The organism is Streptococcus oralis, from assembly GCF_004127215.1.
Lineage (GTDB): Bacteria > Bacillota > Bacilli > Lactobacillales > Streptococcaceae > Streptococcus > Streptococcus oralis_BD.
This window is the reverse complement of record NZ_QEWJ01000001.1, coordinates 288,358-346,028: the sequence shown is the minus strand read 5'-3', so window position 1 is coordinate 346,028 and position 57,671 is coordinate 288,358. Positions and strand designations below refer to the sequence as shown.

Genomic DNA, 57,671 nt, shown 5'->3' with positions numbered 1-57,671 from the left:
TGTGGCATAAAACCAAGCGAAATTTCTCTTTTGGCGCTTAGTAGTTGTTGCAACTTGGCTAATAGAGTCGATTTTCCAACACCATTTGGCCCGATAATACCGATTTTATCTTGGCCACGGACAGTTAGTTGTAACCCCTGAGCTAAAACGCGCTGGCCAATGGATAAATTTTCTTTTTCCAGTTGGACTAAGACTTTAGAAGCCGCTAATGGTTGTATATCTGAGAAGAAGAGTTGGATTTGTTCCTCTTCAAGTGGCTTTTGTGTCATCGACTGAGCTGCTTTTTCAAAGCGTTTTTCTTGAGAGAGAACATTTTTCATCTTTTTAGCTAATAGGCGCCCAGCAACATCGTTTTTAGTGTTACGCAAGGCAGTTTCCACATTTTGTTTAACGCGGCGATGCTTTTCCATGGTTTTATCATAGGTTCTCTGGTCGTTAGCAGCTTGCTGTATTTGTCTGGCAAAACTAGCCTTTCTCTGGTTGTTATAGCGTTCATAATCTAAATGCTCTACTAGTGTTTCCGCTTCTTTCCGGTGTTTGACCAGTCGCAAGTGGACAATAGTATCTGCCGTCTGAGAAAGAAAGTCTTCATCATGGGAAATGAAAATGACAGTTTGCTCAATCTTCTGTATCTGCCTTTTTAGCCAATCAACTGTTTCAAGGTCCAGGTCATTTGAAGGTTCATCTAAAAATAGAACTTCAAAAGGTTTAGATAATTCATGGATGAGCTGAATTTTCAAAGCTTCGCCACCTGATAGACTACCGATTAGTTGTTCACTAGCAAAACGGTCGCTATCAAAATGCAACTCCTCAGCCAAACGATAGAGGAGACTGTAGTCTAAATCAGCGAAATCTAAAAAGAAGTAGTCGTGTAGAGTTCTATTTTTCAGCTCCTCAGCTAACTTTTGAGGAATGTAGGCCAGTGATTGAAAATCAGACTGGATGTCTCCCCTGATAGTGAAATCAGGTAATGCTTCCCCCATCAAAGCCCGTAGCAAGGTCGATTTGCCATTTCCTTCTTCACCAATAATAGCAATCTTTTTCCCGTCTTGGATAGTCATGGTTAGGTCAGATACAAGATCTCGTAGATCTTTGTTTTGAGTGATGGTTAGATGATTGATTTTTATCATATTGTTGCCCTTTCTAGAATGTCCATAGTTCATAACAAAAAGCTCTACTTTACCTAGTAGAGCCCAAAGTCACTGTCAAAAACTCCATTATCCACGTCGAAAATCTCTTCAAACTAGCTTAGACTTACCTAATCCAACCCAAGAGGAGCAGATGGTTAGCTTTCTAGTTTTTTGATTTTCAAAGTGGATAAAGCACCAGATGATCTAGTACAAAAAGAGCATGCAAAAAGAGACAAAAACACGATCTACTAAATAAAGGTTCTTTATTTGATAGATTAGTTGTTCATGTCTCCCTTACCTCCGAGTATTAGTACCTCTATCCTATACCTTTCAGGAAATTTTGTCAATAGAAAACAGGAAATTCTAAACTCTAAAATCTAAAATCCAAAAACAGGTCCATAAAGAGTTAGTACGTGTTTGACGTGCTCGTAATGGAACTTGTCATAGTTGCGCCAAGCGGTGCGTGCTTGATCATTCAGTTTTAGATTACCCAGTCCAATCAGAAGACTGGTACCTTGGTAAAATTTCTCGAGGTCGATTAAGATACTGTTGTCAATCTTTTCCGCTTTTTTAAGTTCCTTGAGAGTGCTGTTTAGCAGTTCTTGTAGACGAAAATCATCGGCTGTACCTTGTTTACAGCTTTGGTAGCTTTTATTTAACTCGGAAAGGAGTTGGTAAGCTTCAGTGATGAGTACTTTGTCTTCCATATGAACATCCTCCTTGCTCTAATGTATTCTTGCCTATAGTATAGCACTAAACAGAAAATATGTCATAGTAAATATGTTAAAAATGAGATTTTAATATCAAAGTTTGGAAGGCTGACTTGTAGCCTTTTCATGGTATAATCAAGTGAGTAAATCTTTATGGAGGAAATATGAAGTTAAACATTCAAGAAATTCGTAAGCAGTCTGAAGGCCTACACTTTGAACAAACTTTAGACCTGGCAGCAGACTTACGTACCCGTAATCAAGAAATTTTAGATGTCAAAGATATCCTAGCAGTGGGAAAGGTCCAGTACGAAGACCGTATGTATTTCCTAGATTATCAGTTATCTTATACCATCGTTCTTGCTTCCAGCCGCAGTATGGAGCCAGTTGAGTTGGCAGAGTCTTATCCAGTCACAGAGGTTTTCATGGAGGGAGCGACCAACCAACTAGATCAGGAAGTTTTAGATGATGACTTGGTCCTGCCTATCGAAAATGGGGAAATCGACCTTGCTGAGAGCGTAGCAGATAATATCTTGCTCAATATCCCAATCAAGGTCTTGACGGCAGAAGAAGAGGCGGGACAAGGTTTTGTGTCTGGAAATGACTGGCAAATCATGACTGAGGAAGAATACCAAGCCCAACAAGCAGTCAAGAAAGAAGAAAACAGTCCATTTGCAGGCTTGCAAGGACTATTTAATGGAGACGAGTAGATGGTTTTATCCAAGAAACGTGCTCGTCATGTCATAGAGGAAATCATTGCCCTTTTCCCAGATGCGAAACCAAGTCTAGATTTTCGCAATCATTTTGAACTCTTGGTTGCAGTGATGCTGTCAGCCCAGACGACAGATGCCGCAGTCAATAAGGCCACACCAGGTCTCTTTGCAGCCTTTCCAACGCCTCAAGCTATGTCCGTCGCGACAGAAAGTGAAATTGCTTCACACATTTCCCGTTTAGGACTTTATCGCAATAAAGCTAAATTTCTTAAAAAATGTGCCCAGCAGTTACTAGACGATTTTAATGGTCAAGTACCTCAGACTCGAGAGGAATTAGAAAGCCTAGCAGGTGTTGGACGCAAAACAGCCAACGTAGTCATGAGTGTGGGCTTTGGAATTCCAGCCTTTGCAGTTGATACTCATGTTGAGCGTATCTGCAAGCATCATGATATTGTTAAAAAATCGGCCACGCCCCTCGAAGTAGAAAAACGTGTCATGGATGTTCTGCCCCCAGAAGAGTGGTTAGCAGCCCACCAGGCCATGATTTACTTTGGACGAGCTATCTGCCATCCCAAAAATCCAGAATGTGACCACTATCCCCAATTATATGATTTTAGTAATGTTTAAGAGGACTCTGAAAAAGTTTTTGCTTGATTTTAAGGGTGCTTTGTGCTATAGTAAATGATAACTAAATAGTCCTTTAAACCTGTCCCGTGAGGCAGGCAAGGAGCGCGATAAAGTAGAAGGGTGAAGTCTATACTGTATACAGTGGGGCTCGCTTGGCTATACATTTCAAGTCTCCTTGTAGAAGGAGACTTTTCTTTTTGGAGGTTTGTCATGAAGACAAAAGAAGTTGTAGACGAATTGACTGTCAAACGAGCGATTACGCGAATTACTTATGAGATTATCGAGCGCAATAAAGATTTGAATAAAATTATCTTAGCTGGGATAAAAACGCGTGGTGTTTTCATCGCTCATCGTATCAAAGAACGCTTGGAGCAGTTGGAAAACATCACTGTTCCTGTTGTGGAATTAGACACCAAACCTTTCCGTGATGATGTTAAAAGCGGAGAAGATACTTCTTTGATTTCTGTTGATGTGACAGACCGTGAAGTTATCTTGGTGGATGATGTACTCTATACAGGTCGTACCATCCGTGCTGCGATCGATAATATTGTCGGACATGGTCGTCCTGCGCGCGTGAGTTTAGCAGTTCTAGTCGATCGTGGACATAGAGAATTGCCTATCCGTCCAGATTACGTTGGGAAAAATATCCCAACCAGTCGTTCTGAAGAAATCATCGTAGAGATGACAGAACTTGATGGCCAAGACAGAGTTCTGATTACTGAAGAAGCTTAGAAAGCTGAAGGAGTAGCTATGTCAGAAAATCAACAAGCATTGAACCATGTGGTGTCCATGGAAGACCTCACTGTCGATCAAGTGATGAAATTGATTAAGCGAGGAATTGAGTTTAAAAATGGAGCCCAGCTTCCTTATGAAGACCATCCGATTGTTTCAAATCTTTTCTTTGAGGATTCTACACGGACACATAAGTCATTTGAAGTGGCAGAGATTAAGCTAGGGCTGGAGCGACTTGACTTTGATGTGAAGACCAGTTCGGTCAATAAGGGTGAGACATTGTATGATACCATCTTGACCCTATCTGCTCTAGGAGTGGATGTCTGTGTGATTCGCCACCCAGATGTCGACTATTACAGAGAGTTGATTGCGAGTCCGACGATTACGACTTCCATCATCAATGGTGGAGACGGCTCGGGTCAACATCCTAGTCAGAGCTTGCTTGATTTGATGACTATTTATGAGGAATTTGGCCACTTTGAGGGTCTCAAGGTTGCTATTGCAGGCGACTTGGACCACTCACGCGTTGCCAAATCCAATATGCAGATTTTGAAACGCTTGGGAGCTGAACTGTTCTTTGCAGGACCTGAGGAATGGAGAAGTCAAGAGTTTGCGGACTATGGACAGTTTGTAACTATTGATGAGATTGTTGATCAGGTGGATGTTTTGATGTTACTCCGAGTTCAACATGAACGCCACGAAAGTGGAACAATCTTTTCAAAAGAAGACTACCATGCCCAACATGGCTTGAACCAAGAACGTTATGATCGTTTGAAAGAAACAGCAATCATTATGCATCCAGCTCCTGTCAATCGAGATGTGGAAATTGCTGACCACTTGGTTGAAGCTTCAAAATCACGGATTGTCCAACAAATGACCAATGGTGTCTTTGTTCGAATGGCAATCTTAGAATCCGTACTGGCGAGTAGAAACGCCAACTAAAACACAAGACGTTAAAAGACGCCAGTGAGCGTCCACGAGAGGTGAAAATATGACAAAAAGACTTCTAGTATTAGAAGATGGCACAGTTTTTGAAGGCAAGGCCTTTGGAGCAGATCTTGATGTAACAGGCGAAATCGTCTTTAACACAGGGATGACCGGTTACCAAGAGTCCATTACAGACCAGTCTTATAATGGACAAATCTTGACCTTTACTTATCCTTTGGTGGGAAATTATGGAATTAATCGTGATGATTACGAATCCATTATTCCAACTTGTAAGGGAGTCGTTGTTTTCGAAGAAGCACGTAGAGCTAGTAACTGGCGGAACCAAATGACTTTGGATGAATTTTTGAAAGCCAAGAAAATTCCAGGGATTTCAGGAATTGATACCCGTGCACTTACTAAAATCATCCGTAAGCATGGTACTATGCGTGCAACCTTGACTCATGTTGGGGACAGTATGGACCATGTGACGGACCAGCTCCAAGCAACAGTCTTGCCAACAGACAATATCAAACAGGTTTCTACTAAAACTTCATATCCAGCTCCTGGGGTTGGCTTGAGCGTGGTGCTAGTGGACTTTGGTCTCAAGCACTCAATCTTACGCGAACTTTCTAAGCGTAACTGTAACGTGACGGTTGTTCCTTATTCAACAACGGCAGAAGAAATTCTCCACCTCAACCCTGATGGAGTTATGTTGTCAAATGGTCCAGGTAACCCCGAAGATGTTCCAGAAGCACTGGACATGATTCGTGGTGTGCAAGGGAAAATTCCAATCTTTGGTATTTGTATGGGACATCAACTCTTTGCCATGGCCAATGGAGCTAAGACCTACAAAATGAAATTTGGTCACCGTGGATTTAACCACGCGGTACGTGAAATTGCTACAGGACGAGTAGATTTTACCAGCCAGAACCACGGTTATGCGGTTAGCCGTGAGGATTTGCCAGAGCATTTGATCATTACCCACGAAGAAATCAATGACAAGTCAGTTGAAGGTGTGCGCCACAGATACCAACCAGGTTTTTCTGTACAATTCCACCCAGACGCAGCTCCTGGTCCACACGATGCCAGCTATCTCTTTGACGAGTTTATCGAGATGATGGAAGCTTTTAAACAATCAAACTAAGGACGAGTAAAAGCTCGTCGGAGAATTTATTTAATGGCAACCTGAGAGTTGCCGAATAGAAAGGCAGGTCGTTTCTTTTAGTCGCTATCAGGCGAACTAAAAACTCCCTGCACTAGATTTTTTATCGAAAAATATCGTTTCTCTAAAAAATCGTCGGAGAATTTATTTAATGTCGCCCTGTGAGGCGACGAATAGAAAGGAGAAGGGTGGTCCGTATTTGCTGAATTGAATACGGGCTACGGACGGTGCTAAAAAGACAGTTATTCCTAGAACTGACAGTTCTTCGTCATAACTCCTATTTTAGCTTTGTCCGCTTGACACCCTTAATATCTTATAAATGCCTAAACGTACTGATATTCAAAAAATTATGGTGATTGGTTCTGGTCCGATTATTATTGGTCAGGCTGCTGAGTTTGACTATGCTGGGACCCAGGCTTGCTTGTCTTTGAAAGAGGAAGGTTATGAGGTTGTCTTGGTTAACTCAAACCCTGCAACCATCATGACGGACAAGGAGATTGCTGACAAGGTTTATATTGAGCCGATTACACTTGAGTTTGTAACGCGTATTCTCCGTAAGGAACGTCCGGATGCTTTGCTTCCAACTCTTGGAGGTCAGACAGGGCTCAATATGGCCATGGAATTGTCTAAAAATGGTATCCTAGATGAGCTTGGAGTAGAACTTCTCGGTACTAAATTGTCTGCCATCGACCAAGCAGAGGACCGTGATCTCTTTAAACAATTGATGGAAGAGCTTGAGCAGCCAATTCCAGAATCTGAAATTGTCAACACAGTGGAAGAAGCTGTTGCCTTTGCGGCATCAATCGGCTACCCTGTTATCGTTCGTCCAGCCTTCACTCTTGGTGGAACCGGTGGTGGTATGTGTGCCAACGAGGAAGAACTGCGTGAAATCGCTGAAAATGGGTTGAAACTGTCACCTGTTACCCAGTGTTTGATTGAGCGTTCCATTGCCGGTTTCAAGGAAATTGAGTACGAGGTCATGCGCGACTCAGCTGACAATGCCCTCGTTGTTTGTAACATGGAAAACTTTGACCCAGTTGGGATTCATACAGGGGATTCTATCGTATTTGCTCCTGCGCAAACCATGTCAGACTATGAAAATCAAATGCTCCGTGACGCGAGCTTGAGCATTATCCGCGCTCTCAAGATTGAAGGTGGATGTAACGTTCAGCTGGCCCTTGATCCGCATAGCTTCAAGTACTATGTTATCGAAGTAAACCCTCGTGTATCGCGTTCGTCAGCGCTTGCTTCTAAGGCAACTGGTTATCCGATTGCCAAATTGGCTGCCAAGATTGCAGTTGGTTTAACCCTTGATGAGGTCATCAACCCAGTTACAGGTTCAACCTATGCTATGTTTGAACCAGCCCTTGACTACGTCGTTGCTAAGATTCCACGTTTCCCATTTGACAAGTTTGAAAAAGGTGAGCGTCGTCTTGGAACTCAGATGAAGGCAACTGGAGAAGTTATGGCTATTGGACGCAACATCGAAGAGTCACTTCTTAAAGCTTGTCGTTCACTTGAAATTGGGGTTCACCACAATGAAATGCCTGAACTAGCATCTATTTCGGATGATGCCTTGATTGAAAAGGTTGTGAAAGCCCAAGATGACCGTCTCTTCTATGTATCAGAGGCTATTCGCCGTGGTTACACTCCAGAAGAAATTGCTGAATTGACCAAGATTGATATCTTCTATCTGGATAAACTCTTGCACATCTTTGAAATTGAGCAAGAATTAGGTGCCCATCCACAAGATCTAGAAGTCTTGAAAACAGCTAAACTCAATGGATTTTCAGACCGTAAGATTGCTGAACTCTGGGAAACGACAGCTGAGCAAGTTCGCCACCTTCGCTTGGAAAACAAGATTGTTCCAGTCTATAAGATGGTCGATACCTGTGCGGCAGAGTTCGACTCTGAAACTCCATATTTCTATTCAACCTATGGATGGGAAAATGAGTCTATCAAGTCTGACAAGGAATCCGTTCTAGTTCTCGGTTCTGGTCCAATCCGTATTGGGCAAGGAGTTGAGTTTGACTACGCAACTGTTCACTCAGTTAAGGCTATTCAGGCTGCTGGTTATGAAGCTATTATCATGAATTCAAACCCAGAGACCGTTTCTACAGACTTCTCGGTATCTGACAAGCTCTACTTTGAACCATTGACATTCGAAGATGTCATGAATGTCATTGACTTGGAGCAACCAAAAGGCGTTATCGTTCAGTTTGGTGGCCAAACAGCCATCAACCTTGCGGAGCCTTTGGCAAAAGCAGGTGTGACCATCCTTGGTACGCAAGTCGCTGACCTAGACCGCGCGGAAGACCGTGACCTCTTCGAGCAAGCCCTTAAAGACTTGAATATTCCACAGCCACCAGGACAGACAGCAACCAATGAAGAAGAAGCAGTGCTTGCAGCACGCAAGATTGGTTTCCCAGTCCTTGTTCGCCCATCTTATGTCTTGGGTGGACGTGCCATGGAAATTGTTGAAAACGAAGAGGACCTCCGTTCTTACATGCGTACGGCTGTTAAGGCTAGTCCAGACCATCCAGTTCTTGTTGACTCTTACATCGTTGGGCAAGAGTGTGAAGTTGATGCCATTTCAGATGGACAAAATGTCCTTATCCCAGGTATCATGGAGCATATCGAACGTGCCGGTGTCCACTCAGGTGACTCAATGGCCGTTTACCCGCCACAAACTTTGTCGCAAAAGGTTCAGGAAACCATTGCAGACTACACAAAACGTCTTGCAATCGGTCTTAACTGTCTTGGTATGATGAACATTCAGTTTGTCATCAAGGATGAGAAAGTCTATGTTATTGAGGTTAACCCACGTGCCAGCCGTACGGTTCCTTTCCTTTCTAAAGTGACCAATATTCCGATGGCTCAGGTAGCAACCAAGCTCATTCTTGGGCAAAGTTTATCAGAACTTGGCTACCAAGATGGACTTTATCCTGAAAGCACTCGCGTTCATATCAAGGCACCTGTCTTCTCTTTTACCAAACTAGCTAAGGTAGACAGCTTGCTCGGTCCTGAGATGAAGTCAACAGGTGAAGTTATGGGTTCTGATACGACTCTCGAAAAAGCTCTCTATAAAGCCTTTGAAGCTTCTTATCTCCATTTGCCAACCTTTGGAAATGTAGTCTTTACCATCGCAGATGATGCCAAAGAAGAAGCCTTGAACTTGGCTCGACGTTTCCAAAATATCGGTTACGGTATCCTTGCGACAGAAGGAACTGCAGCCTTCTTTGCCAGTCATGGACTGCATGCCCAACCTGTTGGTAAGATTGGTGACGATGAGAAGGACATTCCAAGCTTTGTCCGCAAAGGAAAAATCCAAGCGATTATCAATACTGTCGGAACAAAACGAACTGCTGACGAAGATGGAGAGCAAATCCGCCGTTCAGCCATTGAACACGGGGTGCCCCTCTTCACAGCCCTAGATACAGCTAATGCCATGCTCAAAGTGCTGGAAAGCCGTAGTTTTGTCACAGAAGCAATCTAGTTGAGAAAAAAATTTCACAGTTAAAAAGTCAGCGTAGAAAACGCTGGCTTTTACAATACTGATCTTGCTTATTTCAACTATCATTCTTTCCTTAAGAATCATTCCAAAATGTGATATAATAAGGAAAGATTGGAAATAGGCAAACTATTTTCATTGTATTTTCAAAAATTCCATTAAGGAAATTGGTAAAGACAGATTAGAAAGTGGGAAATCCCTATGTCCTCTTATGAAAAAGTCTCTCTTTCTGAGATCAATCAATCTATTGAAACTCCAAATAACAACCATTTTTGGCAAAATCTAAAAGCATTTTTAGGACCTGGTGCACTTGTGGCAGTTGGCTACATGGATCCAGGAAACTGGATCACCAGTGTGGTTGGTGGCGCCTCCTACAAGTACAGCCTTTTATTTGTTATTTTAATTTCATCCATCATTGCCATGCAGCTACAACAGATGGCTGGAAAGCTCGGTATCGTAACTAAGATGGACCTAGCACAGGCAACAGCTCATCATGCTCCCAAGTGGCTTCGCTATAGTCTGTGGGTGATTTTAGAATTAGCTTTAATGGCAACAGACTTAGCCGAGGTTCTAGGTTCAGCGATTGCTTTAAATCTTTTATTTAAGATACCGATTATGGTCGCTATCCTCTTAACCGTTTTAGATGTATTTTTGTTACTTTTATTGATGAAATTTGGCTTTAAAAAAATCGAAGCCATTGTTACGACTCTTATTTTAACCATATTAGCCATCTTTACCTATCTGGTGGCCTTATCCAGTCCAAGTATTCAGGGTATTTTTGGTGGTTATTTACCGACTCCAACATTATTTGAGACACCATTGCCGGGTCATGAAAGCCAATTGACCTTGGCTCTAGGGATTGTAGGAGCGACAGTCATGCCCCATAATCTCTATCTCCATTCTTCTCTATCCCAAACAAGGAAAATCAACCACAAAGATAAGAAGGACGTTCGAAAAGCTGTTCGTTTTATGACCTGGGATTCAAATCTTCAGTTGTCCCTAGCTTTTATTGTCAATTCCTTACTTCTTATTTTAGGGGCCTCCCTCTTTTTTGGTCATGCGTCCGAAATTTCAGCTTTCTCCCAAATGTACAATGCTTTACAGGATTCGAAAATAGCAGGAGCAATAGCCAGCTCAACTCTGTCAACTTTATTTGCTCTAGCCCTCCTAGCAAGTGGCCAGAATTCGACCATTACAGGTACCTTAACTGGACAGATCGTTATGGAAGGTTTCTTGCATCTGAAATTGCCTCAGTGGATTATCCGTATCGGTACACGTATTTTTGCCTTGCTACCTGTGATTATTGTCGCCGTTTTGTTTGGGCATCAAGAAAAAATCTTGGATCAGTTATTGGTCTATTCACAGGTCTTTCTTTCGATCGCTCTTCCGTTTTCAATCTTCCCCTTGATTTATCTGACCTCTAAGAAGTCACTGATGGGAGAATTTACCAATGCCAAGTGGAACACAATCCTAGGTTACGCAGTTTCAATCATCTTGACCATTCTTAACATCAAACTTCTTTTTGATATTTTTTAATCTCATTTGAAATCAATCATAGTATCAGCGTGGAGGTTGACAAAGAGAAAGTAGTAGTGGTTGATTCATGAAAAGAAGTAAAAAAAAAGAACAGTTGAAACTGTTCTTTTTTATCATTATTTGAGACCGTATTTTTTGTTGAAACGATCCACACGTCCATCTGCTTGAGTGAACTTTTGACGTCCAGTGTAGAATGGGTGTGAGTCTGATGAAATTTCCACACGGATCAATGGGTAAGTTTCGCCTTCAAACTCAACAGTTTCGTTAGAGCGTTTAGTTGAACCGCTAAGGAATTTGTAACCAGTAGTTGTGTCCATGAAGACAACTGGGCGATATTCTGGATGGATATCTTTTTTCATTTTGCAATATTTCCTTTCTGCCATGGTCTCTTTGCGAGCCATAGATTGTTACCATACTAGTCTATCAGATTCTGAAAAGTTTGGCAAGTATTTTCCCTGATTTTATTAAAAATATTGATAAAAATCACCCCAGTTTTTACTGAGGTGATATTAGAAGAATTATTGGTCCACTTGACTTGGATCTTTTTGTTCTTCTTTCTCTTCATTTTTAGTTTCAGTTGTTTCTTCTTCGGCTGTTTCTTTTACTGTTTCACTTTCTTCAACAGTCTTATTTTCAGTATTTTCTTCTTCAGCTAGTTCAGTTTCAACTGGTTCTTCTTTAACAGGTTCTTTGTTTTCTGTTTCAGCTTCGACATGAGCTGGTTCTGTAGTTTCTTCTTTTTGCTCAGTTTCCTCTTGTGTGGTCTCTGTTTTTTCAGCTGTAGTTTCTTCTTTTTTATGTTCTTGAGTTTCTTTTTTGATTTCCTCAACTGCAGTTTTTACGGTAGTACTCGTTACACGTCCGACTGTTTGAGCAAAATCTTTTCCAGATTCAGCTAATTCAGTAAATGACTCTTTTGTAATTTTACCACCTGACATTGCCAAGAGACCAGTTACAACTAGTGCAATACTAGCAAGAAGAGCCAGAATCAAACCAAAGCCGATTGAAATGCCATATCCACCAAAGTTAGACATGTACTTATTTACATTAAAAAGATTAATTAGTGTGACGAGAGTTGCAATTGCACCCGAAACAATGACACCAATTGAGAACCCTTTAGACATTGCTTTATTCATATTATTCAAGCACGCAAGAACAATAGATACAATAGCTGCGATAATGACAAGCCACCCATCTCCTTGGTAACCATTCATACTATAGGACCCAAAAGCACCCGCATTTATACTAGCCCATGGCAAGAGAGAACCAAGGATTGCTACTCCAGCAGAAATGAGGATAAACAAACGATTTTTTTCCATTACTAAGTCTCCTTTTTTCAGTTTGACTTATTATACCATAAACTGAGGTACAAAGAAACCGTATATTTTAAGAATAGTGCATATAAAAGGCCAAGAAAATTCTTTCTTAGCCTTGGTGAATCTGCAGAGCATCTTTAAGCTCTTTGTATATTTGTTCATTTTCTTCTAGACTATAGGAATTGGCGCCACTGGCTAATGGATGTCCGCCCCCATCGTGGCGTTTGGCAATCTCATTGATAGGGGTGATTTTACTGCGCATACGAACGCGGAAGTGGCCATCAGCTTGCTCAACAAAGATAGCCCAAGCCTTAACAGTATCAATTCGACCAGGTGCACCGACAATCGCTGCGGTTTCAGCATCTGTAACCTTATATCTTTTCAAGATTTCTTGAGTAAGTAGAACGCGTGCGGCTCCGTTCTCATCAACTTCTAAGTGATCATAGACATAGCCTTGAAGTTTTGCAATCTTGAAGCTCATGGTATCCATTTGACGAGACAATCCAGCAAAGTCAAAATCAACTTCTCGGAGCTGGGCAGCTATTCTAAAGGTACGAGCACTAGTTGACGGGTAGAGAAAACGCCCAGTGTCCCCGACAATTCCTGCATAGAGAAGTCGTGCCGCTTCACTAGACAAAGCCAGCTGATTTTTTTGAGCAAATAGAGTAATCATCTCACTGGCACTGCTTGAACTTGTATCCACCCAAGATAGGTCACCATAAACATCATCATTTGGATGGTGATCGATTTTGATGGTAAAATCAGCTTGTTCATAGCGTTTATCATCGATACGCGGACGATTCGCTGTATCACAAATAATAGCAAGAGCACCTTGGTAGTCACTATCTTGGACAGTATCCATTTCTGCCATCCAAGTCAAAGTCGGTTCATTATAACCAACAGCTTTGATGGTCTTTTCTGGAAAATGGTGATTGAGCAAGGCTTTCAAGCCTACCTGACTTCCCAAGGCATCAGGGTCTGGTTTCATATGCCGATGAATGATGATGGTATCGTATTCTTTGATTTTCTCTAAAATTTGCTGGCAAATTTCCATAAATAACCTCAATTCTTTCTCATTTCATTGTAGCACAAGAATTTTTATTTTTAAAATGAAAAAGATATGATATAATGGAGAAAGATAAATTGAGGAGGACGATATGGCATTAGCAAAAATTGTATTTGCCAGTATGACCGGTAATACCGAAGAAATTGCAGATATTGTAGCAGATAAATTGCGTGATTTGGGCTTGGATGTCGATGTGGATGAATGTACGACTGTTGACGCTTCAGACTTCTTGGAGGCGGACATCGCAATCGTTGCGACTTATACTTACGGTGATGGAGAATTGCCAGATGAGATGATGGACTTCTACGAAGACCTAGCTGATCTCAACTTGAATGGCAAAATCTACGGAGTGGTCGGTTCAGGTGACACCTTCTACGACGAATTCTGTAAGGCTGTCGATGACTTTGATCGCGTTTTTGTAGCGACAGGAGCAGAAAAAGGTTCAGAGTGTGTTAAAGTAGACCTTTCTGCCGAAGAAGAAGACATAGAACGTTTGGAACAATTCGCAGAAGAATTAGCTGCAAAAGTAGGATAAGAATCAAACTGCGCTGACTGGAAGAAGTTAGTGCGTTTTTTTATTAGTCATTTTGGGATTTCACTAGCCTATTTGGTGGCTTTTTGATACAATAATTCAAATAAAGGAGGAGACACTATGGATTTAAATAGTATTCGGCAAGAAATTGATCAAATAGACGACCAAATCGTCAAGCTCCTAGAAGAACGGATGCACTTAGTTGAAGGGGTTGTCGCTTATAAGAAAGCATCTGGTAAGCCAATCTTAGATACTAAGAGAGAAGAAGTTATTTTTGAAAAAGTCAGAAGTCGTGTAGAAGATAGGCGCTATCAGGAGACTATTGTCGCAACTTTTTCGGACATACTCAAACGTTCGCGTGAATATCAGGATCAAAACATCAAATGAAAAAAGAACAATTCTATCCGCTAGGGATTTTTTTAGCTGCTATGTTGGGTGGACTTGTCCGCTATTTTCTATCTATTCAGTTGCCAACTAGTCCTGACTTTCCATGGGGAACCCTCCTTGTCAACTATCTGGGGATTTTCTGCTTGATCTATCTTGTAAAAGGCTATCTGGTCTATAAGGGAAGCAGTAAAGGCTTGGTTTTGGCGCTTGGTACAGGCTTTTGCGGTGGTTTAACAACCTTTTCTAGCCTGCTCTTGGATGCTGTGAAATTGCTTGATACCGGGCGTTATCTTAGTTTAGTCATGTATTTGCTTTTGAGTATCGGTGGAGGCTTGCTCTTGGCTTATTTTCTAGGGAGGAAGAAATGGTAATCATCTATCTTGCAATCGCCTGTGGCTTTGGAGCCCTAGTGCGCTATTTCTTTTCCCGATACAATCAATCCTCGAAATTGCCCCTAGGAACTCTCATAGCCAATCTTCTCGGTTGTTTTTTGATTGGCTTATTCTACAACCATGTGGAGTCCAAGGAAGTCTACGCTATCCTAGCGACAGGTTTCTGTGGTGGGTTGACGACCTTTTCAACCTTGAATGATGAGCTGCAAAGACTACTTAGTGACAAGAAGGTATTTTATAGCTATTTACTCTTAACCTACATAGGTGGTTTTCTAGCGATTTTTTTAGGAATTCTGCTATAAATTTCTTTACTTTTAGGTGGAAATTTGGTAAACTGTATCTTGTGTGTAATGGACGCACAAAAATACAGTTTATCCGCTGAGGAAGGTTCCTCAAGATTGACAAAGATAGGAGAATAAAATGAATCCATTAATCCAAAGCTTGACTGAAGGTCAACTTCGTACAGATATCCCATCATTCCGTCCTGGTGACACTGTTCGTGTACACGCGAAAGTTGTCGAAGGTAACCGTGAACGTATCCAGATTTTTGAAGGTGTTGTTATCGCACGTAAAGGTGCTGGCATCTCAGAAAACTACACAGTTCGTAAAATCTCTAACGGTGTAGGTGTTGAGCGTATCTTCCCAATCCACACTCCACGTGTTGAAAAGATCGAAGTTGTTCGTTACGGTAAAGTACGTCGTGCGAAATTGTACTACTTGCGTGCACTTCAAGGTAAGGCAGCTCGTATCAAAGAAATCCGTCGTTAATTCGACTAAAAACTCTGCTCACCCAGCAGGGTTTTTCTCTAGCTCCCTTAGTTCAATGGATATAACAACTCCCTCCTAAGGAGTAGTTGCAGGTTCGATTCCTGCAGGGGGCATTTTTAGAAATGTAAAGAAGTATAAAGAATATTCAAAGTGTTTGTTTATGGGCAATCATCACAATTTAGTTTTTAATATAGGATAGTATTTTTGGAATCTTTGACCAAAGTGTGACCAAAAGTCAATGAATATAGAATAAATTGGATCAGGAAACTGGTCTATTTTATTTTGTATTTATTGAGAAAAGTGGTTTGTTTTAATTCGACAAATATACGCATAATGCGTATAATAGCAAATGTAAGGAGGTAATAGCGATATGTGCCACTTACAGATAAAGAAATGGTGAAACTAGTTCTTGAGAATGGATGGGTTGAAATTCGTCAAAGGGGAAGTCGTCATCATTTTAAGAAAGAGGTTTTTTTATCTTGTCACGATTTCAGTTCATGGAAATGAAGATTTTGGGAAGGGATTAGAAAGATTCTCAAAGATTTAGTATTGTAAGTCTTACATTCCTAAGTCTTTTTACATCAGAGGTAGTAGAATATTAAAAACGTATCCAGCTATTTTTCATAAAGAAGGAACAGGATATTGGGTAGAATTCCCAGAATTTGGCGGTGGTACAGAAGGAAAAAATATCGATGAAGCGATGAAAAATGCTCGTGAAATACTTGAAAATGTTTTAGCTTCTTATATCGATGAAGGGATGGTGCTGCCTACTCCAAGTGATATTTTAAAGATTGAGGTTTCAGATGGTTTTGTATCAATGATTCAAATCGATCCTGCGCCTTTTGTGAGAAGTAACAAGGCATTAGGAAAAATGTGACTGTTCCTGAGTGGCTAGTCCGTCTTGCTGATCGAGAAAGGAATCGAAAATATCGGACCAGAATTCCTCAACCAGTCATTTGATCCAAATAACCAGTACTCTATTCCATACTTCTGGGGGACTTTAGAAATTGTCTACAACGAAACCATGGTAGAGGAGGCTCCTGAACATTGGGATGATCTCTGGAAGCCAGAATATAAGGATTCTATCATGCTCTTTGATGGGGCACGTGAGGTGCTGGGGCTCGGGCTTAACTCGCTCGGTTACAGCCTCAACTCAAAGGATCCACAGCAGTTGGAAGAGACAGTAGATAAGCTTATTAAGCTTACTCCAAATATCAAGGCCATTGTGGCGGACGAGATGAAGGGTTACATGATCCAGAACAACGCTGCTATCGGGGTGACCTTCTCTGGGGAAGCCAGCCAGATGTTGGAGAAAAATCCTAACCTCAAATATGTTGTTCCGACTGAGGCCAGCAATCTCTGGTTTGATAACATGGTCATTCCAAAAACTGTGAAAAACCAAGATGCAGCCTACGCATTTATCAACTTTATGTTGAAACCCGACAATGCTCTGAAAAATGCGGAGTATGTCGGCTATGCAACACCAAATAACACAGCCAAGGAACTGCTCCCAGAGGAGACCAAGGAAGACAAGTCCTTCTATCCAGACGCTGATACCATGAAACACCTAGAAGTTTATGAGAAATTTGATCATAAATGGACAGGAAAATACAGCGACCTCTTCCTACAGTTTAAAATGTATAGGAAGTAGGAGTTATCCATCATGAAACGAATCAGTCAGGCTGGTTCGTTTTTTGTATTAAAAAAAATTTATATTTGGGCTTGACAAAAGTAATTTTAATGATAAAATAGTATCCTTTATACATTTAGGAGGAATAAAAAAGATATGTGATTTATTTGGTATTCAGAAATGAAAACTCTTACAAAATATGGTATACTAATAGTAGTTTCCAAGAGCTTATATCTAGTGCTTGTTATAGGTTTACATACAAGATATGGGGTATAGATACCTATCTACCTCGAGAGGGGCCGGAAACTAAAAATAACCTCGTTTCTAAAGAACTATTTTTAATTAGTATAGATACCTATCTACCTCGAGAGGGGCCGGAAACGCTAACCAAATCTCTCGTAGATTCATCCGATCAGTGTATAGCTCCCTATCAACCTCGAGAGGGGCCGGAAACTAGGACAGTTCCTGTTCTATTTTGGAAAAAATTTCAGTATAGATATCTATCTACCTCGCAAGGGGCCGGAAACTTCTTGTCTTTGAGTCCTGTTGATTGCATGAGTACAATAGTATAGCTACCTATCAACCTCGCGAGGGGCCGGAAACTCAAATACATGACATACAATTCCTGTATGCCCATAAGTTGCGTATAGCTCCCTATCAACCTCGAGAGGGGACGGAAACTATTTTTCGAAACTTTTTTTACTTTTTGAATTGTGCTTGAGTATAGCTACCTATCTACCTCGAGAGGGGCCGGAAACGCGCTGTCGGTTCGTGTAGCGTGAGAACTGCTATAGTATAGATACCTATCTACCTCGAGAGGGGCCGGAAACCTTCAATGAATTTTCTATTTTCACGAATAATTCGAGTATAGATACCTATCTACCTCGAGAGGGGCCGGAAACCGGTCTGAGATTTCTTTGTTCATTGGGATCCAGTCGTATAGCTACCAATCTACCTCGAGAGGGGCCGGAAACGGGCTTCCAATTATGTTTATAGACTGCTATTGTATAGCTACCTATCTACCTCGGGAGGGGTCGGAAACGTGCAAGTGCGATAGTTGAAAGTGCTAGTGTAGCTAATGTATAGCTACCTATCCACCTCGCGAGGGGCCGGAAACAAGAATTCTGCGCTTTTTGTAAATGCTACTGCCGTATATCCACCTATCTCCCTCGAGAGGGGCCGGAAACAGGTAGCGCTCAAAGTTCTTGTTCAATCGGTCATTCGTATAGCCCTCTATCTACCTCGCGAGGGGCCGGAAACCTTTTGATTTCAGAAATCTTTGATTCGATTTTTTTCGTATATCTCCCTATCTACCTCGCGAGGGGCCGGAAACATAACTTCAGGTGTGCTGAGCGGAGCTTGATTACGTATAGATACCTATCTATCTCGAGAGGGGGCGGAAACAGAAACGACCAGAATATATCTTCTTTTGGTTCTGTATAGATACCTATCTACCTCGCGAGGGGCCGGAAACTGTGTTCGTAAAAACTTAAACGTTAGCTTGCCCATGTGGTATATCTACCTATCTACCTCGGGAGGGGCCGGAAAATGAGTCATAGTTCTTCCATATAAAACAGCTTTTTCAATGTATATCCACCTATCTACCTCGCGAGGGGCCGGAAACAAACATAGACCAAGCATGCTTTAGTCCATCGGTAAGTATAGCCACCTATCTACCTCGCGAGGGGCCGGAAACCGGTCTGAGATTTCTTTGTTCATCGGGATCCAGTCGTATAGCTACCTATCAACCTCGAGAGGGGCTGGAAACTGAATCCAAGCACGCTCAAACGTGCGCTCATAGTAGTTGTATAGCTACCTATCTACCTCGAGAGGGGGCGGAAACCAGTGGGATAGTTTGTAAAAGTCTGTGCTAAGGTAGGTATATCTCCCTATCTACCCCGCTAGGGGCCGGAAACCCAAACAACCCACCTACGATTGAATATGAAGTATCAGAGTATAGATACCTATCAACCTCGAAAGGGGCCGGAAACAATTATTTTTCTAGTAATTCGTCGAGCGTGATCGCACGTATATCTCCCTATCTACCTCGAGAGGGGCCGGAAACTTCCATCTCCTTAATCAACCAGTCAAGGTTCTTGCAAGGTATAGCTACCTATCAACCTCGGGAGGGGCCGGAAACATAACTTGCTTATCTTTTCCTTGTAAAGTAATTTTTGTATATCTCCCAATCTACCTCTCAAGTGGCCGGAAACTTTGGTGGTTCAGGAGTATGAGTTGTTACCTTCGCTACAAGTATATCCACCTATCTACCTCGAGAGGGGCCGGAAACGTTGACAGTAAGGGCATTTTTGATTTTGTTGTTGTTTTTGTATAGATACCTATCTACCTCGCGAGGGGGCGGAAACCCCGCATATGCCCAACGCTCGTCATGGTCGTTGATTGTATAGTTACCTATCTACCTCGAGAGGGGCCGGAAACTTCTTGTCTTTGAGTCCTGTTGATTGCATGAGTACAATAGTATAGATAGCTATCTACCTCGTGAGGAGCCGGAAACGTGCAAGTGCGATAGTTGAAAGTGCAAGTGCGATAGTTGAAAGTGCAAGTGTAGCTAATGTATAGCCACCTATCTACCTCGAGAGGGGACAGTTTCATAAGGGCAAAGGATTCCAAAAGTAAATGAAAAAAGCGCTCATGAGAAAGCAAAGCGCAATTGTATCAATAAAGGAGGCATATGAAACGCATCGAACTATCATTTAAGCGGATTGACCAATCACCGAGCGACCTATCGACAAAATTCCAAGGTTTTCTCATGGAGAACCTGGAACCAGACTATGTGACTTGGCTACATGAGCAGGAGACCAACCCCTACTCACTAAAAATCATTCATCAAAAGGACAAGACCCTATGGTCCCTTCATCTCCTGACGGATGAGGCTGTCAAGCAGATCCTGCCTGTTCTATTGGAGCTAAAGAGAGTAGAGCTTCATGATTTACCGACTCTCATGGTAGAGTCTTTATCCATGCAAGATCTCAGTTCGGAGCAACTCTTTGAGTTCTTTAATGAAAACCAAGATCGGTCACTCTACACCATTCATTTTCAAACTCCAACAGGATTTCGCTCCCAGGGAGAGTACGTGCTCTTTCCGACCATGCGTCTCATCTTTCAGAGTTTGATGATGAAGTATGCACGTTTGGTCGAGAATCGTCAGGACATCGAAGAGGAAACTCTGGACTACTTGGTCAAGCACAGTAGAATTACCAGCTATCGATTGGAGTCCAGCTATTTTAAAGTCCATGGCAAAAAAATCCCTGGTTTCAGGGGGAGATTGACCTTTAAGATTACAGGTCCAAATACCTTGAAAGCATACGCCAATATGCTTCTGAAATTTGGGGAGTACTCAGGTATCGGCATGAAAACTAGTTTAGGGATGGGAGGTTTAGAACTTGAAGAAAGAAAAGATTGATTTAGTTTATGGATCACTTTTGCACGCTATCGGCAAGGTGATTCAAGGTTCCAGGTATGATGAGAAAGATCTGGGAACCATTGGGTCCGAATGTTTTAGACGCTTTTCGGATAATGAAAAAATAGCCCAGCAGATAGCCAAGGCGACTTCTAGCAATTTGCCGACGGATTTAGCTCCTGATAGTTTGGTCTATATCACGTCAGCTGCGGCAAAGATTGCTTCAGGACTAAAAGGGGCAGCAAGAACTCATGGAGGAAAAGAAGATTTCCTAAGCAAACAATCGGATATCTTCAATGTATTTTCTGATACCCCTAGTCAGCGTTATCTTTATGCACGACCATTAGAGCTTGACGGGGAACCAAACTATGCTAAGGAATCGAGTGAGCCGTCTGACCAGTCAGATTATGACTTGATAGTAGAGACCTTAGAAAAAGAGTTTGAGAGATTAGACTTTAGCCAGTCTGAGATAGATGCCCTTTTGAATCTCCTTGAGTCTACTCTTTCCTATGTGCCTGTTTCGACAAGAACCAAGGAATTATCGGATATTTCTCTAGCAACCTACAGTCGTCTGACAGCTGGCTTTGCCCTAGCTATAGAGGACTATTTAGCAGACAAGAATTGCCGTGACTATGAGAAGGTACTAGGGCAAGATTTAGAAGCTTTTTATAGCGAGAAGGCCTTTTTACTAGCAAGTTTTGACTTATCAGGGATTCAGGATTTTATCTACAATATCGCAACAGCTGGAGCAGCCAAGCAACTAAAAGCACGTTCCTTGTATCTAGATTTCATGGGGGAACATATCGCTGACAGCTTACTGGAGAAGTTAGAGTTGACAAGGGCTAATCTTCTCTACGTCGGTGGAGGGCACGCCTACTTTATCCTTCCAAACACCGAAAAAACTAGAGAAACCTTGGCTAGCTTTGAAGCAGTATTCAATCAGTTTTTGGTCAAGCATTTCCAGACAGGTCTGTACGTAGCATTTGGTTGGAGTCCGTTTTCTGCTAATGATATGACAACGACACTTGCCGACTATCGAAAAGTTTATCAAACAACCAGTCGGATGATTTCTCAAAAGAAAATTTCTCGCTATGACGCCAAAACTCTCCTTGAACTCAACCAAGGAGGAAAAAGTTCCCAGAAAGAATGCGCTATTTGCCACTCAGTCGAAAAGCTTACCAAGTCTAATGGTCAAGAAGTCTGCCATATCTGTGCAGGAATGTATCGCTTTGCCAAGGAAATACAAGAAAACTACTATATTGTGACAAAAGAAAAAGGCCTGCCGATAGGTCCGGGAGCCTATATTAGTGGTATTTCAAAAGCCAACCTTGCTAAAGAAGAGTGGGACCGTGTTTATGTCAAGAATAGCTATAGTACAGATATCTTAAAAGCCACTCATGTCTTTGTCGGAGATTACAAGTATGATGAGATTTACGAGTATGCTAAACTATCCCAGGAGTCTGGTCAAGGTATCAAGCGTCTGGCAGTCGTTCGACTAGATGTGGATGACCTAGGAGCAGCCTTTATGGCTGGATTCTCTTATCAAGATAGTGGCAAGTATAATACTCTGGCACGCTCGGCGACCTTCTCTAGAAGTATGAGTCTCTTCTTTAAGGTCTATATCAACCAGTTTGCCAAAGAGAAAAAACTATCGATCATTTATGCCGGTGGAGATGATGTATTTGCTATCGGTTCCTGGCAGGATGTTATTGAGTTCACCATTTGTCTCCGACAAAACTTTATCAAGTGGACTAATGGCAAATTAACCCTATCAGCAGGGATCGGCCTCTTTCCAGATAAAACTCCGGTTAGCCTCATGGCTGAAGAAACTGGTAAGTTAGAAGGAGCAGCCAAGGATAACGATAAGGATAGTATTTCCCTTTTTGAAAAAAATTATACCTTGAAGTTCGACCAATTCATTAACAATGTTTATAATGGAAAACTTAAGAGTATCCGATACTACTTTAATATTCAAGATGAGCGCGGAAAGAGTTTTGTATACAGACTGATTGAGCTCCTTCGTAACTACGATCGTATGAATATTGCTCGATTAGCTTATTATTTGACCCGTTTAGAAGATCAAACTTCTAAGGATAAAAAAGAAGAGTTTAGAAAGTTCAAAGATTTATTCTTTTCTTGGTATAAAGGTAGCGACAATGAACGTAAGGAAGCAGAGATAGCTTTACTTCTATATATTTATGAGATTAGAAAGGATTCATAGATGGCAATTTTAACAGATGATAATTACGTAGATAAGGCAGAAAAGGTTATTAAATCATTGAATCGAAATACTAGGAATTTTAGAAATCCTGATGCATTCCTTTTAACAACTACAAAAATTCGAAATCTACTAAATTTAACTAGTAATCTTTTTGATGAAAGTAAGATCAGAGAGTATAAGGAATTGGCTGATAAAATTGCTTATTTGAGAGTGCAGTTTGTTTATCAATCGGGCCGAGAAACTGCGGTTAAAGACTTGGTGAAAAAGGCTGAGATTCTAGACATTCTAAAAGAAATAAACAATAAGGAAAGTCTCCAACGTTTTTGCCGCTATATGGAAGCACTAGTAGCTTATTTCAAATTTTATGGAGGAAAAGATTAATGGCATTTGCAAAAATTCAAGTAACAGGACAAATTCGTCTAGAGACAGGACTTCATATTGGAACAAGTGATGCCTTTGCAGCAATTGGAGCTACGGACTCACCGGTGATTAAAGATCCTATTACTAACTTGCCCATTATTCCTGGTTCAAGTATCAAAGGAAAGATGCGTAGTCTTCTTTCAAAAGTTCATAATGAACGACTAGCTAAGAAACCAGGAGAAGATGGAGAAATTCTAAGTCGGCTTTTTGGGAACAGTTCAGATAATCGCTATAAAATGGGACGACTCATTTTTAGAGATGCTTTCTTAATCAATAAGGACAAGTTAGATTCATTAGGGGTCAAGAGTTATACTGAAGTTAAGTTTGAAAATACTATTGACCGTATCACTGCTGAAGCAAATCCAAGACAGATTGAACGTGCTATCCGAGACAGTGTCTTTGGATTTGAGTTGATCTATGAGGTGACAGACAAGAGTCAAGCTCAAGTAGAAGAAGACTTCAAAGTGATTCTTGATGGATTAAAACTGTTGGAACTTGATTATTTAGGCGGTTCAGGCTCTCGTGGATATGGTAAAGTTGTTTTTGAGGATCTTAAAGCAAATACAGTTTTCGGAAACTATGATGTTAGTAGATTGAATGAACTTTTAACTACGGAGGTCTAGTATGACCTACAAGATGTATATTATGAACTTCCATACTGCTCACTTCGGAGCAGGAACTCTGGATAGTTCTAAAATGACTTTTGCAGCGGACCGATTGTTTTCAGCCTTAGCTATAGAAGCAAAAAAAATGGGGAAAATGGAGGAATTCGTGTCAATAGCGGGTCAAGATGAATTTGTTTTGACTGATGCCTTTCCTTACCAGTCAGGACCATTTTTACCTAAGCCGATAGGATTTCCAAAGTTTGATCAGGCAGATTTAACGACAGATGTCAAAGAAGTGCGACGCCAAGCGAAAATGGCAAAGAAACTTCAGTTTATTCCTCTAGATAAATTTGATTCTTATGTAAATGGGACTCTTTTTGAAGACGCAGAACATGGAGTAACAAACATCGTCACTAAAAACCAACCTCATATAGATGGGGCTCTTTATCAAGTTTCTACAGTTCGATTTGCTGATAAGTCTGCTCTCTATGTGATTGCTACCGAATCAGAACTCTTAAATGAACTCATGGCAAGCTTGCAGTATACAGGAATTGGTGGGAAACGCTCCAGTGGTTATGGACAATTTGATTTGACTATATTAGATTTACCAGATAGCTTCAAAAATCGTCTCACCAAGGCCCATCAAGGACCTGTCATGACCTTGACGACTTCTCTACCAGTCGAAAAGGAACTTGAATATGCTATGGAAACTGGTTCCTATTTACTAAGTAAATCAAGTGGTTTTGCTTTTAGTACAGAAACTAATGAAAATTACCGTAAGCAGGATTTATATAAGTTTGCTTCTGGATCTACTTTCTCTGAAACCTATACAGGACAGATTGTAGATGTAAGACCTCTTGATTTTCCACATGAAGTATTAAGCTATGCTAAACCATTATTTTTAAAGATGGAGGGAGAAAGATGAAAACAGAGTATAGAACCTTTCAATTCAGTCTCCTAGCCATGGCTCCTATCCATACTGGCAGTGGTGATAAGTACACATCTCGTGAATTTATCTATGAAGATGGGTACTTTTATTTCCCTGATATGGGTAAGTTTTATAATCGAATGGTGGAGAAAGGTTATGATCAGAAGTTTGAGCGCTTTTTACAAGAGAGAAAGGCAAGTGCCAGTAATAATCGTTTGGTTTCCTTTTTAGAGGATAACCGTATTTCTGACCGTGATTTTGGTGGTTATAGGATTAAAGAGACTGGTTTTGAAACCGAAAAGAACAACATTGATTCCCAGTTAGGTACTATTAATGAAGTAGCAAAGTTTATGAGAGACCCTTATGGTAATCCTTATATACCTGGTAGTTCGTTAAAGGGAGCCATTCGAACTATTTTAATGAACACAAATCCTCACTGGAACAATAAAAAGGTGGTTGATACTAGAGGTAAGAATCCTAAGGAAAATAAAAATATGATTCCTTGGGTGCCTAAGAAGGGTAAAGAATTCAATAACATATTTAATGCCATTCGTGTTAGTGATAGCAAACCATTTAACAATGACAGTCTTATTTTAGTTCAAAAATGGGATTATTCAGCCAAGTCCTTAACTCCCAAGCCTCTTCCCTTATACAGGGAAGCCATCGCACCCTCAACTAAAATCAATTTCACCATTACTACAACTACTAAGGAAGCTGGAATCCTAATGGAAGAATTAGGACAGAGAGCGCAAGCCTTTTACAAAGAATATAAAAACTTTTTCTTATCAGATTTTCCTGAAAATAAAATTCAGCCAAATAGTCAATATCCTATCTACTTGGGTGCTGGTAGTGGAGTTTGGACAAAAACAATTTTTAAACAAGCATATGAAATTGTAAAAGAGAACCACAAGAAACCAGTACAAACTAAGATGAAGGGTAAAGGTGTATTAAAGCTTACAAAAGCCCCTATCCTTTTGGAAGATGACTCTGTTCAGCCTTCCATATTAATAAAAAATGATGAATTCTTCTATGAAATGGGCAAGGCAAACTTTATGATTAAGGAGATTACTAAATGAAGGTTTTGATTTCAGCAGTGGGTGATACAGATCCAATCCGTAATTTTCACGATGGAGCTTTAGTACATATTGCGAGAAAATATCGTCCAGAAAAGATTATTATTGTTTTTTCAGAGAGAACAATTAGTAAGAAAGATGATATTGAGAAAGTAATTCACTCTATCGATTCTGAATACCTCCCAGAAATTGTATGTCATGAACCAATTATCTTGAATGAAGATGTATTTGTTTTTGATACTATGTATGATCAATTTGATGCTATTATACAAGAGTATTATACAAAAGACGATGATTTTATTCTTAATCTTTCAAGTGCAACTCCTCAAGTAAAATCAGCTTTGTTTGTGATTAATAGACTTAGTGAAATCAATGTCAAGGCAGTACAAGTTTCAAGTCCTGAAAATGATTCAAATGCAGGAGTTGGACATGATGATTCAGAAGATATTGACGCACTAATTGATACGAACTTAGATAACAAACAGGACTATATCGACCGAACCATTGAAGATACTTCAGAGAAGTTTAAACAAGGCTTAATGAAGAAAACTTTACGTGATTTTATTACGAAATATGATTACAAAGCAAGTTTAGAGGTTGCTAATCAATTATCAGACTTTCCTGGATTGAAAGATTGTCGCAAAAAGTTGCAAGATATTGTGGATTCATTAGACAGGCAAGCTGTACCTCAAGTCCTCCAAAAGAAAAAATGGAGCGAAGAACAGAAAAAAGTATTAAATGCTTATTTGACTATTGATTTGCAAAAAGAACGTGGTAATTTTAGTGAAGGTCTGATTAGAATTAAAAACCTCACAGAGTTTATCTTAGAAGACTATATCGAAAATCGTTATCCAGGATTTTTGGATAATTACGTGAGTGAATCAGAGAAATATTATCTCGGGATTTGGGATTATAGTAAGATCTTAAAAGAAAAACATGAGTGGAATCAATATAAAAAAATCAAACCGATTATTAACATGAATTCAACTCGAAATACTGTAGCTCACAAATTGGATCCATTAGATTCTGCGGAATTAAAACAGTTAGGTCCTGTTCTAAAAACTCTAAAAGGGCTAATCAAGGAACAGTATCAACTCACTGAGAAGGATTTTAATTTTTACAATGATTTTAATAAGGAATTATTAGAATTACTGAAATAATGAGAGGTAGAATATCTTGGAAATTTTAATTTCAGCAGTTGGAACGACAGATCCGATAAGTTATAATCGAGATGCAGCTTTATTACATATTGCTCGAACTTACAGACCTGAATAGATTGTTTTGGTTTATAGTGAAGAAATGTTAGTAAAAAATGATCTAGTTGAGAAAGCATTATGTTCAATAGAGGGTTATCATCCTAAAGTGGTTATTGAATCAATCATATTGAAAAATGATGAAGTCTATCTATTTGATAAAATGTATGAAGTGATGGGACAGATTATCGAAAAATACTCTGGAACAGATCATCAATTAATCTTAAATCTATCCTCAGGAACACCTCAGATTATTTCTGCTTTATTTGCCTTAAATCGAATTAATGATTATAATACGCAAGCTATACAGGTTGCAACACCAAACAAATCAGCAAATAGAAAGTATGTGCCACTTTCAAGTGAAGATGAACAGAGGCTTTTTGACGAGAACGAGGATAGCCAAAAGGATTACGAAGATCGTACAATCAAAGATGAAGCTGAAAAATTTAACCAGTCTCTTATCAAGCGCCACTTAAGAAATTTAATCTCTTCTTATGATTATCTTGCTGCGGAAGAATTAGTTACTAGAAAAGAATACAATAAATTACTTTCTAAAAAGAAATTAGCTCGTTTAAGATACATATTAAATGATTTTGTAAAAGTATTTAAAACTCAAGCGATTTTAAAAAATATTCAGGGATATTCACTTACAGAAGTTGAGAAAAAAGCTCTTAATTACTTTTTAATGATTGAAGTTTTGAAAGAAAGAGGGCAGGTTGCTGATGTCTTAATCAAATCAAAGTCTTATGTTGAATTTATCATCGAAGAAAAGATAAAGAAAGATTATCCAGATTTGATCAAATATGATGGAACTTTTCCAAAGTTAAATGAAGAATACAAGGATTTTGAAGCTATATTAGATTTCATTGATCTAGAATTTAAGAAAGCCAAGGGTATAAAAGATGAGAAGGAAAGAATCTATTCCCCTCAGTCAACCTTAAATCTCTTGTCATATGAAAATATTCTATCTTATTATCAAGTTTCTCCTGAATTACTTAAGTCCATAAAGCTAATAAATAGCTTAAATGGTGAGAGAAATAAGGTGGCACATGGCTTGTCAGAGATTAATAGTAAACTAGTCAATTCTAGAAAATTGCAACAGACAATAGATACCTTACGCTTTATTTTACAAGATACATTTGAGATTGATGACAGCTATTTCTCTTGTTATCAAACACTCAATAATGAAATGCTTGACTTACTTCGTTAATAATATACTTTATCAATAAATCTTTTTTTGCTGATGATACATATAATGAGATTGCATGTGCCTGCTTTCCCAGTTGACTAAAACTCAAAAAAACAGTATAATAGGAATGTTGAGAATTGATTTTCTGTCATCTTAGTCCAGAGAAATGGCGGTGCTGCGAGCCATCTAAGCTAGGAAATCATGCTACTCAATCTAATAATTGCATAAGATTTTGAGAATGACAAGTTCATTGAATGAAGGTGGTACCGCGGTTTTTCGCCCTTCGTGATATGAGCTTGTCTTTTGATTTTTGGAGGTGTTTATGAAGACATTTCTCGTGAAACAAAAGTTTCGTCTCGGAGGCGAACGCTTTGATATCAAGGATGATAGAGGAGTGGTGAACTATCAGGTGGAGGGATCTTTTTTCCAAATTCCTAAGACCTTTACCATCTATGACGCCTATGGTGAGCAAGTCAGTGAAATCAGTAAAGAATTTTTTACTTTGCTTCCCCGCTTTAACATTCAGTTACGGGACGGGTCAAATTTCGTCATTCGTAAGAAGTTGACCTTCTGGCGAGATAGGTATGAGTTTGATAATCTGGGACTTCGTATCGAGGGCAATATCTGGGATTTGAATTTCAAATTGCTGGATGACCGAGATCAACTTGTCGCCGAGATTAGGAAAGAAATTTTCCATTTAACCTCAACTTACACCGTAACCGTCTATGAAGACTCTTATGCAGATCTGGTCATTTCCCTCTGTGTCGCGATTGACTATGTGGAGATGCTAGAAAGCCAATCAAATTAAACAAGTGAAATAAGGAGACAATATGAAACAACTATCTAGTGCACAAGTACGCCAAATGTGGCTGGATTTCTGGGCAAGCAAAGGCCACTCTGTAGAACCATCAGTAAGCTTGGTTCCTGTAAATGACCCAACACTTTTGTGGATCAACTCTGGGGTAGCAACCCTTAAGAAATACTTTGACGGAACCATCATTCCTGAAAATCCACGTATTACCAATGCGCAAAAAGCGATTCGTACCAACGATATCGAAAATGTCGGAAAAACTGCTCGCCACCATACCATGTTTGAAATGTTGGGCAACTTCTCTATCGGGGATTACTTCCGTGATGAAGCTATCACTTGGGCTTATGAACTCTTGACAAGCCCAGAATGGTTTGACTTCCCTGCTGAAAAACTTTACATGACCTACTATCCAGATGATAAAGATTCTTACAACCGCTGGATTGAAGTGGGAGTGGACCCAAGTCACTTGATTCCGATCGAGGACAACTTCTGGGAAATCGGTGCGGGACCTTCTGGACCAGATACAGAAATCTTCTTTGACCGTGGGGAAGCCTTTGATCCAGAAAATATCGGTATTCGTCTCCTTGCAGAAGATATCGAAAACGACCGTTATATCGAAATCTGGAACATCGTTTTGTCACAGTTTAACGCAGACCCTGCTGTTCCTCGTAGTGAGTACAAGGAATTACCGCACAAGAACATCGATACGGGCGCTGGTTTGGAGCGTTTGGTGGCAGTTATCCAAGGGGCTAAGACAAACTTTGAAACAGACCTCTTCATGCCAATCATTCGTGAAGTAGAGAAATTGTCTGGTAAGGTCTACGACCAAGATGGCGACAACATGAGCTTTAAGGTTATCGCTGACCATATCCGTTCTCTTTCATTTGCTATTGGGGATGGTGCTCTCCCAGGAAATGAAGGCCGTGGTTATGTCCTTCGTCGTCTCCTTCGTCGTGCTTCCATGCATGGTCAAAAATTGGGTATCAATGAGCCTTTCCTTTACAAACTCGTTCCAACTGTTGGAAAAATCATGGAAAGCTACTACCCAGAAGTACTTGAAAAACGTGATTTTATTGAAAAAATTGTCAAAAGCGAAGAAGAGTCATTTGCCCGTACCCTTCATTCAGGTCAACACTTTGCCCAAGGCATCGTAGCAGACTTGAAAGCGAAAGGTCAAAGCGTCATCGCTGGACAAGATGTCTTCAAACTCTACGACACTTATGGATTCCCAGTTGAATTGACAGAAGAAATCGCAGAAGAAGCTGGCATGACTGTAGACCGTGAAGGTTTTGAAGCAGCCATGAAAGAGCAACAAGAACGTGCGCGTGCGTCAGCTGTCAAAGGTGGCTCAATGGGTATGCAAAACGAAACCCTTCAAAACATCACTGTTGAGAGCGTCTTTAACTACAATGCCAGTCAATTGCCTTCTAAACTGGTGGCTATCGTAGCGGACAATGCAGAAGTAGAAACCGTCTCTGAAGGAACTGCCTCTCTCATCTTTGCTGAGACTCCGTTCTACGCTGAAATGGGTGGACAGGTTGCAGACCATGGTAAAATCTTGGACGCTGCTGGAAACATCGTGGCTACGGTGACAGATGTTCAAAAAGCACCAAACGGCCAACCACTTCATACGGTTGAAGTTCTTGCTCCGCTTGCTTTGAACCAAGAATACACACTTAGCATCGACACCAACCGTCGTCTTCGTGTCATGAAGAACCACACAGCGACTCACTTGCTTCATGCAGCGCTTCACAATATCCTTGGTAGCCATGCAACTCAAGCAGGTTCGCTTAACGAAGTCGAATTCCTTCGCTTTGACTTTACGCACTTCCAAGCGGTGACAGCAGAGGAACTCCGTGCCATTGAACAAGAAGTCAATGAGAAAATCTGGGAAGCAATCGCAGTGGAAACTGTTGAGACTGATATTGAGACAGCTAAAGAAATGGGAGCCATGGCTCTCTTTGGTGAGAAATACGGTAAGGAAGTTCGTGTTGTGACGATCGGCGATTACTCAGTCGAGCTTTGTGGTGGTACCCACGTTGGCAACACTTCTGAGATTGGCCTCTTCAAGATTGTCAAAGAAGAAGGGATCGGATCAGGAACTCGCCGTATCTTGGCCGTGACTGGTAAAGAAGCCTTCGAAGCTTACCGTGAACAAGAAGACGCTCTGAAAGCCGTCGCAGCAACCTTGAAAGCACCTCAACTCAAGGAAGTGCCTCATAAAGTTGAAGGCCTTCAAGAGCAACTCCGCCAATTGCAAAAAGAAAATGCAGAATTGAAGGAAAAAGCAGCAGCAGCAGCGGCAGGTGATGTCTTCAAGAATGTTCAAGAAGTAAAGGGGCACCGTTACATTGCGAGCCAAGTATCTGTATCAGATGCAGGTGCCCTTCGTACCTTTGCAGATAACTGGAAACAAAAAGACTACTCTGACGTGCTAGTCCTAGTTGCAGCTATCGGTGACAAGGTAAATGTTCTTGTAGCAAGTAAGAGCAAAGATATCCACGCAGGTAATTTGGTTAAAGAATTGGCTCCGATCGTTGATGGACGTGGTGGTGGAAAACCAGACATGGCCATGGCAGGAGGAAGCAACCAAGCTAAGATTCAGGAATTGCTGGATGCAGTAGCAGGTAAATTGTAAGAAAAAATGAGTCCCGGCCAACTATTGTTGGTAAATAAGAAATCATACTCTGAAGAGAGCCGTACTGGTTCTCTTCTTTTTGATATCCAGTGACTATTCTAACTTTAAAGTTGTCAAAAATACAAAAAATAAAAACATTTTGCTTAATTATCTTGGATAGGGATTTTATTGTAGGGACTAAACATGTTCCATTTTAATGCCCTTCACTTGGTCTTTCTCTGTTTGGAATATCATAGGAAAAGATTGGTTACATTTGTCACTCCATAGTCCGTTCCCTCCTCCCAAGATATGCAAACAGCAGTTAAAACAGAGCTTTAGATTCATGTTGGTTAAGAATGCAGTTGGAACCGGTGACAGGTAAAACTTTTCTCGATAGCAGTCGTATGGGGCATCTTTATCGGTCGTTGAGTGAATTTAGGAAGACCTATTTAACCAAGTAGTCAATACTGTGGGGACATTTTGGAGCAGGATAATTCAGTCTAGCGCTGTCTCTCTTGCGACTTTTAGTTTATAGATGGTATAGAATAGAAAATTTGTTATTTTTAGTCTAGTTATAAGAAACAGTATGATAAATCGTAATCTTCTCCACTTTCCAACTTAAAATGAGGAGTTTGGTTAAAGAATAGGAATTTTTAATAATCGTTGGTTTTACATTCTGGGAACATTCTTGTTGGTATTGAAAAATTGAGAGAATACATGATTTTTGTGGATATTTTTCGATACCAGAAAATCAAGAAAAAGAGCAGTTGAGATGAGACTGCTCTTTCTTGTATTTATGTTAACTAGTTAATGTCTTTAGACAAGTTCATCAATCGAAGTGTGGTCCTTATCTAGCCCTTGGGCAACTGGAAGACTGGTTAAGTAGCCTTGATAAGTTGTAACTCCTTCGCGTAAGCCTTGATCTTCAGTGATTGCTTTCTTAAAACCTTTTCCAGCCAAGGATTCGATGTAAGGAAGGGTGACATTGGTTAGGGCGATGGTAGAAGTACGAGCTACCGCACCAGGGATATTGGCAACGGCATAGTGGAGAACACCGTGTTTTTCATAGACGGGTTCATCGTGTGTTGTCACACGATCTGCTGTTGCGATAACGCCACCTTGGTCAACAGCAACGTCAACGATGACAGATCCTGGGCGCATTTGTTTGACCATCTCATCTGTCACCAGTTTTGGTGCCTTGGCACCAGGGATGAGAACCGCTCCAATTACCACATCAGCATCTTTCACGCTTGCTTCGATATTGAATGAGTTTGACATAAGAGTTTGGATTTGGTTTCCGAAAACATCTTCTAGGACTGAGAGACGTTTAGCACTGATATCTAAAATCGTCACTTGAGCACCAAGTCCAAGAGCGATGCGGGCAGCATGTGTACCGACGACACCGCCACCGATGATGGTTACTTTTCCTTTTGGGACACCCGGTACACCACCAAGTAAGACACCAGAGCCACCAGCTTGTTTGGTAAGGAAGTGAGCTCCGATTTGAACCGCCATACGACCAGCAACCTCACTCATAGGAACGAGGAGTGGCAGATGTCCTTGGCTGTCACGGACAGTCTCATAGGCAATTCCTGTTGTTTTTGCTGCTAGCATAGCATCTGCTAACTCTGGTGCAGCAGCCATGTGCAAGTAGGTGAAGAGGAGCAGGTCGTCGCGCAAGTAGCCATATTCAGAAGCTAATGGCTCTTTTACTTTCACGACTAACTCAGCTGCCCAAGCTTCACCAGCAGTAGCGACAATCTCAGCACCTTGCTTTTGATAGTCAGCATCAGTAAAGCCTGAACCGAGTCCAGCGTTTGTCTCGATAAGGACGCGATGACCACGGCTAACTAGGCTATAAACACCAGCAGGTGTGAGGGCAACACGGTTTTCATTATTTTTAATTTCTTTTGGAATTCCGATTAACATAAAGGCTTACTCCATTTTCTAAATTCGGGTTTTTAAAATCAAACATCACAGAGAAACCCGATTATCGTGATGTTTTTATTTTATATAAAACTGTTTCAAAAATCAAGAAAAACTTTTGCTTTGATGAGCTTTTTTTGCTAAGCTAGTAGAAAAATACTTGTAAAGAGAGGGGGTTTGTATGGAATCAATCTTTTTAAAACTAGCCAGTATCCAATAGTGGAGAAATAGCGTTTATTGATCAGATTTCTAACCTTGGATGATACGGAAGCAATGTTTGAGTATGTATCAGATAAGAAAAATAGGAGATTCTCTTGGACAAAAATCAAATTATAAAGTTAAAGGACGTTGAATTTGTAGGAATTGGTAATTTTGAAGGGGAAACAGTTTTTTTTGATAAGAAAACGGACAAATTGTTCTTAGGTCATTCTAAAACAAAGTTTAAAGTGCCTCCTGTCGCTTTCTTAACAGGAGCAACACTTATCCTTTATGTTCTTGTAAGAGAAGTAACAAAAGTTCAGGTGTTCAGTGGGTTTTGGCCCTTGATTTTTGGTTTTTTTCTAATGATTATTATCTCCAAACTTCTCTATAGACCAGCTTTGAATGAAGAATTAGTTATTAGTCCTTTTGTGCTTTCAAACATTGATATGATAACTTTTCTTAAAAACGAGAAGAAAAATATAGTTAAGAGTCATCTAATTATATTATTGGCATTCCTTCTTCCAGTGCTTTTTTCTATAGTTTATTTATTGACTTCTAATTTTTTGTTTTTGTTTTTAGCCATTTTATTTTTTATGTTCCCCCTATTGTTATTAAACACGAAACCAATACAGAGATTTAAAGTGGTTCATATGTTAGACAAAAAATATTCCCCTAAGGAAAATGATATATGAAAAAATATTTAAAAAATATGGTTCCTATAGGAACAATTGATAAAAATCCAGTTTATTTTGATAAAAAAGATTCTAGTTTATACATAGTAAGAAAGAAGACTTCTTTTTTGGAAACTGCTGGCAGTAGCATGGTCATGATTATTTATGTCATAATTGGAAAAGTTAATTCCAAATACTATTTAACCATTCTGGGAAGATATCAATTTTTAATGATAGGCATCCTGATTTCCTTTATAATAGCCTTTGTTGTTTGTTATGCGACCTTCCATCGTGAGAGAGAAGTGGAAAAACTTCAATTAGAGGAAAAAGCAATGAGGGACTTCGTGTTAAGAGAGCGAAAGAATATCTTTTTGACCTATTTATCTTTTATTATATTACCACTAATTATACTATTTTTTGCACATCTCTTTATCACATATGGCAATCTTCCGTGGGAAGTTGTTTCAATTTTATGTATGACTATATATTTTATGTTCTTTTATAATAAGATATTCCAAAGAGGAAAAATCATAAATGAACTGTATAAAACTTATAAATGAGAAAGATAATTATGAAAAGTAACACTAAAAATTTCATTGTCCTAGGTATATATCAGGAAAAATCTGTCTATTATAACAATGAAAATCATCAACTTTTATATCCAACAAAGGATAAAACTATTGGAGCAACTGCCATTACTGGTTACAGTTCAATTGCTCTTGTTTTATATATTGTTTTAAGAAGTATAAGTAAAAATGGGGAAGTACCAACAGATTTTCGGATACTGTCTTTAATCTTTGCTTATATTATAATTAGTATTGGTAGTAGTCTCTTACTTTATTATGTTTTAAATCGTGTCATTGAGTTAGAAGAATTTCAAATTGATTTAAGAAACTATCAAAACTTTTTAAAGCAAGAAAAAAGGAATGTTTTAATATTATATATAACGATAATCTGTTTTTTGCTCATAGGCATAGTGACTGCTGCAATTTTTATAAGCTCGGGTAACTATATTAGTCTTGTATTAACTTTATCATCATATTTTATCGTATACACTATTTTAAATACCAAATTGATTAAACGCAGCGTGATTTTAAGACAGTTATACAAAGAATTAGAAAATAAAGATATTTCATTGAAAGATTGAGTTCTATACATTTTTTAATTTATTGAAAAATTAGAATAAGCTGATTAAGGTATGATTTTTAATTAAACGGATTTAGAGTTAGGTCAATTTAGGAGGTTAAGTATGCAAGAAAAAACAATAGAAGATATTCAGAATGCAAATAAACTATATTTTAAAAGTTTAGCAAATACACGAGCCTCTGTAAGTATGATGGTTATTTCATTTGCAGGAGCCTTCGTTTTGGCATTGTTTCTGCTTTTCCAATATTTTTATTTTGTTAAAGGCTACGGAATAAATCCTTTGGAAAATTACTTTTTTGATTTTGTTTTGATTTATGTTATTTATCTTGTCGTGGCAACCTTTATTCCGCTAGGAATGACATTTATTTATCGTAGACAGATTTTATCAACCATATTATTACTTTTATCTTATATAGGTATTTTTTTATCCTTGATACTTATATCTTATATTATTCTTGTTTATTCAGGGACTAATTTGCAAGAATATAACGAACGTTCATTATACACCATTCCTTTTTTGTTAATCTGTACAGTTGTTGGTTTTGTTTATCACTATTTTTGGCTAAAAAGAGAGTTAAAAAAAGGTTTTTCTACCAATAGAACAATGGGTAATTATTTTGCGAAATCTAGTGCCCACAATAATAATTCTCTTCTCATTATTTTTACAGTTTCCATGCTAGGCGGTTTTCTTTCTGGTAAGTTTGCGCTAGTTTTAGGAATTCTAACAGCGGTACTTTTTAGCTATGGCTTCTCCCAACTCATAACAGAAGTCGCCTATTTTTTATATCTAAAAACTCAAAGCAAGGAGTACTGGGAAGATGTACCTACGAAAAAAGAGACTTTTCGAGATTTATTTAAGGGTTTTAGTTTAAAGAAAGCAAAAATTAGAATTTCCCTTGAGATTTTGTTTTGTTCAATATTCCTTGGTATTATGTATAATATAGGCTATTTTAGTCCTAGTTCATACACCCCCCTTTGGCTTATTTGGTTTGGGAGAATATTTATAATTTTGATAGGACTGGATATTTTGGGAAGTTTTATTCTTTATGTCATAAAAAAAGTAAATATTAGATTCAAAAAAGGAAAGAAAAAAAGATAAATCCTCATTGTCAGTAGGCCTCTGAATTATATAATTATTGATTTTAAGAAACATTTAGAAATGCTTCCAAATACCAGAGGACCCTCTGCTCTAGATCAGTTATTTGGTATTCTTTGTCAGCGCATCTTGTTGTAACTTCTTTTTTATGCTAGACTGGGAGAATCAAGTTTTAATGGAGGAAAAAGCATGGAATCAATATTTGTGAAATTTTCCCAGTATCCGTCTATAGAAACGGAACGTTTGTTGCTCCGACCTGTAACTTTGGATGATGCAGAAGCTATGTTTGAGTATGCCTCAGACAGAGAAAATACACGCTACACTTTTCCAACCAACCAAAGCTTGGAAGAAACCAAGAATAACATAGCTCAGTTCTACTTGGCTAATCCCTTGGGACGCTGGGGGATCGAACTAAAAAGCAATGGTCAGTTTATCGGAACCATTGATTTGCACAAGATTGATCCTGTTTTTAAGAAGGCAGCTATTGGCTACATTATCAATAAAAAGTATTGGAATCAAGGATTGACGACAGAAGCCAATCGTGCGGTGATTGAGCTGGCTTTTGAGAAGATTGGAATGAATAAGTTGACTGCCCTTCACGACAAGGATAATCCTGCATCTGGCAAGGTCATGGAGAAATCAGGTATGCGTTTTTCCCACGAAGAACCTTATGCCAGAATGGACAAAAAAGAACCAGGTCGAATCGTTACAAGAGTTCATTATGTCTTGACCAAGGAAGACTATTTTGCAAATAAATAAGCAGTTGAAAAGAAATTTTCGACTGTTTTTTTCTTCCTCTTACGAATAACTTAAGAGAGGAGAAAATATGGAAGCAATTATCGAGAAAATCAAAGAGTATAAAATCATTGTCATCTGTGCTGGTTTAGGTCTGGCCTTGGGAGGATTTTTCTTGCTAAAACCAACTTCACAAACATCTGTCAAAGAAACAAATTTGCAGACTGAAGTCGCAGCTGTTTCAAAGGATTCATCGTCTGAAAAAGAAATGAAGAAGGAAGAAAAGGAAGAGTCCCCTGAACAAGATCTGATTACAGTAGATGTCAAAGGTGCTGTTAAATCGCCAGGGATTTATGATTTGCCAGTAGGGAGTCGAGTTCATGATGTCGTTCAGAAAGCTGGTGGATTGACAGAGCAAGCAGACAGCAAGTCGCTCAATCTAGCTCAGAAAGTCAGTGACGAGGCTCTTGTCTATGTTCCAACTAAGGGAGAAGAAACGGCTAGTCAGCAGGCTGCCTCTGGAACGACTCCTTCGTCAAGTAAAGAAAAGAAGGTCAACCTCAATAAAGCTAGTCTGGAAGAGCTCAAGCAGGTCAAAGGACTTGGAGGAAAACGAGCTCAGGACATTATCGACCATCGTGAGGCAAATGGGAAGTTCAAGTCGGTTGATGAGCTCAAGAAGGTCTCTGGTATTGGTGCCAAAACAATAGAAAAGTTAAAAGACTATGTTACAGTGGACTAAGAGTTTTCCTATTCCCCTAATCTATCTGAGTTTCCTGTTACTCTGGCTTTACTATGCCATTTTTGGAGCGTCCTATCTCGCACTGCTAGGTTTTGTTTTTTTGCTTGTCTGTCTCTTTTTCCAATTTCCTTGGAAATCGGCTGGTAAAGTTCTAGTGATTTGTGGAGTTTTTGGATTTTGGTTTTTGTTTCAAAACTGGCAACAGACACAAGCTAGTCAAAACCTAGTGGATTCTGTTGAGAGGGTACGGATTTTACCAGATACTATTAAGGTCAATGGAGATAGTCTGTCCTTTCGTGGCAAGGCTGACGGCCGTACTTTCCAAGTTTACTATAAACTCCATTCTGAGGAGGAGAAAGAGCAATTTCAAGCCTTGACGGACCTTTATGAGATAGAACTAGAAGGAAAACTGTCCGAGCCAGAAGGTCAGAGGAATTTTGGTGGATTTGACTATCAATCCTATCTGAAAACTCAAGGAATTTACCAAACTTTGACTATCAAGAGTATCCAGTCAATGAAACAGGTTAGCAGTTGGGATATTGGTGAAAACCTATCAAGCCTACGTCGAAAGGCCGTAGTTTGGATCAAGACGCACTTTCCAGACCCTATGCGAAATTATATGACGGGTCTTCTGCTGGGACATCTGGATACGGACTTTGAGGAGATGAATGAGCTTTATTCCAGTCTAGGGATTATCCACCTTTTTGCATTGTCGGGTATGCAGGTAGGTTTCTTTATGGATGCCTTTAAGAAACTCCTCTTGCGATTGGGCTTAACTCAAGAAAAGTGGAAATGGTTGGCTTATCCATTCTCTTTGGTCTATGCAGGGCTGACAGGATTCTCTGCTTCGGTCATCCGCAGCCTCTTGCAAAAGTTACTAGCCCAACATGGTGTTAAGGGCTTGGACAATTTTGCCTTGACGGTGCTTGTCCTCTTTATCATCATGCCCAACTTTTTCCTGACAGCAGGAGGTGTCTTGTCCTGTGCCTACGCTTTTATCTTGACTATGACAAGCAAAGAAGGGGAGGGGATTAAGGCTGTTGCCAGAGAAAGTCTAGTCATTTCCTTGGGAATATTGCCCATTTTATCCTTCTATTTTGCAGAATTTCAGCCTTGGTCTATCCTTTTGACCTTTGTATTTTCCTTTCTTTTTGACTTGGTCTTCTTACCGCTTTTGTCTATCTTATTCATTCTGTCTTTTGTTTACCCAGTCACTCAGCTTAACCTTGTCTTTGAATGGTTGGAGAGCATCATTCGCTTGGTATCGCAGATGGCAAGTAGGCCCTTGGTCTTTGGACAACCAAGTTCCTTGGTTTTAATGTTACTGCTTATTTCCCTAGCCTTGGTCTATGATATGAGAAAAAACTTCAAAAGACTAGCAATACTAGGCTTGTTTGTCGTGGATCTCTTTTTCTTGACCAAGCATCCACTGGAAAATGAAATTACCATGCTGGATGTGGGTCAGGGAGAAAGTATTTTCCTACGGGATGTAACTGGGAAAACCATTCTCATAGATGTGGGCGGCAAGGCAGAATCTGATAAGAAAATTGAAAAATGGCAAGAAAAGGCGACGACCAGCAATGCCCAGCGAACCTTGATTCCCTATCTTAAAAGTCGAGGAGTAGCCAAGATTGATCAGCTGATTTTGACCAACACAGAGAAGGAACATGTTAGTGATTTGTTGGAGGTGACCAAGGCTTTCCATGTCGGTGAGATTTTAGTATCAAAAGGAAGTCTGACACAGAAGGAATTTGTGACAGAACTACAAGCGACTCAAACCAAGGTGCGCAGTGTGACAGTTGGGGACAAGTTATCCATTTTTGGAAGTCAGTTAGAAGTGTTATCTACAAGGGAAAATGGAGAAGCTAATCTCGATGATTCCTTGGTTCTTCATGGAAAACTTTTGGATAAGCACTTTCTCTTTACTGGAAACTTGAAAGAGAAGGGAGAGAAAGAACTTTTAAAGCAATACCCTGACTTAGAGGTGGATGTCTTGAAAGCTGGGCAGCATGGTGCTAAAACATCATCAAGTTCGGTCTTTTTAGAAAAACTCAAACCAGAAATTACACTCATCTCAGTTGGAAAGAACAATCGTGTGAAGCTCCCCCATCAGGAAACCTTGACACGACTGGAATCCATCAAGAGTAAGATTTACCGAACCGATCAGCAAGGAGCCACTCGCTTTAAAGGATGGAAGAGTTGGCAAATCAAAAGTGTTCGTTAGGAAGAAAAATGTTATATATTAGTGAAATAAACTAAAAATCTGTTGCATAATACTTAGAAAAGCGATATAATGAAAGTGTTTCCAATAGTAAAGATATAAATGCAATGAAAACATGAAAAATCAGCAAAAGTCGTTTTATTAGCTAGTTTGTTATCTATTTGTCTTTTTCAGTCCAGTGTATCTGCTGTGACAGTCACTAAAAGTTATTGGTATGATTGGAATACCGCTTGGAAGTTTAGTATGAATTACCACGGACGTAAATATGTAAACATTTCAAGATGGTCTGCTTATTACTCTATAATGACTAAAAAGTTGGTCCGATTGATATTATGTTCGCTATGAGGTCATTAACTACTAGACAGGAAACTATTAATCCTTAAAGAGTGAGAAAAAGGAGGGCTGGATATGATAACTCTTACTCATGTTACCTTAAAAACGCGACAAGTCATCTTGCAAGATGCGGATTTCATCTTTAAAAAGGGTAGGATTTATGGCCTTCTTGCTATCAATGGCTCGGGAAAGACGACACTATTCCGAGCTATGAGCAAGCTGCTTCCCCTTAGTAGTGGACATATCGCAGCTCCTCCTTCTTTGTTTTATTATGAGAGCGTTGAATGGCTGGATGGAAACTTAAGTGGGATGGACTACCTTCGTCTTATCAAAAACATCTGGAAGTCAGAACTGAACTTGATGGATGAAATTAATTACTGGGAAATGTCTGACTATATCAGCCTTCCTATCCGAAAGTATTCCTTAGGCATGAAGCAACGCTTGGTGATTGCCATGTATTTCCTCAGTCAGGCGAAATGCTGGCTCATGGATGAGATAACAAATGGCTTAGATGAGTATTATCGACAGAAGTTTTTTGATAGGCTGGCACAAATCGATAGAAAAGAACAGCTGGTTCTTTTGAGTTCCCACTACAAAGAGGAGTTAATGGAGATTTGCGATAGCATGGTAACCATTCATCAGGGGCAGATAGAAGAGGTTCCGTTATGAAAGATATTAGCCTATTTTTATTAAAGAAAGTTTTCAAAAGTCGTTTAAACTGGATTATCTTACTTTTATTTGCATCTGTACTCGGTGTTACCTTTTATTTAAATAGTCAGACTGCAAACTCACACAGCTTGGAGAGCGAGTTGGAAACCCGTCTTGTAAAAGATGAGAGAGTCATCAATGGATATGAAGAGAAACTCTCCCAAATATCTGACACCAGCTCGGAGGAATACCAGTTTGCTAAAAGTAATTTAGAATCGCAAAAAAATCTTTTGAAGCGAAAGACAGAAATTCTGAATTTATTAAAAGAAGGGCGCTGGAAAGAAGCCTACTATTTGCAGTGGCAAGATGAAGAGAAGAATTATGAAGTTGTGTCAAATCAACCGACTTCTGACTCTGAATTTAAAATGTCAGTTGACCGCCAACGAAAGATTTACCAAGCCCTGTATCCCTTAAACATAAAAGCACATATTTTGGAGTTTCCGACCCACGGGATTGATCAGATTGTCTGGATTTTAGAGACGATCATCCCGACCTTGTTTGTGATTGCTATTATCTTTATGCTAACACAACTGTTCGCGGAAAGATATCAAAATAATCTCGATACAGCTCAGTTATATCCTTTTTCAAAAGTGGCATTTGCAGCATCCTCTCTTGGAGTTGGGGTGGGTTATGTAACCGTGCTGTTTATCGGAATCTGTGGCTTTTCTTTTCTAGTGGGAAGTCTGATAAGTGGTTTTGGACAGTTAGATTATCCCTACCCAATCTATAGCTTAGCGAATCAAGAGGTAACTATTGGGAAGATACAGGATGTGTTATTTCCTAGCTTGCTCTTAACTTTCTTAGCTTTTATCGTCATTGTGGAAGTCGTCTACTTGATTGCTTACTTTTTCAAGCAAAAAATGCCTGTCCTCTTTCTTTCACTCATTGGGATTGTTGGCTTGTTGTTTGGTATCCAAACGATCCAGCCTCTTCAGAGTATTGCACATCTACTTCCCTTTACTTACTTGCGTTCAGTAGAGATTTTATCTGGAAGATTACCTAAGCAAATTGATAATGTCAATCTAAATTGGAGCATGGGGATGGTCTTACTTCCTTGCCTGATTATCCTTTTGTTAGTGGGGATTCTATTTATCGAAAGATGGGGAAGTTCACGTAAAAAGGAAGTTTTTAATAGGTCTTAGCGTTCCTATACGGAAGGTAAGGAAAAACTAACATAGAGAGAGAATCAACTAGGTTCTCTCTTTTTGATGCAGACATCAAGAAGAAAACAGAAAGTTTTTCGAAAAAATGACTTTTTATCTTGACAAGGGAGAGAAATATTGGTATTATATAAAAGTTGAGAAAAGCAGAAGTGAGAGCTTCTCGCCTTGTGACATCAAGTTGCCTGGCCCTACGGATGAAAAGTTTCTAAGAAACGCTATCATAACGTGCGGGCTTGTATCATTACGAGCCCGCTCTTGTTTTTCTCTAAAATAAAAAAAGAGGTGAAAACCATAGCAAAGCAAGACTTATTCATCAATGATGAAATTCGTGTACGTGAAGTTCGCTTGATCGGTCTTGAGGGAGAACAGCTAGGCATCAAGCCACTCAGCGAAGCGCAAGCATTGGCTGATAGTGCAAATGTTGACTTGGTATTGATTCAACCCCAAGCAAAACCGCCTGTTGCTAAAATTATGGACTACGGTAAGTTCAAATTTGAGTACCAGAAGAAACAAAAAGAGCAACGCAAAAAACAAAGCGTTGTGACCGTGAAAGAAGTTCGCTTGAGCCCAGTTATTGATAAGGGTGATTTCGAAACGAAACTTCGCAATGCTCGCAAGTTCCTTGAAAAAGGGAACAAAGTTAAGGTATCTATTCGCTTTAAGGGTCGTATGATTACCCATAAAGAGATTGGTGCAAAAGTTTTAGCCGAGTTTGCTGAAGCAACACAAGATATTGCGATCATCGAACAACGAGCTAAGATGGATGGACGCCAAATGTTCATGCAGTTGGCGCCAGCAACTGACAAAAAATAATTGTCAGAAAGTTAAATAAAGGAGAAAAAATCATGCCAAAACAAAAAACACACCGCGCATCAGCTAAACGTTTCAAACGTACAGGTTCTGGTGGACTTAAACGTTTCCGTGCTTACACTTCTCACCGTTTCCACGGAAAAACTAAGAAACAACGTCGTCATCTTCGTAAAGCATCTATGGTGCATTCAGGAGATTTCAAACGTATCAAAGCAATGCTTACTCGCTTGAAATAATAGCCTAACAGTAAGTAAACAATTCTAGGAAATATTTGGAGGAAATAAAACATGGCACGTGTTAAAGGTGGCGTTGTATCACGTAAACGTCGTAAACGTATTCTTAAATTAGCAAAAGGTTACTATGGAGCTAAACACATCTTGTTCCGTACTGCAAAAGAACAAGTAATGAACTCTTACTACTATGCATACCGTGACCGTCGTCAAAAGAAACGTGACTTCCGCAAATTGTGGATCACTCGTATCAACGCGGCAGCTCGTTTGAACGGACTTTCATACTCACAATTGATGCATGGTTTGAAATTGGCTGAGATCGAAGTGAACCGTAAAATGCTTGCTGACTTGGCTGTTAACGATGCAGCAGCTTTTACAGCTCTTGCAGATGCAGCTAAAGCAAAACTTGGTAAATAATAATTGATAAGACTGGAACAGGATTGTCCCAGTCTTTTTAAAAATAAAGGAGAAAGCTATGGCTTCAAAAATGCTACACACTTGCTTGCGAGTAGAAAACCTTGAAAAATCAATCGCATTCTATCAAGATGCTTTTGGTTTTAAAGAATTGCGTCGCAGAGATTTTCCAGACCATGCCTTCACGATTGTCTATCTAGGACTTGATGGTGATGACTATGAGTTGGAGTTGACCTATAACTATGACCACGGCCCTTATGTGGTAGGTGATGGCTTTGCTCATATCGCTCTCAGCACACCTGACCTTGAGGCACTTCATCAAGAACATAGCGCGAAAGGCTACGAGGTTACAGCGCCTAATGGACTTCCAGGAACTCAACCAAACTATTACTTTGTCAAGGATCCTGATGGCTACAAGGTTGAAGTCATTCGTGAAAAATAATCCAGTAAAGTCAAGTAGAATGTTCGTTTTCTACTTGACTTTTTTTCTTTGAAAGAGTATACTAATACAAATTTAACCTTTAAGGGGAGTCCAGTGAGACTCACAAGGTGTCAGATAAAAGTGATAGGGAAAACTCTCTGCGGAGATTTTTTAGGTGTGCGCATGAGTTCCGTCCTATCTCGACTGAGACCTTGCTATTGCAAGGTCTTTTCTTTATCTGGTCCCCTTAAATTTAAGGAGGAAAAGTCATGAATCCCACATGTAAGAAGCGTTTGGGTGCGATTCGTTTGGAAAGTATGAAGGTGGTTGCACAGGAGGAAATCGTGCCAGCAATCTTTGAATTAGTCCTAGAAGGGGAAATGGTTGAAGCTATGCGAGCAGGCCAATTTCTCCATCTGCGTGTACCTGATGATGCCCATCTCTTGCGTCGCCCTATTTCGATTTCGTCTATTGACAAGGTTAACAAGCAGTGTCGCCTCATTTATCGGATTGAAGGTGCTGGGACAGCTATTTTTTCAACATTAAGTCAGGGTGATACTCTTGATGTGATGGGACCTCAGGGGAACGGTTTTGATTTGTCTGATTTGGACGACCAGAGCCAAGTTCTCCTCGTTGGTGGTGGGATTGGTGTTCCACCCTTGCTTGAGGTGGCCAAGGAATTGCATGCGCGTGGGGTGAAAGTAGTAACAGTTCTCGGTTTTGCTAACAAGGATGCTCTTATCCTTGAAAAGGAATTGGCCCAATATGGTCAGGTCTTTGTAACGACCGATGACGGTTCTTATGGCATCAAGGGTAATGTATCAGTCATTATCAATGATTTAGATAATCAGTTTGACGCCGTCTACTCATGTGGAGCTCCAGGAATGATGAAGTACATCAATCAAAGATTTCATGACCACCCAAGAGCCTATCTATCTCTAGAATCTCGTATGGCTTGCGGGATGGGGGCCTGCTATGCCTGCGTTCTAAAAGTGCCAGATAGTGAGACGGTCAGCCAACGCGTCTGTGAAGATGGCCCTGTTTTCCGTACAGGAACAGTAGTATTATAAGGAGAAAGTCATGACTAACAAACGTTTACAAGTTTCTCTACCGGGTTTGGACTTGAAAAATCCTATCATACCAGCATCAGGCTGTTTTGGTTTTGGTCAAGAGTATGCCAAGTACTATGATTTAAACCTTTTAGGCTCCATTATGATCAAGGCGACGACACTTGAACCCCGTTTTGGCAATCCTACTCCCAGAGTAGCAGAGACACCTGCTGGTATGCTCAATGCAATCGGCCTGCAAAATCCGGGTTTGGAGGCTGTTTTGGCTGAAAAACTTCCTTGGCTGGAAAGAGAATATCCAAACCTTCCCATCATCGCAAATGTTGCGGGCTTTTCAAAACAAGAGTATGCTGCCGTTTCTCGAGGAATTTCCAAGGCAACTAATGTAAAAGCTATCGAGCTCAATATCTCTTGTCCTAATGTGGATCACGGCAATCATGGACTTTTGATTGGGCAAGATCCTGATTTGGCCTACGAAGTGATAAAAGCGGCTGTGGAAGCTTCCCATGTACCAGTCTATGTCAAGTTAACCCCTAGTGTAACGGATGTTGTTACTATTGCTAAAGCCGCAGAAGATGCAGGAGCAAGTGGGTTAACCATGATCAATACTCTTGTCGGTATGCGCTTTGATCTCAAAACTAGAAAACCAATCTTAGCCAATGGAACGGGTGGGATGTCAGGCCCAGCAGTTTTTCCGGTCGCCCTCAAACTCATTCGTCAAGTCGCCCAAACCACAGACCTCCCCATCATTGGAATGGGGGGAGTGGATTCGGCTGAAACAGCGCTAGAAATGTATCTGGCTGGTGCCTCTGCCATCGGAGTTGGAACAGCCAACTTTACCAATCCTTACGCCTGTCCTGACATCATCGAAAATCTACCAAAAGTTATGGACAAATATGGCATTAGTAGTTTAGAAGAACTTCGTCGAGAGGTCAAAGCCAATCTGAGATAAGTTAGATCTTCTTTATCGATAACAAGACATAGAATCTTCATCAATTTGTAATATTTCCGTTAGTTAACTATGTTACAATAGGTTTTATAAAATAGTAATAGTGTAGATCGTTTTCTACTGAGGAGAATAAAATGAAGAAGATATTACTTGCAAGTACTGTCGTTCTTTCTATGGCAGGATTTGCAAAGACATCTGTATATGCTGAAGAATCTCAGGTTACGAAAAAAACTCAGACCACAGATGTAGTCGATAAAAAAGAAGAAACTGCTCCCCCAAAAAAAGTTCCTCAGGCTACTCCGAAAAAAGAGGTTCCCCAAGTGGAGCCCAAGAAAGAGTCGATTGTAAAAGAGGAAAATTCTTCTAAAGATGCCTCGTCCAAAAAGGAAAAAAACGAGGACGTTATCAAGGAAGGTTGGAAAAAAGAGCAAGGAAACTGGCGTTTTTATGAAAATAACCAGTCTGTCGTAAACTGGAAAAAAATTGGTGGCGTCTGGTATTACTTTGATAAAAACGGCATTATGCTCAGTAATACCATGGTTGATGATTACCTTGTCAAAGGTAACGGTGCTATGGCGGAAAACGCTTGGGTGAAAATATCTGACAAGTGGTACTATGCTACAGCTTCAGGCAAGATTTCTCGCGACAAATGGGAAAAAATTGAAGGTGTCTGGTATTACTTTAATAAAGATGGTGTCATGCTTAGTCGCACTATCTACAATGACTATCTCTTCCAAGGTAGTGGTGCTATGGCGGAAAACGCTTGGGTGAAAATATCTGACAAGTGGTACTATGCTACAGCTTCAGGCAAGATTTCTCGCGACAAATGGGAAAAAATTGAAGATGTCTGGTATTACTTTAATAAAGATGGTGTTATGCTTAGTCGCACCATCTATAATGACTATCTCTTCCAAGGTAGTGGTGCCATGGCAGAAAACGATTGGGTAAAAATATCTGACAAGTGGTACTATGCCACAGCTTCAGGAAAGATTTCTCGCAACAAATGGGAAAAAATCAAAGGGACATGGTACTATTTTAATAGCGATGGCGTGATGGCAAGTAGCCAGTGGAAAAGTGACTATTATCTGAAAGATAGTGGCGCTATGGCGGAAAAAGAGTGGATTTTTGATAAATCCTACAATAGCTGGTTCTACTTGAAGTCAGGTGGGGCCTACGCTTCCCGTGAATGGATTGGTTCATACTACCTTAAATCAGGTGGCTATATGGCCAAAAATGAATGGATTTTTGACAAAGATTACGATGCTTGGTACTATCTAAAAGATGATGGTCGATATGTAACAGGTACTTTCACGATCAAAGGTAAAGAGTATTCCTTCCAGAATAATGGGAAGTGGATATCAGAGGCAAAATATTACAAAGTGAAGCCAATTACTGCTTATGTTTATAGCGCTTCTGGTGAAAGATTAAGTTATGTATCACAGGGAACCATAGTCTCGCTTGGAGATGCTAAATCTAAAAAAGATAGTCAAATACCAGTCAATATTTCTGGTTTATCCGGCTTCATGAATAAAAGTGATTTAGTAGCTATTGATAAAGACAGTGAATTTGTTCCTCATTATACAAGTGATGGCAAGTATTTTTACCATGAGTTGTCACCTTATGTGAGTCTCCGTGTTGCTCCACATAGCTCAGCTATGACCATTGGTAAGAAATATTATTCGACTGATGGAATTCATTTTGATGGCTTTACCATTGAAAATCCTTTCCTCTTTAGAAATTTGACTAAACCAAGTAATTACAGTGCAGCTGAATTGGATAAAGTTTATTCTTCGATGAATATTCGGGATAGTCGCCTTGCTGGTAAGGGTGCTATTTTTAAGGAAGCTGAGGAACGATATGGTGTGAATGCTCTTTATCTGATGGCCCATAGTGCACTTGAGAGTGCTTGGGGACGGAGCCAGATAGCTAAGGATAAGAATAATTTCTTTGGAATTGCAGCTTATGATTCGAGCCCGTATACCTCAGCCAAGAAATTTGATGATGTGGATAAGGGGATCCTCGGCGCGGCTAAGTGGATTCGTGAGAACTACATTGACCGTGGAAGAGACCACTTGGGGAACAAGGCGACAGGAATGAATGTTCTCTATGCTTCTGACCCATATTGGGGTGAAAAAATAGCTAGTATCATGATGACTATCAATAGCAGACTTGGTGGGAAAGACTAACTAAATGGTGCTATGTGGTAATATATTTCCCCAAAATAATTAGGCATTATACTAAAAGTAAGGATTGAGTTCTGTATTGTACAGGGCTCAGTTCTTTTAGTTATGCGACTATTAATCCGTATAGCTTTGTAAGGTGCGAGACAAATTTATAAGAAAACATTCGTGTGATATAATAGAGAGGAAAAGGGGTTAAAACTAAAGTGGGTAGATGTCATTCAATTCGAGGTTTTAAGAGCTTGTATCTTTTGATTATGGAGTGTTTGAGTTAGGGAGGGAGTGGAAATGAGAGAAAAGAATAAACAATATAAAGGACTAGTTCATCTAGGAGAGTTTAAAAACAAATTGGTTTACTATGACCTAAAAGGAAGGAAACTGTATTTTTCAATTCTAGAAAGAACTTCTAAGAGTCAACAGTACTTTACTCTTTCCTTGATATTACTAGTTCTTCCATTTATTAGATTTCTGAATGGTCTGACCATCATTAGTATAGCTGAGCACAAGTACCTTTATTTGATTTTATTCTCTTATATTTCCTTACTTATCGGGAAATTGCTGGATGTCTATTTTAAAAAAGACTTGGATTTGTATCCTTCTTTATTTACAGATTTGGAGTACATAGAATTCCTAGAAGTAGTAAAGAAAAACGGAGCTGTTGTTACTTCCGTAATTCGTGCTAGCTTAATTAGCTTATTAGTATCCTTGACAATCTACCTAATATATCCTAGTTTTTTGTCATTATTTTTCTACTCCATGCTTTTGTTTATTCTCTATTTGTGTACAGCCAATAATTTGCACAGGAGAAAGAAGGTAATGGAGAGTTTGATAAGAAATGTGCGCACCAACTAAATCTTTTTGCCTATTATAACGAATTAAGAAAGCAAATTTATATGACAATAGAAATTCAGCAATACAAAAGTTGTACGATATTAAAAAACAACAATGATTATGAGATTATGTGGAATAGAGGGAAAAAAGTGCTTAACTTTCCCATTAGCCAAGCATTAGCAGAACGTGTTTCAAAATCAGAAAAAGATTCTTTAGAAGTAATGTTTTATTGTGAACATCATCGTTGGCCAAAGGCAGATGAGTTAGAAGATTATAATCAATCGGATACGATTGTACATCGAGGCGATGGATTTGTTGTATATGAAACTGATGGTTATTACGAAATTAGCTTCTTTAAAGAAATTGGCGGAGCCATGGGACCTGAAGTATGCTATCCCATAACTAAGGAACTGATGGATAAAGCGTTTGAATCTTCTAGGGGAGCATATGAAGTTATGATCTATGCTGAAACAGGAAACTGGCCTTTATAGTAAAGTGGATGACATCATAAGAACAGCCAATAGAATTCAGATGAAGTCTCAACAGTTGATTCTTTTGCATTAAGGAATAATAAATCAGTAGACATTTAGTAAAAGACAAAGGAGATAAGAATGGAATCAATTTATGTAAGTCAAAAAGACATGTTGGAAATCTGTCAAGATGGGGACAAGTATTTCTTGCGTTATCCAACTTTTAATATTACCTGCCCAGAAGTGATTAGAGAAATCCCCAAAGAAGCTGCAGATAGTTACATGTCGGGAGAACATACTGGCAAGGAGTTGATGAATTATGCGCAATATGGTTTTTGGAAATCTAAAAAACAATATACACAAGAAGAGTCGAATAAAATTTTTATACAAAATAATCCTGACTTAATTTTCAATGATTTATCTTATAACCAAAAAATATTTTCTCCTGAAGAATTTACCCAAATCATCACCAAAGCCATTGTTTCAGAACTGGAACCTAGCGAACTTGACGCTATTGGTATAGTTGATAATCATTTAGAGTTACTCCTTGTTGATCCAGTCGGCTGGCAGGAAGAGATAGAAGCAGTCCATCTTGAAATTCTGCAAGAAAAAATTAACAATTATATTCACTTCCTCAAAAGCAAGCAGTATGTGGAGCGGTATGGCGATAAGTTTGACAAAAAAAGTCATCCATATCACCTTCCAATATTCTCCATCAGATAATGGACTAGCCTTCCTCGCAACAGTTCAGAAAGTGTTGCAGCCTACAGATATGATCTTGAAGGTAGAATTACCGGAGTACTAGAGAGAGCGAAATTCGCTCTCTTTTTGTGATATAATGGGACAAAGACATTTTTCTTTTGTTATTCTGTTTGGCAATCATTTCAAAACAGATTCAAAAACTAACGGATTGTCTAAATCAGGTTAAAGGAAAGGATTTTCTAACGTATTTCGAACAGAAATATGGTAAATAGGGGGAGAAAAATGAAGAAAGTGCTAACAATGGTCGGATCCGTCCTGTTGGGTGTTCTGCTTCTATGGGGTTATCATAGTTATCAACAATCAGAGCAGGATAAACAAGAACGCCAACAATCAGAGCAGGCCAAGCAAGAACGCCAAAAATATGAAAATATGGGTTACTATACAGGAAAATGGGAAATTGATTCTTATGAATTTTTAGAAGATGGTAGGGGAGTTGCCGTGCATTGGAAGTCTCTGACTCCAGAAGAGGATCGATTGTTTGCCAAATATAATCCGGACTTGAGCGAAAACTTTTTGGGAGTTCATGGGGCTTCCAATCAACGCTATATCATACGCAAGTACTTCCATAATTCTACCTATAGAGGAACACAAAAATTACCAAATGAGGATCCTGAAGTTTATTATGCCATGTCCATTTATCGAATAGATGATCAAAAATTGGAAGGCAGTCAGCTCGATCTTTATAAACTTGTAGAGGACTACAATCCTGATTATATACCCGAAACAACTGGTGGTATTATTGAAAAAGATGGCAAAGACTATATATCCATACAAGTATACAAACGAGGATGGGAACTATCACAGAAAAAACAATTATGGCTGAATTTAGAAACCAAGCAAATTGATTGGGAAGATACAAAAATACAACAGTATCCTGAAAGCCCTTCGGTAGATCTGGGTCCTTTAAAGGATAAGATGGGAAAGATGACAACCGATTTGAGAACATCTACAGCGGATGATTTATGGAATCAAAATAAATTGTCTTTTCGTCAAGATGTATTGAAGGGAAGTGTTTTGGAGACAGCTGCGCCTAAAGTTTATCAAGTATTAAGTAAGCAAGATTCTCAGTTTTTCCTTTTGATTGATTCTAAGTATGATTATGATAAGGTTTATGGAGATGTTCCACAGTTTCTTGATTTGTATCAGCTTTTTGTCCCAGCCAATACGAATCTTTACGAAGGGCTGACGATTCCAGCCGAACTTAGTAAGGATGGTCAAGAGCATTCAGTTAATAGCAAAGAAGAATTTGACTTGTATTACGATGTTGCCAAAGACCGTGAGTTGAACAAACAACGTCGAATATTGGTTGAAAAAGGAGAATAAGAGGATGATCATCTCTATCCTTTCAAAGTCAAATAAAGGAGGATTTTTACCAAATGAAATACCTAAAGACTCTCAGCTTCCGAACTAAGGTGTTTGTGGGCTTGCTTCTAGTTTCTTTGGTGGGCTATGGTGTTTATGCCTATACCTGGCCCATATATGTCCAATGGCAGGAAGACCATGAGGTATTGATAGTTAAAACAGAGGTGGAGCGTATCGAAACCTTTGGTTCCCAGAACCGTTATGTTTATTATAAAATGAAGGAGCCTACGATTCCAGTTGTTTTATCCAATCATTTTGTTATAAGTAATGCAAAGTTTGTTGGGAGGAGCGAGAGTAATCTAGTGGAATTAACGCTAGATGTTTATGATCTCAATCATTTAGAGAACCAACCAAAGACGATTGATGTAGTCAAACTAATCCAAACCTATGACCAAAGTTATAGAGTGGATTTTTATGAGAAAAGAGGCTACACTGATAACGGGAAAGATTATTTAGTTTTTTCTTTGACGAATAAGCAAAATAGAGAAGATAAGAAGGAGGTTGCTTTGGATGTAGCTTCCGAACAGATAGTACCGGCTCTACCTACAGATAAAGCAGAATCAAAACGAACCCCTTTTTCGTTCGATTATACCAATCTAGATAAGATAGCTACTGAATACGGCTTCATACCCACTTACGATTTAGCCTACAGTAATGATTCAAAAGTGAGAGAAGATACTAATATAAACTTTATTAGGGACTACCCCGAATATTATAAGGCTATGGAGGGAGCCGCTAATATAGTAGTTAGAAAAGGAGCCTATTCCGATCCGGAAGCTATTTTCCAAGATATGCGCCATTGGTTTGCGCCGGTCGGTCAGGATAAGCTAGATGTTGTTGGGATAGATCCCAAAACAAAGGAAGAGACTCCGCTCAACAGTTATCAAGAGTATCAGGAATGGTATAAGAAACACATAAAATAGATTTGGAAGGACTCCACCAGGGCTTGGAGACTGTCAAAAGTGTGGGCAAGAATGTTTCTGATTTTCTCCATGGTATTTCTATTCGATGAAATTCAATCACAAATTAGTTTAGTTCAGTGGAAGAAATAGATAATGAATTAGTAAAAATTGACTGGATAAAAAGGTTATGTCATCTGCAGATAATCTGATTTCGTATTTCAATTCTAGTATGAAGACTATGTAGAAATGATTTTATTGGTCAAATTTGAAAGCAACATTCAGTGCTGAGATGCAATATTGTTAATAAAAATTTAGAACTAGTTTTCCTATATTTTTGCGTTGATTCAGTCAGATAAATAGCTTATAATGGAACTACCTTTTACGATAGATCAATAGAGAGATGACTTTATCAAAGTAATTCTATTTTAAAAAAGAATATCCTTTATTCTCATTCTTATTGAAATTGTAAATTGTAAACAAAAGGAAGGTTCGACTTTCATGATGAAAAAAATAGCTTTAATCTTAATATCTTTTTTTACAATCCTGTTATTTTTTATTGGACCAGCTCAAGCAGATTTAGTGATACCAGATAGACCTTCTAATGGCATTTATGATCCAAACCATTATTTATCAGGAGCTGTTTCAGATAAACTACAGGAACTAAATAGCAAATCGGAAGTTCAAATTGGCATTTATATTGTTGAAAGTCTAAATGGTGAATCTTTAGAAGAATTGTCAAATACGATAGCCAGATCTTGGAAAATCGGTTATTCGGATTCAAATAAGGGGGCATTGTTACTGATTGCTATAAAAGACAGGAAGTTTCGCATCGAAACTTCTAATCAACTAGCTATTACATTGACTGATACAAAGGCTAAGAAAATATTAGATGCCTCTCGTGATAAGATGCGAGCCAAAGACTATGACGGTGCTGTTATTGATATAATTCAAAACATTTCCGATCAAGAGTATAAATTAGCTGACGCACCTGTGGTGGAGAGAAATTATTTACTTGAAATCGCAAAAGGATTATGGGACATGTCAATAGGAATTATTTTGTTATGTGGCGGATATTTTATAATTTCTTATTTGATTAATCTTTTTAAGAATGGTACTGTTTCGGAAAGAAAACGAAAATCTAATAAATCATATAAGGGTAATGATAAATTATTCCCCTATGATCCCGCCTTTATTAATGATGGTTCATGGTCGCAAAAAGCATTAAGAGACTTCCGTAGCAAAAATAGAGATAAGTATCCTGAGGAAAGTAGCAGTGATTCCTCATCGTCTTGGTCGAGTGACGATTGGTCTGGTGGTGGTTTTGATGGTGGAGGATCATCAAGTGATTGGTAATTTAGCATAGTTCATAGCGATTTATCTACCTAGATGAATTAACTTGATTACTTTAAAAATGATGGGATAGAAAAACTATTGATTTGAAAAACCCCGCTCTGCTGAGCGGGGTTCGTCTATTCTTACCTTTTTACAGTACCCACGTACGGATGGCATGGGCAACGCCAGATTCGTCATTTGTTTTGGTGATGTATTTGGCGATTTTTTTGAGTTCTGGATTTCCATTTTCCATAACAACGGGGTTTCCAACGACTTCCAGCATGGCACGGTCATTTTCTTCATCCCCGATCGCCATGGTTTCATCTTTGGTCAATCCGAGTTTTTCAGCCAAGTGAGTGATGGCTGAACCCTTGTCTACATTCTTTTTAAGGAGTTCGAGATAGAAAGGAGCAGATTTGTTGATAGAGTAGCGTTCGTAAAATTCTGCTGGAATCTTTTCAATCGCAGCATCGAGAATTTCTGGTTCATCAATAAACATACACTTGACGATTTCCTTGTCAGCCATTTCTTCAGGTGTACGGTAGAAGATAGGCATGCTGACGAGGGTTGATTCGTGTACCGTGTATTTTCCGATATTGCGATTGGCTGTGTAGATACCGTCCTTAGTAATAGCGTGCATGTGGACACCGAGCTTACGACTGAGGAATTCCATATCCAGATAATCCTCATAGGTCAAGGATTCGCTGATAATCTCATGGCCAGTAGCAGTTTCTTGGACAAGGGCACCGTTGAAGGTTACAACATAGTCACCCTCGTCTCTCAACTGCAAGTCGTCCAGAAGTTTGGCAACACCTGCAATGGGACGACCCGTTGCAATCACGACTTTGACACCGGCTTGTTTAGCGTCTTGGATAGCAGAAAAGACTTCAGGAGTGATTTCCTTTTTACTGTTGACTAGGGTACCATCGATATCGACGGCGATTAGTTTAATACTCATATATTTCCTCTAATAGCTCTTATTTGGGGTAAAATGATCGTTCTCAATCAAGTGTAAAAATTGCTGGGTAATGCTTGCGAAGATGCTATTTTGATCTAACATTTCTTTTGGAAAATAGAAACGATTATCTCCGTGGCGACTGCCAGCAAGGGATTGAACAATAGGAGACAGGCTAGAGAGTTCTGCCAGTTCTCCATTTTTTTGTAAAATTTCAATCTGAGTCCGTGGATTTTCAGATTCGGGACGATAGATATCATAAGGAAGGTCAAAGTTCTTATGAATGGCAGTGTAGTAGTCTGGATCAAAACCGATTTCTTCAACCAGTTGTCTCATGGTTGCGAGTTGGTCTTGGTCTTCTTGTGAAAAGGTGATGGATTTAAAGACCTTGCGGTTGACAAACCGTTGCGATAAGTCTGCGAGAATCTTGTCAGGACTGGTCATCCAAAGCTGGAAGTAGGTATTCATCACACCATCATCAAGAGCCAGATAGTCAGACAAGGTCACATTTTTTTCAAAGAAAGGAAGGAGATGTGGAGAAGTGCGTGCAAAGAAGTCCTTGTCCTCAGGGTAGAGTTCCTTAGCGCGCTTGAGAAGATTCTGCAGGAGAACTTCCATGGCGCGTGTTGCTGGGTGAAAATAAACCTGCATATACATCTGGTAGCGACTGAGGACGTAATCTTCGATGGCATGCATGCCATTGCGCTGAAAGGCGATCCCATTTTCGACAGGACGAATCACTCGAAGGATCCGTGTCAGGTCAAATTCTCCATAAGATGCTCCTGTAAAATAGGAGTCGCGCAAGAGATAGTCCATGCGATCCGCATCAATCTGACTGGAAATGAGCTGTACGACCTGCTTGTTAGGATAGGTATGGTCAATGACACTGGCTACCTTTTCTGGAAAATCTGGCGCTACTTGAAGCAGGACTTGGTGAATCTCTGTTTCAGGGCTTTGGATGATTTCCTGAGTAATGGCCTCATGATCTGTATCAAAGAGATGTTCAAAAGTATGGGAGTAGGCACCATGCCCAAGGTCATGTAGGAGAGCAGCGGTCATGGTCAAGAGAGACTCAGCAGGATCCCATTCTTCAGGATATTTTTCTTCAAAAATCTCCGTGATACGTCGTGCAATCTCATAAACCCCCAAACAGTGGGAGAAGCGGCTGTGCTCCCCACCATGGAAGGTATAACTGGAAGTTCCTAGTTGCTTAATACGGCGCAGACGTTGAAATTCCTTTGTATTGATCAAGTCATAGATGATCTGATTGTTTACATGGATATAGTTGTGAACTGGGTCACGGAATACTTTTTCGTTCATATGACCATTATAGCAAAATCCTGCTCTTTTTGGTAAAATAGTAGGACAAGAGACAAGAAAGAGGACATGATGTGAAGATTCGGATGCGAAATACGATTCAGTTTGATGAACAGTTGGAAGTGATTGACCAACTCTATGACGTGGAAGTGCGTGAAAAAGGAGATTATACTTACTTGCTTTTTTACAACGAGGAAAAGGAAAAAGTGGTACTCAAGTTTCATGGTCAAGAACTGGTAATGACCCGTTTCTCGAGCCCCAAGACCATCATGCGTTTTCTAAAGGATAGTGATAGTTTGGCCTATATTCCTACTCCAATGGGGATGCAGGAGTTCATCATTCAGACAAGTCACTACAAACTGGATGGGCAAAAGATTGAGCTAGCCTATCAACTACAAAATCAAGAGGGACACCCCTTTGCCAGCTATCAATTAGAAATTACTTGGGGATAAGAAAAAGGTTGGTGTGAGCCAACCTTATTTGATATAGAGTTCTTGGTTTTTTAGGACAATTTCTCGAACTGTAGCAAATTTCTTGAGTTTTTTAAGCTCTTCTGGATGGGTTACGAGAGTGATCACATAGCCCTCTTTGCTCATGCGACCTGTACGGCCAGCGCGGTGAGTGTAAGTTTCCATGTCTCTAGGAATATCAAAGTTTACGACACATTCTAGACTATCAATATCAATTCCACGAGCCAGAAGGTCTGTTGCAAGGAGCAGGGTTAGCTGCTTGTCTTTAAACTTTTCCAAGATAACTTTTCTAAACTTGACATTGACATCGCTAGCGAGAGAAACAGCCAAGATATCCCGATACTGTAGTTTTTCCTCTGCGCTTCCAAGGTCTGAGAGGCTGTTAAAGAAGACCAAACCACGGAAATCCTCAACATGAGCCAGTTTTCGTAGCATATCCACACGATGGCGTTGGTCCACCTGCATGTAGAAATGTTGGATGTTGTCCAACTTTTGGTCAGAAAGATCAATGGTGCGCGTTTTTGGAGCAATCTTTTCTTGGTCAAACTTGGTCGTCGCACTCATATAGACGAGTTGGTGGTCA

General features: G+C 39.6%; 53 protein-coding genes, 1 tRNA gene, 3 pseudogenes and 1 other annotated feature (2 of these 58 only partly in view). Of the genes and pseudogenes, 48 read left to right on the top strand and 9 right to left on the bottom strand.

What is annotated here, in order from left to right:
* On the bottom strand, positions 1–1,163 hold the 5' portion of the coding sequence (locus tag DF216_RS01655) for an ATP-binding cassette domain-containing protein (RefSeq protein ID WP_129325743.1). 397 nt of this gene lie to the left of the window's left edge; the window shows 1,163 of its 1,560 coding nt (coding positions 1–1,163); the start codon lies at positions 1,161–1,163; the stop codon falls past the left edge of the window.
* A 344-nt stretch (positions 1,164–1,507) separates the two neighbouring features.
* Positions 1,508–1,837: a helicase BlpT gene (locus tag DF216_RS01650; RefSeq protein WP_129325742.1), complete on the bottom strand. Its 330-nt coding sequence runs from the start codon at positions 1,835–1,837 to the stop codon at positions 1,508–1,510.
* A gap of 167 nt (positions 1,838–2,004) precedes the next feature.
* Between DF216_RS01650 and DF216_RS01645 the strand changes: the two genes are divergently transcribed.
* The 7 genes from DF216_RS01645 to DF216_RS01615 all read left to right on the top strand — a co-directional run bounded on the left by DF216_RS01645 (position 2,005) and on the right by DF216_RS01615 (position 11,045).
* Positions 2,005–2,547, top strand: a complete 543-nt coding sequence (locus DF216_RS01645) for a YceD family protein (protein WP_129325741.1) — start codon at positions 2,005–2,007, stop codon at positions 2,545–2,547.
* Positions 2,548–3,177, top strand: a complete 630-nt coding sequence (gene nth / locus DF216_RS01640; RefSeq protein WP_129325740.1) for an endonuclease III — start codon at positions 2,548–2,550, stop codon at positions 3,175–3,177.
* 210 nt (positions 3,178–3,387) lie between these two features.
* Positions 3,388–3,909: a bifunctional pyr operon transcriptional regulator/uracil phosphoribosyltransferase PyrR gene (gene pyrR, locus DF216_RS01635; RefSeq protein ID WP_000850018.1), complete on the top strand. Its 522-nt coding sequence runs from the start codon at positions 3,388–3,390 to the stop codon at positions 3,907–3,909.
* An 18-nt stretch (positions 3,910–3,927) separates the two neighbouring features.
* Positions 3,928–4,851, top strand: a complete 924-nt coding sequence (locus DF216_RS01630) for an aspartate carbamoyltransferase catalytic subunit (RefSeq protein WP_129325739.1) — start codon at positions 3,928–3,930, stop codon at positions 4,849–4,851.
* Between the two features lie 49 nt (positions 4,852–4,900).
* Entirely contained in the window at positions 4,901–5,980 is a 1,080-nt protein-coding gene (locus DF216_RS01625; RefSeq protein WP_129325738.1) for a carbamoyl phosphate synthase small subunit, read from the top strand.
* A 337-nt stretch (positions 5,981–6,317) separates the two neighbouring features.
* A complete protein-coding gene (gene carB / locus DF216_RS01620; protein WP_129325737.1) occupies positions 6,318–9,494 on the top strand; it encodes a carbamoyl-phosphate synthase large subunit in 3,177 nt (1,058 codons plus the stop codon).
* A 216-nt stretch (positions 9,495–9,710) separates the two neighbouring features.
* Positions 9,711–11,045: an Nramp family divalent metal transporter gene (locus tag DF216_RS01615; protein WP_129325736.1), complete on the top strand. Its 1,335-nt coding sequence runs from the start codon at positions 9,711–9,713 to the stop codon at positions 11,043–11,045.
* Between the two features lie 116 nt (positions 11,046–11,161).
* Here DF216_RS01615 and DF216_RS01610 read toward each other — a convergent pair whose 3' ends face one another.
* The 3 genes from DF216_RS01610 to DF216_RS01600 form a co-directional block, all read right to left on the bottom strand.
* The gene (locus DF216_RS01610) at positions 11,162–11,404 is read right to left on the bottom strand and encodes a type B 50S ribosomal protein L31 (protein WP_000710762.1); all 243 of its coding nucleotides are present in this window, start codon (positions 11,402–11,404) and stop codon (positions 11,162–11,164) included.
* 159 nt (positions 11,405–11,563) lie between these two features.
* Positions 11,564–12,364 carry a lantibiotic ABC transporter permease gene (locus tag DF216_RS01605; RefSeq protein WP_129325735.1) on the bottom strand — a complete coding sequence of 267 codons (801 nt, stop codon included), beginning with the start codon at positions 12,362–12,364 and terminating at the stop codon, positions 11,564–11,566.
* 106 nt (positions 12,365–12,470) lie between these two features.
* Positions 12,471–13,415: a DHH family phosphoesterase gene (locus DF216_RS01600; RefSeq protein ID WP_129325734.1), complete on the bottom strand. Its 945-nt coding sequence runs from the start codon at positions 13,413–13,415 to the stop codon at positions 12,471–12,473.
* A gap of 103 nt (positions 13,416–13,518) precedes the next feature.
* Between DF216_RS01600 and DF216_RS01595 the strand changes: the two genes are divergently transcribed.
* The 19 genes and pseudogenes from DF216_RS01595 to alaS all read left to right on the top strand — a co-directional run bounded on the left by DF216_RS01595 (position 13,519) and on the right by alaS (position 31,695).
* Positions 13,519–13,962, top strand: a complete 444-nt coding sequence (locus DF216_RS01595; RefSeq protein ID WP_001162125.1) for a flavodoxin — start codon at positions 13,519–13,521, stop codon at positions 13,960–13,962.
* 117 nt (positions 13,963–14,079) lie between these two features.
* Positions 14,080–14,346 (top strand): chorismate mutase, encoded by a 267-nt coding sequence (locus DF216_RS01590; RefSeq protein ID WP_084972176.1) that lies wholly within the window; start codon positions 14,080–14,082, stop codon positions 14,344–14,346.
* Positions 14,343–14,717, top strand: a complete 375-nt coding sequence (gene crcB, locus DF216_RS01585) for a fluoride efflux transporter CrcB (RefSeq protein WP_129325733.1) — start codon at positions 14,343–14,345, stop codon at positions 14,715–14,717. Before DF216_RS01590 ends, crcB (DF216_RS01585) begins: the two co-directional genes overlap by 4 nt.
* Positions 14,711–15,040, top strand: a complete 330-nt coding sequence (gene crcB / locus DF216_RS01580; RefSeq protein ID WP_129325732.1) for a fluoride efflux transporter CrcB — start codon at positions 14,711–14,713, stop codon at positions 15,038–15,040. The genes crcB (DF216_RS01585) and crcB (DF216_RS01580) overlap by 7 nt, the downstream gene beginning before the upstream one ends.
* 118 nt (positions 15,041–15,158) lie before the next feature.
* Positions 15,159–15,506, top strand: a complete 348-nt coding sequence (gene rplS / locus DF216_RS01575; protein WP_001068669.1) for a 50S ribosomal protein L19 — start codon at positions 15,159–15,161, stop codon at positions 15,504–15,506.
* A 41-nt stretch (positions 15,507–15,547) separates the two neighbouring features.
* Positions 15,548–15,619 (top strand) — tRNA-Arg (locus DF216_RS01570).
* A gap of 280 nt (positions 15,620–15,899) precedes the next feature.
* On the top strand, positions 15,900–16,013 hold the full coding sequence (locus DF216_RS01565; RefSeq protein ID WP_440862126.1) for a type II toxin-antitoxin system HicA family toxin: 114 nt from the start codon (positions 15,900–15,902) through the stop codon (positions 16,011–16,013).
* Between the two features lie 88 nt (positions 16,014–16,101).
* Positions 16,102–16,466 (top strand): annotated as a pseudogene (locus DF216_RS01560) (type II toxin-antitoxin system HicB family antitoxin).
* Positions 16,420–17,157, top strand: a pseudogene (locus DF216_RS01555) (ABC transporter substrate-binding protein); the annotation flags it as partial. The pseudogenes DF216_RS01560 and DF216_RS01555, both read left to right, overlap by 47 nt.
* A gap of 2,671 nt (positions 17,158–19,828) precedes the next feature.
* On the top strand, positions 19,829–20,560 hold the full coding sequence (gene cas6, locus DF216_RS01545) for a CRISPR-associated endoribonuclease Cas6 (RefSeq protein WP_129325729.1): 732 nt from the start codon (positions 19,829–19,831) through the stop codon (positions 20,558–20,560).
* Positions 20,541–22,778, top strand: a complete 2,238-nt coding sequence (gene cas10, locus DF216_RS01540; protein WP_129325728.1) for a type III-A CRISPR-associated protein Cas10/Csm1 — start codon at positions 20,541–20,543, stop codon at positions 22,776–22,778. The genes cas6 and cas10 overlap by 20 nt, the downstream gene beginning before the upstream one ends.
* Positions 22,779–23,159 (top strand): type III-A CRISPR-associated protein Csm2, encoded by a 381-nt coding sequence (csm2, locus tag DF216_RS01535; RefSeq protein WP_084972195.1) that lies wholly within the window; start codon positions 22,779–22,781, stop codon positions 23,157–23,159.
* Entirely contained in the window at positions 23,159–23,821 is a 663-nt protein-coding gene (gene csm3 / locus DF216_RS01530) for a type III-A CRISPR-associated RAMP protein Csm3 (protein ID WP_129325727.1), read from the top strand. Before csm2 ends, csm3 begins: the two co-directional genes overlap by 1 nt.
* Position 23,822: 1 nt before the next feature.
* The gene (gene csm4 / locus DF216_RS01525) at positions 23,823–24,728 is read left to right on the top strand and encodes a type III-A CRISPR-associated RAMP protein Csm4 (RefSeq protein ID WP_129325726.1); all 906 of its coding nucleotides are present in this window, start codon (positions 23,823–23,825) and stop codon (positions 24,726–24,728) included.
* Positions 24,725–25,807 (top strand): type III-A CRISPR-associated RAMP protein Csm5, encoded by a 1,083-nt coding sequence (gene csm5, locus DF216_RS01520; RefSeq protein WP_084972198.1) that lies wholly within the window; start codon positions 24,725–24,727, stop codon positions 25,805–25,807. Before csm4 ends, csm5 begins: the two co-directional genes overlap by 4 nt.
* Positions 25,804–26,964 carry a type III-A CRISPR-associated CARF protein Csm6 gene (gene csm6, locus DF216_RS01515; protein ID WP_084972199.1) on the top strand — a complete coding sequence of 387 codons (1,161 nt, stop codon included), beginning with the start codon at positions 25,804–25,806 and terminating at the stop codon, positions 26,962–26,964. Before csm5 ends, csm6 (DF216_RS01515) begins: the two co-directional genes overlap by 4 nt.
* Positions 26,965–27,085: 121 nt before the next feature.
* The gene (gene csm6, locus DF216_RS01510) at positions 27,086–28,267 is read left to right on the top strand and encodes a type III-A CRISPR-associated CARF protein Csm6 (RefSeq protein ID WP_240659310.1); all 1,182 of its coding nucleotides are present in this window, start codon (positions 27,086–27,088) and stop codon (positions 28,265–28,267) included.
* Between the two features lie 301 nt (positions 28,268–28,568).
* Positions 28,569–29,054: an LURP-one-related/scramblase family protein gene (locus tag DF216_RS01505; protein WP_129325725.1), complete on the top strand. Its 486-nt coding sequence runs from the start codon at positions 28,569–28,571 to the stop codon at positions 29,052–29,054.
* Positions 29,055–29,076: 22 nt separating this feature from the next.
* Positions 29,077–31,695 carry an alanine--tRNA ligase gene (gene alaS, locus DF216_RS01500; RefSeq protein ID WP_129325724.1) on the top strand — a complete coding sequence of 873 codons (2,619 nt, stop codon included), beginning with the start codon at positions 29,077–29,079 and terminating at the stop codon, positions 31,693–31,695.
* Positions 31,696–32,490: 795 nt separating this feature from the next.
* On the opposite strand, the gene ald is transcribed toward alaS, so the two are convergent.
* On the bottom strand, positions 32,491–33,603 hold the full coding sequence (gene ald, locus DF216_RS01495; RefSeq protein ID WP_125827761.1) for an alanine dehydrogenase: 1,113 nt from the start codon (positions 33,601–33,603) through the stop codon (positions 32,491–32,493).
* A 311-nt stretch (positions 33,604–33,914) separates the two neighbouring features.
* On the opposite strand from ald, the gene DF216_RS01490 reads away from it, so the two are divergent.
* The 21 genes and pseudogenes from DF216_RS01490 to DF216_RS01385 all read left to right on the top strand — a co-directional run bounded on the left by DF216_RS01490 (position 33,915) and on the right by DF216_RS01385 (position 54,367).
* Positions 33,915–34,493, top strand: a complete 579-nt coding sequence (locus DF216_RS01490; protein WP_129325723.1) for a hypothetical protein — start codon at positions 33,915–33,917, stop codon at positions 34,491–34,493.
* Positions 34,490–35,032 carry a hypothetical protein gene (locus tag DF216_RS01485; protein ID WP_129325722.1) on the top strand — a complete coding sequence of 181 codons (543 nt, stop codon included), beginning with the start codon at positions 34,490–34,492 and terminating at the stop codon, positions 35,030–35,032. Before DF216_RS01490 ends, DF216_RS01485 begins: the two co-directional genes overlap by 4 nt.
* An 11-nt stretch (positions 35,033–35,043) precedes the next feature.
* A complete protein-coding gene (locus DF216_RS01480) occupies positions 35,044–35,619 on the top strand; it encodes a hypothetical protein (RefSeq protein WP_129325721.1) in 576 nt (191 codons plus the stop codon).
* Positions 35,620–35,721: 102 nt separating this feature from the next.
* On the top strand, positions 35,722–36,717 hold the full coding sequence (locus tag DF216_RS01475) for a hypothetical protein (protein ID WP_129325720.1): 996 nt from the start codon (positions 35,722–35,724) through the stop codon (positions 36,715–36,717).
* A gap of 186 nt (positions 36,718–36,903) precedes the next feature.
* On the top strand, positions 36,904–37,473 hold the full coding sequence (locus tag DF216_RS01470) for a GNAT family N-acetyltransferase (protein ID WP_129325719.1): 570 nt from the start codon (positions 36,904–36,906) through the stop codon (positions 37,471–37,473).
* A 67-nt stretch (positions 37,474–37,540) separates the two neighbouring features.
* Positions 37,541–38,191 (top strand): helix-hairpin-helix domain-containing protein, encoded by a 651-nt coding sequence (locus tag DF216_RS01465; RefSeq protein WP_129325718.1) that lies wholly within the window; start codon positions 37,541–37,543, stop codon positions 38,189–38,191.
* The gene (locus tag DF216_RS01460; protein ID WP_129325717.1) at positions 38,175–40,415 is read left to right on the top strand and encodes a DNA internalization-related competence protein ComEC/Rec2; all 2,241 of its coding nucleotides are present in this window, start codon (positions 38,175–38,177) and stop codon (positions 40,413–40,415) included. The genes DF216_RS01465 and DF216_RS01460 overlap by 17 nt, the downstream gene beginning before the upstream one ends.
* Positions 40,416–40,820: 405 nt before the next feature.
* On the top strand, positions 40,821–41,414 hold the full coding sequence (locus DF216_RS01455) for an ATP-binding cassette domain-containing protein (protein ID WP_129325716.1): 594 nt from the start codon (positions 40,821–40,823) through the stop codon (positions 41,412–41,414).
* Complete coding sequence (locus DF216_RS01450; RefSeq protein ID WP_129325715.1) at positions 41,411–42,595, top strand: hypothetical protein; 1,185 nt, start codon at positions 41,411–41,413, stop codon at positions 42,593–42,595. Before DF216_RS01455 ends, DF216_RS01450 begins: the two co-directional genes overlap by 4 nt.
* 156 nt (positions 42,596–42,751) lie before the next feature.
* Positions 42,752–42,883, top strand: a sequence feature (ribosomal protein L20 leader region).
* Between the two features lie 15 nt (positions 42,884–42,898).
* Positions 42,899–43,429, top strand: coding sequence for a translation initiation factor IF-3 (infC, locus tag DF216_RS01445; RefSeq protein WP_007521573.1), 531 nt, complete (start codon positions 42,899–42,901; stop codon positions 43,427–43,429).
* A gap of 32 nt (positions 43,430–43,461) precedes the next feature.
* Entirely contained in the window at positions 43,462–43,662 is a 201-nt protein-coding gene (rpmI, locus tag DF216_RS01440) for a 50S ribosomal protein L35 (protein ID WP_001125942.1), read from the top strand.
* Between the two features lie 51 nt (positions 43,663–43,713).
* On the top strand, positions 43,714–44,073 hold the full coding sequence (rplT, locus tag DF216_RS01435; protein ID WP_000124830.1) for a 50S ribosomal protein L20: 360 nt from the start codon (positions 43,714–43,716) through the stop codon (positions 44,071–44,073).
* A 58-nt stretch (positions 44,074–44,131) separates the two neighbouring features.
* Positions 44,132–44,512 carry a lactoylglutathione lyase gene (gloA, locus tag DF216_RS01430; protein ID WP_000157147.1) on the top strand — a complete coding sequence of 127 codons (381 nt, stop codon included), beginning with the start codon at positions 44,132–44,134 and terminating at the stop codon, positions 44,510–44,512.
* A gap of 248 nt (positions 44,513–44,760) precedes the next feature.
* Positions 44,761–45,561: a dihydroorotate dehydrogenase electron transfer subunit gene (locus tag DF216_RS01425; protein WP_129325714.1), complete on the top strand. Its 801-nt coding sequence runs from the start codon at positions 44,761–44,763 to the stop codon at positions 45,559–45,561.
* 10 nt (positions 45,562–45,571) lie between these two features.
* Positions 45,572–46,510, top strand: a complete 939-nt coding sequence (locus DF216_RS01420; protein WP_129325713.1) for a dihydroorotate dehydrogenase — start codon at positions 45,572–45,574, stop codon at positions 46,508–46,510.
* Positions 46,511–46,641: 131 nt separating this feature from the next.
* The gene (locus DF216_RS01415; protein ID WP_129325712.1) at positions 46,642–48,693 is read left to right on the top strand and encodes a glucosaminidase domain-containing protein; all 2,052 of its coding nucleotides are present in this window, start codon (positions 46,642–46,644) and stop codon (positions 48,691–48,693) included.
* A gap of 887 nt (positions 48,694–49,580) precedes the next feature.
* A complete protein-coding gene (locus DF216_RS01405; RefSeq protein ID WP_129325710.1) occupies positions 49,581–50,009 on the top strand; it encodes a hypothetical protein in 429 nt (142 codons plus the stop codon).
* A gap of 120 nt (positions 50,010–50,129) precedes the next feature.
* Positions 50,130–50,793: pseudogene (locus DF216_RS01400) on the top strand (DUF6572 domain-containing protein).
* A 179-nt stretch (positions 50,794–50,972) separates the two neighbouring features.
* The gene (locus DF216_RS01395) at positions 50,973–52,073 is read left to right on the top strand and encodes a hypothetical protein (RefSeq protein WP_129325709.1); all 1,101 of its coding nucleotides are present in this window, start codon (positions 50,973–50,975) and stop codon (positions 52,071–52,073) included.
* Positions 52,074–52,126: 53 nt separating this feature from the next.
* The gene (locus DF216_RS01390; protein ID WP_129325708.1) at positions 52,127–53,035 is read left to right on the top strand and encodes a hypothetical protein; all 909 of its coding nucleotides are present in this window, start codon (positions 52,127–52,129) and stop codon (positions 53,033–53,035) included.
* Positions 53,036–53,512: 477 nt separating this feature from the next.
* Positions 53,513–54,367 (top strand): TPM domain-containing protein, encoded by an 855-nt coding sequence (locus tag DF216_RS01385; protein ID WP_129325707.1) that lies wholly within the window; start codon positions 53,513–53,515, stop codon positions 54,365–54,367.
* Positions 54,368–54,497: 130 nt separating this feature from the next.
* Here DF216_RS01385 and yidA read toward each other — a convergent pair whose 3' ends face one another.
* Both yidA and DF216_RS01375 read right to left on the bottom strand, forming a co-directional pair.
* Positions 54,498–55,304, bottom strand: a complete 807-nt coding sequence (gene yidA, locus DF216_RS01380) for a sugar-phosphatase (RefSeq protein ID WP_000023489.1) — start codon at positions 55,302–55,304, stop codon at positions 54,498–54,500.
* 9 nt (positions 55,305–55,313) lie between these two features.
* Positions 55,314–56,621: an HD domain-containing protein gene (locus DF216_RS01375; RefSeq protein ID WP_129325706.1), complete on the bottom strand. Its 1,308-nt coding sequence runs from the start codon at positions 56,619–56,621 to the stop codon at positions 55,314–55,316.
* Positions 56,622–56,692: 71 nt separating this feature from the next.
* Here DF216_RS01375 and DF216_RS01370 point away from each other — a divergent pair, with 71 nt between their 5' ends.
* A complete protein-coding gene (locus DF216_RS01370) occupies positions 56,693–57,070 on the top strand; it encodes a DUF1934 domain-containing protein (RefSeq protein WP_129325705.1) in 378 nt (125 codons plus the stop codon).
* Between the two features lie 24 nt (positions 57,071–57,094).
* On the opposite strand, the gene DF216_RS01365 is transcribed toward DF216_RS01370, so the two are convergent.
* Positions 57,095–57,671, bottom strand: partial view of a DEAD/DEAH box helicase gene (locus DF216_RS01365; RefSeq protein ID WP_129325704.1) — the 3' portion only. Its footprint extends 506 nt past the window's final position; 577 of the gene's 1,083 nt are visible here — the last part of the coding sequence; its start codon lies off the right edge, out of view — the gene reads right to left on this strand; it ends in the stop codon at positions 57,095–57,097.

What these genes read in the sequence shown, in the direction of transcription:
- DF216_RS01650 (WP_129325742.1), bottom strand. Translation starts at nt 1,837, where the DNA reads ATGGAAGACAAAGTACTCATCACTGAAGCTTACCAACTCCTTTCCGAG.
- DF216_RS01645 (WP_129325741.1), top strand. Translation starts at nt 2,005, where the DNA reads ATGAAGTTAAACATTCAAGAAATTCGTAAGCAGTCTGAAGGCCTACAC.
- nth (WP_129325740.1), top strand. Translation starts at nt 2,548, where the DNA reads ATGGTTTTATCCAAGAAACGTGCTCGTCATGTCATAGAGGAAATCATT.
- pyrR (WP_000850018.1), top strand. Translation starts at nt 3,388, where the DNA reads ATGAAGACAAAAGAAGTTGTAGACGAATTGACTGTCAAACGAGCGATT.
- DF216_RS01630 (WP_129325739.1), top strand. Translation starts at nt 3,928, where the DNA reads ATGTCAGAAAATCAACAAGCATTGAACCATGTGGTGTCCATGGAAGAC.
- DF216_RS01625 (WP_129325738.1), top strand. Translation starts at nt 4,901, where the DNA reads ATGACAAAAAGACTTCTAGTATTAGAAGATGGCACAGTTTTTGAAGGC.
- carB (WP_129325737.1), top strand. Translation starts at nt 6,318, where the DNA reads ATGCCTAAACGTACTGATATTCAAAAAATTATGGTGATTGGTTCTGGT.
- DF216_RS01615 (WP_129325736.1), top strand. Translation starts at nt 9,711, where the DNA reads ATGTCCTCTTATGAAAAAGTCTCTCTTTCTGAGATCAATCAATCTATT.
- DF216_RS01610 (WP_000710762.1), bottom strand. Translation starts at nt 11,404, where the DNA reads ATGAAAAAAGATATCCATCCAGAATATCGCCCAGTTGTCTTCATGGAC.
- DF216_RS01605 (WP_129325735.1), bottom strand. Translation starts at nt 12,364, where the DNA reads ATGGAAAAAAATCGTTTGTTTATCCTCATTTCTGCTGGAGTAGCAATC.
- DF216_RS01600 (WP_129325734.1), bottom strand. Translation starts at nt 13,415, where the DNA reads ATGGAAATTTGCCAGCAAATTTTAGAGAAAATCAAAGAATACGATACC.
- DF216_RS01595 (WP_001162125.1), top strand. Translation starts at nt 13,519, where the DNA reads ATGGCATTAGCAAAAATTGTATTTGCCAGTATGACCGGTAATACCGAA.
- DF216_RS01590 (WP_084972176.1), top strand. Translation starts at nt 14,080, where the DNA reads ATGGATTTAAATAGTATTCGGCAAGAAATTGATCAAATAGACGACCAA.
- crcB (WP_129325733.1), top strand. Translation starts at nt 14,343, where the DNA reads ATGAAAAAAGAACAATTCTATCCGCTAGGGATTTTTTTAGCTGCTATG.
- crcB (WP_129325732.1), top strand. Translation starts at nt 14,711, where the DNA reads ATGGTAATCATCTATCTTGCAATCGCCTGTGGCTTTGGAGCCCTAGTG.
- rplS (WP_001068669.1), top strand. Translation starts at nt 15,159, where the DNA reads ATGAATCCATTAATCCAAAGCTTGACTGAAGGTCAACTTCGTACAGAT.
- DF216_RS01565 (WP_440862126.1), top strand. Translation starts at nt 15,900, where the DNA reads ATGGTGAAACTAGTTCTTGAGAATGGATGGGTTGAAATTCGTCAAAGG.
- cas6 (WP_129325729.1), top strand. Translation starts at nt 19,829, where the DNA reads ATGAAACGCATCGAACTATCATTTAAGCGGATTGACCAATCACCGAGC.
- csm2 (WP_084972195.1), top strand. Translation starts at nt 22,779, where the DNA reads ATGGCAATTTTAACAGATGATAATTACGTAGATAAGGCAGAAAAGGTT.
- csm3 (WP_129325727.1), top strand. Translation starts at nt 23,159, where the DNA reads ATGGCATTTGCAAAAATTCAAGTAACAGGACAAATTCGTCTAGAGACA.
- csm4 (WP_129325726.1), top strand. Translation starts at nt 23,823, where the DNA reads ATGACCTACAAGATGTATATTATGAACTTCCATACTGCTCACTTCGGA.
- csm5 (WP_084972198.1), top strand. Translation starts at nt 24,725, where the DNA reads ATGAAAACAGAGTATAGAACCTTTCAATTCAGTCTCCTAGCCATGGCT.
- csm6 (WP_084972199.1), top strand. Translation starts at nt 25,804, where the DNA reads ATGAAGGTTTTGATTTCAGCAGTGGGTGATACAGATCCAATCCGTAAT.
- DF216_RS01505 (WP_129325725.1), top strand. Translation starts at nt 28,569, where the DNA reads ATGAAGACATTTCTCGTGAAACAAAAGTTTCGTCTCGGAGGCGAACGC.
- alaS (WP_129325724.1), top strand. Translation starts at nt 29,077, where the DNA reads ATGAAACAACTATCTAGTGCACAAGTACGCCAAATGTGGCTGGATTTC.
- ald (WP_125827761.1), bottom strand. Translation starts at nt 33,603, where the DNA reads ATGTTAATCGGAATTCCAAAAGAAATTAAAAATAATGAAAACCGTGTT.
- DF216_RS01485 (WP_129325722.1), top strand. Translation starts at nt 34,490, where the DNA reads ATGAAAAAATATTTAAAAAATATGGTTCCTATAGGAACAATTGATAAA.
- DF216_RS01480 (WP_129325721.1), top strand. Translation starts at nt 35,044, where the DNA reads ATGAAAAGTAACACTAAAAATTTCATTGTCCTAGGTATATATCAGGAA.
- DF216_RS01475 (WP_129325720.1), top strand. Translation starts at nt 35,722, where the DNA reads ATGCAAGAAAAAACAATAGAAGATATTCAGAATGCAAATAAACTATAT.
- DF216_RS01470 (WP_129325719.1), top strand. Translation starts at nt 36,904, where the DNA reads ATGGAATCAATATTTGTGAAATTTTCCCAGTATCCGTCTATAGAAACG.
- DF216_RS01465 (WP_129325718.1), top strand. Translation starts at nt 37,541, where the DNA reads ATGGAAGCAATTATCGAGAAAATCAAAGAGTATAAAATCATTGTCATC.
- DF216_RS01460 (WP_129325717.1), top strand. Translation starts at nt 38,175, where the DNA reads ATGTTACAGTGGACTAAGAGTTTTCCTATTCCCCTAATCTATCTGAGT.
- DF216_RS01455 (WP_129325716.1), top strand. Translation starts at nt 40,821, where the DNA reads ATGATAACTCTTACTCATGTTACCTTAAAAACGCGACAAGTCATCTTG.
- DF216_RS01450 (WP_129325715.1), top strand. Translation starts at nt 41,411, where the DNA reads ATGAAAGATATTAGCCTATTTTTATTAAAGAAAGTTTTCAAAAGTCGT.
- rpmI (WP_001125942.1), top strand. Translation starts at nt 43,462, where the DNA reads ATGCCAAAACAAAAAACACACCGCGCATCAGCTAAACGTTTCAAACGT.
- rplT (WP_000124830.1), top strand. Translation starts at nt 43,714, where the DNA reads ATGGCACGTGTTAAAGGTGGCGTTGTATCACGTAAACGTCGTAAACGT.
- gloA (WP_000157147.1), top strand. Translation starts at nt 44,132, where the DNA reads ATGGCTTCAAAAATGCTACACACTTGCTTGCGAGTAGAAAACCTTGAA.
- DF216_RS01425 (WP_129325714.1), top strand. Translation starts at nt 44,761, where the DNA reads ATGAATCCCACATGTAAGAAGCGTTTGGGTGCGATTCGTTTGGAAAGT.
- DF216_RS01420 (WP_129325713.1), top strand. Translation starts at nt 45,572, where the DNA reads ATGACTAACAAACGTTTACAAGTTTCTCTACCGGGTTTGGACTTGAAA.
- DF216_RS01415 (WP_129325712.1), top strand. Translation starts at nt 46,642, where the DNA reads ATGAAGAAGATATTACTTGCAAGTACTGTCGTTCTTTCTATGGCAGGA.
- DF216_RS01405 (WP_129325710.1), top strand. Translation starts at nt 49,581, where the DNA reads ATGACAATAGAAATTCAGCAATACAAAAGTTGTACGATATTAAAAAAC.
- DF216_RS01395 (WP_129325709.1), top strand. Translation starts at nt 50,973, where the DNA reads ATGAAGAAAGTGCTAACAATGGTCGGATCCGTCCTGTTGGGTGTTCTG.
- DF216_RS01390 (WP_129325708.1), top strand. Translation starts at nt 52,127, where the DNA reads ATGAAATACCTAAAGACTCTCAGCTTCCGAACTAAGGTGTTTGTGGGC.
- DF216_RS01385 (WP_129325707.1), top strand. Translation starts at nt 53,513, where the DNA reads ATGATGAAAAAAATAGCTTTAATCTTAATATCTTTTTTTACAATCCTG.
- yidA (WP_000023489.1), bottom strand. Translation starts at nt 55,304, where the DNA reads ATGAGTATTAAACTAATCGCCGTCGATATCGATGGTACCCTAGTCAAC.
- DF216_RS01375 (WP_129325706.1), bottom strand. Translation starts at nt 56,621, where the DNA reads ATGAACGAAAAAGTATTCCGTGACCCAGTTCACAACTATATCCATGTA.